Below are 56,321 nucleotides of genomic sequence, written 5' to 3'. Positions count from 1 at the left end.
CGCGAACAAAAAGGGCGCACGGGCCGTGCTCGACCACGCTCGAGCCCTACGCCCGGACCAGCTGCCGTGCTTGCGCTCGGCGTGCCTCCGGTCAGCCGTCGGCCCTGGCGGAGGGCTGCCGGGCGCCCTCCGCGCGGGCGAGGGCCGCGTCCACGGCGGCGTCCTCCTTGGCCTTGTTGGCGCCGCCCTGGGTCTTCACGATCACCCGGATCACAGCGATGAAGAGGGCGGCCATGACGGCCGAGGGCAGCAACGCGGCGACGTATTCCATGGGTCCAGGGTAGCCAGGGCTCGACGGACGGCCGGGCGGGGGTGGGCGCGGGGCGGCGGGTTTCTCAGCCCACGGCCAGCCGCCGGCCCGACGGGGGCGGAGCCGGCTTGCGGCGGGGGAAGACCTCGCCCGGGGTGGGAAAGGGACGGCCGGGCTTCGGCGCGCCGGGGGCGGGAGCCGGGTTCGGCGCGGGCTCGGGCCGCGGGGCGGACGGCTCGCGCTCCGGGTTCTTCTCGGGCTTCTCGGTCTCCGCAGGCCTCTCCGGCCTCTCCGACCTCTCCGGCCTCTTCGAGCCCTCGGCACCCTCGGTGTCCTGAGCCTGGCCGCCCGGCAGGGCGAGGAGCCGGGTGCGGGAGACCGGGACGCCGGGCAGGGGGGCGGCGGCAGGGACCGTACGGCCGGCGAGGCGGGCGCGCACGTCCTGCTCGGCGAGGAGCCGGCAGCGGTCCAGGAGGGCGGCGGCGGTGGGGTTGCCGCGCAGCGCCCGGAGCGCGGCGAGGTCGTCGGGGTCGGGGCGGTACCCGGCGCCCAGCACCTCCTCCAGGAGCGCGAGATAGCCGGCGGCGGTGCCGGGGAGGGCGGCGCGGTAGCGGCCGAGGTCGGCCACCAGGAAGGCGCGCAGCCTGGCGTACTCCCGCATCGCCTCGTCGAGGGAGTCGGCGAGGCGGAGGCAGTCCTGGACGTCTTCGGCCGAGGCGGACGTGGGGTGCAGGGCGAGGGCGAGGGCGCGGCGGAGCACGCGCAGCTCCTCCGCGCCGAACACCATGCCGCCGCGCGTTCCGTAGGGCGTGGGCATGCCGTGACGATACGCGCTAATCAGACAAACCCCGCATAGCGGACGGGTGTGGCGGACGCCTTCCACCCGGGTGGAAGGCGTCCGCCCGCTCCGTCACATCCGCGACATGTTCCGTTCGTAGACCAGGCGCAGGCCGATGAGGGTCAGCCAGGGCTCGTGCTCGTCGATGACCGCGCTCTCGCCCAGGACCATCGGTGCCAGCCCGCCCGTCGCGATGACGGTCACCTGATCGGGGTCGTCGGAGAGCTCGCGGGCCATCCGGCGGGCCACGCCGTCCACCTGGCCGGCGAAGCCGTAGACGATGCCGGACTGCATCGCCTCGACCGTGTTCTTGCCGATCACGCTCCGGGGCCGCGCCACCTCGATCTTGCGCAGCTGCGCGGCCCTGACCCCGAGGGCCTCCACCGAGATCTCGATGCCGGGAGCGATGACCCCGCCGACGTACTCCCCGCGCACCGAGATCGCGTCGAAGGTGGTGGCGGTGCCGAAATCGACGACGATCGCCGGACCGCCGTAGAGCTCGTTCGCCGCGACCGCGTTGATGATGCGGTCGGCGCCGACCTCCTTGGGGTTGTCGAACTGGATCGGCACGCCCGTCTTCACGCCCGGCTCGACCAGCACCGCGGGCACGTCGCCGTAGTAGCGGCGGGTCACCTCACGGAGTTCGTGCAGGACGGAGGGGACCGTCGCGCAGATGGCGATGCCGTCGATGCCGTCACCCAGCTCGTCGCCGAGCAGGGGGTGCATGCCCATCAGGCCCTGGAGCAGGACCGCGAACTCGTCGGCCGTGCGCCGCGGGTCGGTGGAGATCCGCCAGTGCTCGACGATGTCCTCGCCGTCGAACAGACCCAGGACGGTGTGCGTGTTGCCCACGTCGATCGTCAGCAGCATGGCCGGCCCCTACTCCGCTGTCCGCAGGTCCAGGCCGATGTCCAGGATCGGCGAGGAGTGGGTCAGGGCTCCCACGGCGAGGTAGTCGACTCCCGTGTCGGCGTACGCCTTGGCGTTGCCGAGGGTGAGCCGGCCGGACGCCTCCAGCGCGGCCCGGCCGGCGACGACGGCCACGGCCTCCTCGCACTCACCGGGCGTGAAGTTGTCCAGCAGGATCAGGTCGGCACCGGCGTCCACGACCTCACGGAGCTGGTGCAGGGTGTCGACCTCGACCTCGATCGGCACGTCGGGGAAGCGTTCCCGGACCGCCTGGAAGGCCTGGGCGACACCGCCCGCGGCGATGACGTGGTTGTCCTTGACCAGGGCCGCGTCGGAGAGCGACATGCGGTGGTTGACGCCGCCGCCGCAGCGCACGGCGAACTTCTCCAGGGAGCGCAGGCCCGGGGTGGTCTTGCGGGTGTCGCGGACCTCGGCCCGGGTGCCTTCCAGGGCGTCCGCCCACGCGCGCGTGGCCGTCGCGATGCCCGACAGACGGCACAGGAGGTTCAGGGCGCTGCGTTCCGCCGTGAGGAGGTCCCGGGTGCGGGCGGTGACGGAGAGCAGCTTGTCGCCGGCCTCCACCCGGTCGCCGTCCTCCACGTGTCGTTCGACCTCGAACTCCGCCGTGCAGACCACCGACATGACGGCCTCGGCGATCCTCAGGCCCGCCACGACGCCCGGTTCCCGCGCGCTGAAGTCGGCGGTGGCGACGGCGTCCTCCGGGATGGTCGCGACCGTCGTCACGTCCACGCCGCCCGCCAGGTCCTCCTGGATGGCGACCTGGGCGATGTCCTCGACCTCCACCGGGTCCAGACCGGCGTCGGCCAGGAGCTGGGCGAGCGCGGGGTCGAGGCCGCACTCCGTGTAGTCGTCGTATCCGTCGTGGGCCTCGTCGGAGTCCGCGCCGCAGGCGCAGCCGCCGCCGCAGCCACCGGACGGGGCGAGGGGAAGATCTGGGGTGGTCACGGCAGTCACTGCTCCTGGGGGGCCTGAAGGGGGAGGGTCGGGGGGAAGTCCGTGGCGTCGGTGGTGTGCGCCGCCAGCGTGCGGTCCGGGTTCAGCCGTACGACGATGTGCCGGCGCCAGGCGGTGTCGTCGCGCTCGGGCCGGTCCTCGCGCCAGTGGCAGCCGCGGGTCTCCTCGCGCTGCCGCGCGGCGGCGACCAGGACGCGGGCCACGCACAGGAGGTTGGTGGTCTCCCAGGTGTCGACGCCGGGCTCGGCGGTCTTGCCGTTCTCGTCGAGGGCGTCGCGGGCGTCGGCGTGCAGCCGCTGGAGCCCGTCGGCGGCCTGGGCGAGCGAGTCGGCGGAGCGCAGCACGCCGGCTCCCCGGGTCATGATCCGCTGGATGGTGAAGCGGGCCTCCGGGGGGAGCAGGGGGTGCCCGGGGCGATCGGCCTGCGGGAGGGGCTGCGGCACGCGCGCGCGGAGGGTGTCCCCGGTCCGGCTCGCGGCGATGTCGGCGGCGATGCGCTCGGCGTAGACCAGGCCCTCCAGGAGGGAGTTGGAGGCGAGCCGGTTGGCGCCGTGCACGCCGGTGCAGGCGACCTCCCCGCACGCGTACAGACCGGGGACGGTGGTGCGGCCCCGGGAGTCGGTGCGGACGCCGCCGGAGGCGTAGTGGGCGGCCGGGGCGACCGGCACGGGCTCGGTGACCGGGTCGATGCCGTGGGCGCGGCAGGCCGCGAGGATCGTCGGGAAGCGGTGCTCCCACATCTCGGCGCCGAAGTGGCGGGCGTCGAGGTACATGTGCTCGGCGTCCCGCTCCCGCATCCGGCGCATGATGCCCTTGGCGACGACGTCGCGCGGGGCGAGTTCGGCGAGCTCGTGCTGCCCCACCATGAAGCGCACGCCGTCGGCGTCGACCAGGTGGGCGCCCTCGCCGCGGACCGCCTCGGAGACCAGGGGCTGCTGGCCCTCCGCGTCGGAGCCGAGGAACAGGACGGTCGGGTGGAACTGGACGAACTCGAGGTCGCTGACCTCGGCGCCCGCGCGCAGGGCCAGCGCCACACCGTCGCCGGTGGAGACGGAGGGGTTCGTGGTCGCGCTGAACACCTGGCCCATGCCGCCGGTCGCGAGCACCACCGCGGGGGCGTGCACGGCCCCCACGCCGTCGTGCTGGCCCTCCCCCATGACGTGCAGGGTCACACCCGCGGTGCGGCCCTCGGCGTCCGTCAGCAGGTCCAGGACGAGCGCGTTCTCGATGGTGCGCATCCCGCGCGTACGCACGGCCTCCACCAGCGCGCGGGAGATCTCCGCGCCGGTGGCGTCCCCGCCCGCGTGCGCGATGCGCCGCCGGTGGTGACCGCCCTCTCGGGTCAGTTCCAGGCCGCCCTCGGAGGTCTCGTCGAAGTGGGCGCCGGTGGCGATGAGACGACGTACGGCGTCGGGGCCCTCGGTGACGAGGAGGCGGACCGCTTCCTCGTCGCACAGGCCCGCGCCGGCCACCAGGGTGTCGTCCCGGTGCTGCTCGGGGGTGTCGCCCTCGCCGAGTGCCGCGGCGATGCCGCCCTGGGCCCAGCGGGTGGAACCGTCGTCGAGCCGGGCCTTGGTGACCACGACGGTGGCCAGCCCGGCGGCCTCGCAGCGCAGCGCCGCGGTCAGTCCGGCGACACCGGAGCCGACGACCACGACGTCCGCGTCGATGGACCACCCGGGCGCGGGCGCGTGCAGTCGTATGCCTGTGCTGGTCACGAGGCGGCTCCGAGGGTGCCGAAGGTCAGGGGGATGTTGTCGATCAGGCGGGTCGTCCCGATCCGGGCGGCCACGGCGAGGACGGCCTCGCCGGTGAAGCCGTCGCCGATCTCGGTGAAGTCCGAGGGGTCGACCAGGGCCAGGTAGTCCAGGGCGAGCGGCGGGGTGAGGCGGGCGGCCCCGTCGAGGACCTGGCGGGCGGCGGCACGGACGGCCGCCGGACCGGCCGCCGTGGCGACGGCGTGCGCGTCGGCCGCCGCGCGGGACTCGCCCAGCGCGCTGAGCGCCTCGGCACGCGCGCGCGTGGAGGGCACCTCGCGGGCCCGCGCGCGCAGCGCCTCCTGCGCGGCGTGCCGGTCCCGGCCGGCGAACAGCGCGCCGGACAGTGCGAGGGCGGTGCGCCGCTCCGCGGCGGAGAGGTAGCGGTTGCGGCTGGACAGGGCCAGTCCGTCGTCCTCGCGGACGGTGGGGACACCGACGATGTCGACGCCGAAGTTCAGGTCGCGCACCATGCGGCGGATCAGGGCGAGCTGCTGGGCGTCCTTCTCGCCGTACAGGGCGACGTCGGGGCGCGTGAGGTGCAGCAGTTTGGCGACGACGGTGAGCACGCCGTCGAAGTGACCGGGGCGGGCGGCGCCCTCCAGGCGTTCGCCCATGGGGCCGGCGCTGATGCGGACCTGGGGTTCGCCGCCCGGGTAGACCTCCTCGGCCGACGGGGCGAAGACGGCGTCGGCGCCCGCCTGTCCGGCGACCTCGAGATCGGCGTCCAGGGTGCGCGGGTACCGGTCGAGGTCCTCGCCCTCGCCGAACTGCAGCGGGTTGACGAAGACGGTGACCACCACCTCTCCGTCGGCGCCCGCGATGTCGCGTGCGGCGCGGATCAGGGTGGCGTGGCCCTCGTGCAGGGCGCCCATGGTCATCACCACGGCGCGGCGGCCCGTACGCGCGCGTGCGTGCAGTTCCCCGGCGGTGCGCAGCAGGGTGGTGGTCATCGGGATTCCCCTTCGCCTTTGCCTTCACCTTCGTCGGGGGCGCCCGTTTCGCCGGTGGTGCCCGTCGTCCCGTCGGCGAGTACCCCGAGCAGGTCCTCGGCGAGCTCCGGCTTCAGCAGGCCGTGGGCGAGGGCGCGGTCCGCGGTCGCGCGGGCCATCGCCAGGTAGCCGGCGACGGCCTGCGGGGCGTGCCGGCGCAACTCGGCGACGTGCGCGGAGACGGTGCCGGCGTCACCGCGCGCGACGGGGCCGGTGAGGGCCGCGTCGCCGGAGCGCAGGGCGTTGTCCAGGGCCGCGCCGAGCAGCGGGCCGAGCATCCGGTCGGGTGCCTCGACCCCGGCGGTGCGCAGCAGTTCCAGGGACTGCGCGACCAGGGTGACCAGGTGGTTGGCGCCCAGGGCGAGGGCCGCGTGGTAGAGCGGGCGGTTCTCCTCGGCGATCCACTCCGGCTCGCCGCCCATCTCGATCACAAGCGCCTCGGCGGCCAGCCGCAGCTCCTCGGGCGCGGTGACGCCGAAGGAGCACCCGGCGAGCCGCTGCACGTCCACGGGGGTGCCGATGAACGTCATCGCCGGGTGCAGGGCCAGTGGCAGCGCCCCGGCCCGCAGGGCGGGGTCCAGCACCTTCGCGCCGTACCGCCCGGAGGTGTGCGCGAGGAGTTGCCCCGGCCGTACCGCGCCCGTCCCGGCGAGCCCGGAGACCAGCTCGGGCAGCGCGTCGTCCGGGACGGTCAGCAGCACCAGCTCGGCCCGCTCCAGCACCTCGGCGGGCGGGACCACGGGTACGCCGGGGAGCAGCTGCTCGGCGCGCCTCCTGGACGCGGCGGAGACGGCGGAGACGGCCACCGGGCGGTGTCCGGCGAGTTGGAGGGACGCGGCCAGGGCCGGGCCCACGCGCCCGGCGCCGACGACGCCGACGGTGAGCCGCGCGGGGCGGTCCCTGGGATCCGGCTGTGGGGCTGTGTTCACGCGACGGCGGCCTTCCCGTTCCAGTCCGCTCGGGGTACCGGACGATTTCTCGTCATGTTAACGCGATCGGTTCCCCGGGTGTTCGGTCGTGCCGTCGCCGTGCGCGGAACGCAGAACGCAGAACGCGGAACGCAGAACGCAGAACGAAAACCCCGATGCCCTCGCTCCCCCGCGCGGGGGATGATCCCGGGCATGAGCGATACGGCGGGGAACGGCACGGCGGGGCAGGACGAGCAGCACACCGGCGAGGAGGGGCACCGGGAGCTCCGCGCACGGCGGGTCGCCGCCTACCGCGGTGCTCCGCGCGTCCTCGCCCGCCTCGGGTTCCTGGGCACGCTCCGGGAACGGCTGGCGCTGCTGGCGGAGGCGGACGGCCGGTACGACCTGGACGAGGCGTCCGACCTGTACGGCGACGGTGTCGTCGAGGCGCTGGAGGAGCGGGTCGCCGGGCTCCTCGGCACCGGGGCCGCCGCGTTCTTCCCGACCGGCACGATGGCCCAGCAGGTGGCTCTGCGCTGCTGGGCGGGCCGTACCGGCAACCCCGTCGTCGCCCTGCACGGGCTCAGCCACCCCGAGGTCCATGAGCGGAACGCGTTCAGCCGGGTCGCCGGGTTGCGTCCGGTGCGGGTGACGAGCGAGCCCAGGATGCCGACCGCCGCCGAGGTGCGGGACTTCGAGGAGCCCTTCGGCGCGCTGATGCTGGAGCTTCCCCTCCGGGACGCCGGTTTCCTGCTGCCCACCTGGGAGGAGCTCACCGAGGTGGTGGACGCCGCGCGGGAGCGCGAGGCCGTGGTGCACTTCGACGGGCCCGGCTGTGGGAGTGCGCCGTCCACTTCGGCCGGCCACTGGACGAGATCGCCGGCCTGGCGGACAGCGTCTACGTGTCGTTCTACAAGTCGCTCGACGGCTTCGGCGGCGCGGCCCTCGCCGGTCCCGGGGCCCTGGTGGCGGAGGCGAAGGCCTGGCGGCACCGGTACGGCGGCACCGCCTTCCAGCAGTTCCCGACCGCGTTGTCGGCCCTGATCGGCCTGGAGCGGGAGCTGCCCCGGCTGCCGGAGTACGTCACCCACGCGCGCGTGGTGGCCGCCGCGCTGCGCGAGGGCCTGGCCGCGGCCGGGGTGCCGTGGGCCCGCGTCCATCCCGAGGTGCCGCACACCCACGACTTCCAGGTGTGGCTGCCGTACGACGCGGAGGCCCTCACCCAGGCGGCGATCCGCACGGCCGAGGAGACGGGAACCATGCTGTTCGCCAACGGCTGGGAGCGACAGGGCCCCGGCCTGGCGCTCACCGAGGTGTACGTGCGGGCGGCCGGCCTGGAGTGGACCCCCGACGACGTACGGACGGCGGCCGCGGACTTCGTGGACCGGCTGACGGCGACGACGACGGGGACGGGGACGGGGACGGGGACGCCCGGGCGGTAGGGCCCGGATGTCAGCGGGGGCCTCAGTCGAAGCGGATGTGCCGGAGTCCGACGCGCGCCTGCCGCAGCCGGGTGCGCAGCGGGCCCTCACGGTTGGGGCGCAGTTCCAGTCCCGCCAGTACGGCGATGCGGTCCGCCGTCTTCGGCACGGTGGTGTGGTCCGTCCACAGCTGCTCGGCGAACTCCGGCTCGGCGAGCCGCTCCAGACAGTGGTCGAGCTGCTGAACGGCCCAACTCTCCCGGTGCGGAACGGTGTTCTTCCCGATGGCGGAGCGCAGCAGGCGTTCGAGGCCGCGTTCGCGCAGCCGCCTCAGCACCGTCTCCCGTTCGGCGAGGAGGGCGAAGTGGTGTACGTCGTGGCCGAGTTCGCGCAGCCGACCGATCGTCTCGGCGAAGTGGCCGGAGTCCGTGACCGTCATCGGCGCGATCACGACGCCGTCGTGCCGGGTCAGGGCGAGGTCGAGGACCTCGACGACGCCCTGCCGCCAGGAGGTCAGATCTCGGAAGTCTCCCCGCAGTTCGGGCGGCAGCATGCGGCGCAGCCCGAATCCGGCGTGCTCCGGGTCACAGACGACGCTGCCCGGGAGACGACGGTGTATCTCGTACGCGGTTTGTGTCTTACCGCCCCCGAAAGGGCCGTTGATCCACAGCAGCATGCGCCGACCCTACCGACGCCGGGGCCCACGGTCAGCCGTGTCCGCCGGCCCGCACCAGTCCCGTCTCGTAGGCGAGGACCACCACCCGCACCCGGTCCCGCAGCCCCAGCTTGGTCAGGATGCGGCCCACGTGCGTCTTCACCGTCGCCTCCGACAGCACCAGCCGGGCCGCGATCTCGCCGTTGGACAGGCCCTGCGCGACCAGCACCATGACCTCCCGCTCCCGCTCGGTGAGCCGCTCCAGCCCCTTGTGCCGGGGCTGCTCGGCGGTGGACGGCAGCATGGGGGCGAAGCGGTCCAGGAGCCGGCGGGTGGTGGACGGCGCGACCACGGCGTCACCGCTGTGCACCGCGCGGATCGCGGCGAGCAGTTCGCCGGGGGGCACGTCCTTGAGCATGAAGCCGGAGGCGCCGGCCTTCAGCCCGGAGAAGGCGTACTCGTCGAGGTCGAAGGTGGTCAGGATCAGCACCTTCGGCGGGTCGGTGTCCACGCAGATCCGGCGGGTCGTCTCCACCCCGTCCAGCTTCGGCATCCGGACGTCCATGAGCACCACGTCGACGGCGGTGGCGCGCAGCACCTGGAGGGCCTCCACGCCGTCGCCCGCCTCCGCCACGACCTCCATGTCCGGCTGGGCGTCGAGCACCATCCGGAACCCGGTGCGCAGCAGCGCCTGGTCGTCGACGAGCATCACGCGGATCGCCATCGGGTCCTCTTCCAGTCCGGTTCCAGGCCAGTGTTACAGGTGTGAACAATGGACGTGCCCAAGCGTCCGGGTGTCAGGGGCCGGGTTTGAGCGGCAGCAGGGCACTGATGCGGAATCCTCCGCCCGGCCGCGGACCCGCGTCCAGGGTTCCGCCGACCATCCCGACCCGCTCGCGCATCCCGATCAGACCGTGGCCCTGGCCGTCGAACCCGCCCTCCTCGTACAGCTCGTGCGGGGCGCCCTTGCCGTCGTCCTCGACCAGCAGGCCGAGACCGTCGTCGAAGTACACCAGGCGCACACTGGCGCCCGTGTCGGGCCCGCCGTGCTTGCGGGTGTTGGTGAGCGCCTCCTGCACGATGCGGTACGCGGTGAGTTCGACGCCGCTGGGCAGCGGACGCGGGGTGCCCTCGACCTTGAAGTCCACCGGCAGTCCGGACTCCCGGCACTGCTCGACGAGGTCCTCGATCTGCTGCACGTCGGGCTGCGGCACGTACTCGCCGGCCTCCTGGTGCTCGCCGGTGCGCAGCACGCCGAGCAGGCGGCGCATCTCGGCGAGGGCCTGGCGGCCGGTGGAGGAGATGGTCTCCAGGGCCTTCTTCGCCTGGTCGGGCGCGGCGTCGAGGACGTAGGCGGCGCCGTCGGCCTGGACCACCATCACCGACACGTTGTGGGCGACGACGTCGTGCAGTTCACGCGCTATGCGGGCGCGTTCGGCGGCGACCGCGACCTTGGCCTGCGCCTCGCGCTCCTTCTCCAGCCGGGCGGCGCGCTCCTCCAGCTGGGCGAAGTAGGCACGCCGGGTGCGCATGGAGTCGCCGAGCACCCAGGCGAGGGCGAAGGGCACGGTCTGGAATATCACCATGGCGATGTTGCCCGCCACGCTCACGTCCTCGAACGGCCAGCGCGCCTGCGCCACGGGAGCCGCGCACAGGCCGGCGGCCAGCGCCAGACGGGAGGCCCAGCGGGCGCCGACGGTCGCGACCGTGTAGACGATCACCAGCAGCGCGAAGTCGGCGGGCATCGTCGCCACGTCGAGGACCACCTGGAGCACGCCCACCACGACGGCCAGGACCAGCATCCGCTCCGGCATCCGCCGACGCAGCGCCACGACCAGCGACAGCAGCAGCATGACCGGCACGGTGAGGGCCGGCAGATCGGTCCCCTCGGTCTCCTGCGCGCTCGCTCCGCCCAGCACCGAAATCCCGAACAGGACCACGGCCCAGAAGCCGTCGACCCCTGTCGGGTGCCTGCGGAGAAAATCATAGAAGCGCTGCACGCAACCCAGCGTAGGGAAGCAGAATGCGTGCAGGGGTCAACCGGAGGGCCGATCCCCGGTCGGCACACGTACTCCGCAAGGTGGAGACCCGGCATATCCGCGCCCTTAACCTGGCCCCGTGACAGCGACGACGAGCGGGTGGCGCGGTTGGCGGGCGGCGGCCCGGACCGCCCTGTACGGGCCGGACGGCTTCTACCGCCGACCGGAGGGCCCCGCCGGGCACTTCCGTACGTCGGTGCACGCCTCACCGCTGTTCGCGGAGGCCGTGGCCCGGCTGCTGTGCCGGGTCGACGAGGCGCTGGGGCGGCCCGCGGTGCTCGACTTCGTGGACATGGGGGCGGGCCGGGGCGAACTGGTCACGGGGGTGCTCGCCGCACTGCCCGCCGAGGTGGCGGCGCGCGTGCGTGCGTACGCCGTCGAACTCGCCGGCCGTCCCGGTGGGCTCGACCGCGGGATCGAGTGGCGGACCGAGCCCCCGGAACGGATCACCGGACTGCTGTTCGCCAACGAGTGGCTGGACAACGTGCCCCTGGAGGTCGCCGAGGTGGACCCGGCGGGCGCCTCGCGCCTGGTACTGGTCCGGGAGGACGGCACGGAACGGCTCGGGGCGCCGGTCACGGGACCGGAAGCCGAGTGGCTGACCCGGTGGTGGCCGTTGCCGGCCGGGGAGGGGCTGCGGGCGGAGATCGGGCTGTCCCGGGACGTGGCGTGGGCGTCGGCGGTCGGGACGCTCGAGCGGGGGCTCGCCGTCGCCGTGGACTACGCGCACTCGGCGGACGCGCGCCCGCCGTTCGGGACCCTCACGGGTTTCCGGGAAGGGCGGGAGACGACGCCCGTACCGGACGGGTCGTGCGACATCACCGCGCACGTCGCCCTCGACTCCTGCGCGGCGGCCTGCGCGCTCCCCGGCGCCCGCCTGTTCACCCAGCGGGCGGCCCTGCGCTCCCTGGGCCTCACGGGCGCGCGCCCCCCGCTCACGCTGGCGTCCGCCGACCCCGCCGGCTATGTACGCGCCCTCGCGGGCGCCTCCCAGGCCGCCGAACTCATCGCGACGGGCGGACTCGGCGACTTCGGGTGGCTGCTGCAGCCCGTGGGAATCCCGGACGTCCTCGCGGAGTGACCCCGCGGACCGACACCTGTTCGTCGATTTTGTCGATTATTTGTCGATGTCTCCCACCACGAAGAACATCGACCCCAGGATCGCCACCATGTCCGAGACCAGCGTCCCCGGCAGCAGTTCGGTGAGCGCCTGGATGTTGTTGTACGACGCCGAGCGCAGCTTCAGCCGGTACGGCGTCTTCTCGCCCTTGCTGACCAGGTAGTACCCGTTGATGCCGAGCGGGTTCTCGGTCCACGCGTAGGTGTGCCCCTCGGGCGCCTTGAGGACCTTCGGGAGCCGCTGGTTGACCGGTCCCGGCGGCAGGTCGGCGAGCCGGTCGAGGCAGGCGTCGGCGAGGTCGAGGGAGTTGTAGGTCTGCTCCAGGAGGCACTCGAAGCGGGCGAGGCAGTCGCCCTCCTCACGGGTCACGACCTTCAGGACGTCACCCAGTTCGCCGTAGGCGAGATACGGCTCGTCGCGGCGCAGGTCGAAGTCGACGCCCGAGGCACGGGCGATCGGCCCGCTCACGCCGTACGCGTGCACGACGTCCGCGGAGAGGACGCCCACCCCGCGGGTGCGGCCCCGGAAGATCTCGTTGCCGAGCACCAGGTCGTCGAAGCGGTCCATGCGGGAGCGCACGTCGGCGACCGCGGCGCGCGCGCGTGTGGTCCATCCCGCCGGAAGGTCCTCCTTGAGGCCGCCCACGCGGTTGAACATGTAGTGCATGCGGCCGCCGGAGACCTCCTCCATGACGTGCTGGAGCTCCTCGCGCTCGTGGAAGGCGTAGAAGATCGGCGTGATGCCACCGAGCTCCAGCGGATAGGAACCGAGGAACATCAGGTGGTTGAGCACCCGGTTCAGCTCCGCGAGCAGCGTGCGCAGCCACACCGCGCGTTCGGGGACCTCCATGCCGAGCATCCGCTCCACCCCGAGGACCACGCCCAGCTCGTTGGAGAACGCCGACAGCCAGTCGTGACGGTTGGCCAGCATGATGATCTGGCGGTAGTCACGCGCCTCGAACAGCTTCTCCGCGCCCCGGTGCATGTAGCCGATCACGGGCTCCGCGCGGTTGATGAGCTCGCCGTCCAGGACGAGCTTCAGCCGCAGCACGCCGTGTGTGGACGGATGCTGGGGCCCGATGTTGAGCACCATGTCGGTGCTCTCCGCGGCGCCGCCGATGCCGACCGTGGTCTCCGTCGTAGGAGTCATGACCCCAGTCTCCCCCACGCACGCGGGGGCCTGCGCACGCCGGGGCCTACGTACGCTGGGCCCATGGAGACGGGGAACCCGCACGACACGGGGACAGCGGTGGAGCCGGTGAGCCCCGGCGACGGACCGCAGTGGATCGCGCTGCCACCGGGGCTGTTGAAGCTGCGCCGGCTGATGCTCGTGGTGTGGCTGGGGTCGCTCGCCCTGGCCGCCGGGCTGGTCCCGGGACTGCTGGCCGGACCCGGCTGGGCCGGCTTCGCCGTGCTGCCGCTGGCCGTGCTGGCCTGGGGCTGGGTGATGCTGGAGCGCAACTGGCGCTCCTGGCGGTACGCCGAGCGCGCCGACGACCTGCTGATCAGCCGGGGCGTCCTGTGGCGCGAGGAGACGGTCGTGCCGTACGGGCGGATGCAGCTGGTGGAGGTCACCTCCGGTCCCGTCGAACGGCACTTCGGGCTGGCCAGCGTGCAGCTGCACACGGCGGCCGCGGCGACCGACGCCACCATCCCCGGTCTCGTCCCGGCCGAGGCCGAACGGCTGCGCGACCGGCTCACGGAGCTGGGCGAGGCCCGATCGGCGGGGCTGTGACGGCCCCGGAGGTCCACGAGGACGTACGCGGGCGACGCCCGGTGATCGAGCGCCGGCTGCACCCCGTCACGCCGCTCAGGCGGGCGTGGGCGCCCATAGCGGTCGTCATCGGGTGGGCGCTGCACGACCCGGACCAGGCGCAGCGTCAGCTGACCCGGCTGACCACGACGACCCTGCTGATCGGTCTCGGCGTCCTCATCCCGGCCGCCGCCCTCTACGGCTTCCTGACCTGGTGGTTCACCCATTTCGCGGTGACCGACAGCGAACTGCGCATCCGTACCGGGCTGTTGTTCCGCCGCACCGCGCACATCCGGCTGGAGCGGATCCAGGCCATCGACGTCACCCAGCCGCTGCTCGCGCGGATCGCGGGCGTGTCGAAACTCAGACTCGACGTCATCGGCACCGACAAGAAGGACGAACTCGCTTTCCTGGGTGCCGATCACGCCCGCGCACTGCGCGCCGAGCTGCTCGCGCGGGCGGCGGGTTTCGCACCCGAGACGGCGCACGAGGTCGGCGAGGCGCCGTCCCGGCAGCTGTTGCGCGTGCCGCCCGGCGTCCTCGCCCTCTCCCTCGTGCTGACCGCCTCGACCTGGGTCTGGCTGATCGCCGCCCTCGTCGTGGTGCCGCTGCTGTGGATGGCCACCCACAGCCTGTGGACGGTCCTCGCCGCCGTGGTACCGCTGTTCGGCGCGGCGGGTGCGAGCAGCGTCGGCCGGTTCGTCACCGAGTACGACTGGACCCTGGGCGAGTCGCCCGACGGACTGCGGATCGACCACGGGCTGCTGGACCGGGCGCACGAGACGGTGCCGCCGGGACGGGTGCAGACCGTGCGGCTCGTGGAGCCGCTGCTGTGGCGGCGCCGGGGCTGGGTACGGGTCGAACTCGACGTGGCCGGCTCGTCCAACTCCCTGCTGCTGCCGGTCGCTCCGCGCGAGATCGCCGAGTCCGTCGTCGCGCGCGTGCTCCCCGGCGTCCACGTGCCGTCGCACGCGGAACTGTCCCGGCCGCCGCGGCGCGCCCGGTGGTGCGTGCCGGTGTGGTGGCGCGGCTACGGGCTCGCCGTCACCGACGCCGTGTTCGCCGCGCGGCACGGCCTGCTGAGCCGGACCGTCGCCCTGGTGCCGCACGCCAAGGTGCAGAGCGTACGGCTGGCCCAGGGGCCCTGGCAGCGCGCCCGGGGTGTCGCGGACGTCCATGTGGACACCGGGGCCGACAAGTCCGTGACGGCCCGGCTCCGGGACGCCGACGAGGCTGCGGAGCTGCTGCGGGCCCAGGCGGAACGTTCCCGGACCGGCCGCAGGGACGCCCGCCCGGACCGCTGGATGGCCTGACTCCGGACCCCGGAACCCGGACCCCGGAACCCCCGAAAACGCGTGCGGTGCTTCAGGAGACCGCGCTGCGCAGTCCCTCGGTGTCGACCGCCGCGTCGGCTGTGCCGTCCGGGCCGTCCGGGCCGGCCGTGCCGACCTCTTCCGGCTCCTCGTGCGCCGTCAGATCGATGACCTGGCCGACGGCCCGTGCGTCCTCATCGGCCGGCTTGAACTCGCCGTCGTCCTCGGGCTTGTGCAGGGCCAGGGCCTCCTGGCCGACGACATCGGCGAGGTCCTCGTTCTGGACGCCCTCCCGGTCGGGCCCCTCGTCCTTCTGCGTACCGAAGAAGTCGAACCCGCCGTCGGTCACCGGACGCCGGACGGGCTCCGTCGGCGGTACGACCGCGACCGCGGTCGGCACGGTGAAGTGCCCGGAGGGCTGCACCGAACGGCCGGGCGGGACCGGCGGGGCCGACTGCTCGGGCTGGGACGGCTCCTCGGGCTCGGTGCCGGTGCCGGTGTCGGCGTCGATGCCCGGGCCGGAGGAAGCCGCGCGCTCGTGCTCGCCGACCGCCCCCGGCTGCCCCTCCGTCCCGTCCTTCCGCGGCTGCTCCGACTTCCGCTTCTTCGCGGGCTCGGGGCCGTCGCCCTCGGGGGAGTCGTCCTCGGAGGCGTCACCCTCGGGAGTGTCGTGGTGCTCCTCCCGCGCGTCGTCGCCGAGCCGGGTCAGCGCCGCCTCGGCCCGCAGGAACAGCTTGGAGCCCTCGGGCGAGAAGACCGCGGGAGCCGTCGGCTCCGCCCCGACCGCTTCCGCCCCGGTCGTTTCCTCCACCGCGGCCCCGCCCGCGGTTCCGTCCTCGCTCCTGGCCGCCGGCACGGAGACCGTCCCGGCGGTCTCGTCACCGGACCGCGCCGAAGGCCCCGCCGGCAGCGCACGGGCCGGTACCGCCGCCTCGATCTCGAGCACCCGGCGCTCCTCCAGAACGCTCGCCCGCTCGGTCTCCGCGGCGGCGTACCGCCGGAGCAGTGCCGCGTGCTCGTTGCGCAGCCCGGCCAGCTCCGCGCGCTTGGCGCGTAGCCGCTGCTCCAGCTTGACGCGCAGTTCGCGCGACTCGTCGAGGTCGGCCTCCAGTTCGGCGATCCGCTCCTCGAACCGCCACTCGTCACCGGCCCGCGCGCGCGTGAGGTCGGCGACCTGCTTGCCGGCCTGGGTGTCCCAGTGCCGCATGACGACCGCACCGATGATCGCCGTGGCCGCCGCGGCGGCGGCCAGGAGGCGGAGCGCCATCGGTTGTGTGAACACCCAGGGCCCCAGGGCGCAGACGAGGGAGACGCCTGCGATCGCCGACGGGGGCAGCATCCTGTGCAGGGGCGGGGAATGGCGGTGACGTCCACGTGGCATGGCCAGAAACTTACCGCGCGTAGGCGAATGATGGAGCCCCGCCCCGTAAAAACAAAGCCACACCGAGGCTTTCACAGGGCGTCAGGGAACTCCGCCGAACCGTGAATAGGTCCGGCATGCGAATATGCAAGATCATTTTCGCGAGAAGGGGCGGGTCACCACTTTCCGGGAAGACCGACGAGATCCGCTGAGGAAATACCGGCCGGAGGTTCGGACGGGGGCACGGACCCCGCTCCCCTCCAGATCTTCCGGGTCTTCCGGGTCTTCCGGATCCAGGTCCCCAGGGTCCGGGTCTCCCGGGCCGCGCCCGGGGCATACGCTGAACATATGAGCAGCAGCAGCGGACATCTCCACGTCGCGGGCCTTCCCCACTGGGACCGCTGCGCGGTCATGGGCGTGGTGAACGTGACCCCCGACTCCTTCTCCGACGGTGGCCGCTGGTTCGACACGACGACCGCCGTCAAGCGCGGCCTCGACCTGGTTGCCCAGGGCGCCGACCTGATAGACGTCGGCGGCGAGTCCACCCGCCCCGGCGCCACCCGCGTCGACGAGGCCGAGGAACTCAAGCGCGTCATCCCCGTGGTCCGCGGCCTCGCCGCCGAGGGCGTCACGATCTCCGTCGACACCATGCGCGCCTCGGTCGCCGAACAGTCCCTCACGGCCGGCGCCGCGCTCGTCAACGACGTGAGCGGCGGTCTCGCCGACCCCGACATGCTCCGCGTCGTCGCCGCCGCCGGCGCCCCCTTCGTCGTCATGCACTGGCGCGGCCTGCTGGAGGGCGGCAACATCAGGGGCGCGTACGACGACATCGTCACCGAGGTCGTCGACGAGCTCCACGCGCGCGTGGCGGCGGTGCTGGAGAGCGGCGTCGCGGCCGACCGCGTGATCGTCGACCCCGGACTCGGCTTCTCCAAGGACACCGGCCACGACCTCGCCCTCCTCGCCCGGCTCGACCGCCTCCGGGCACTCGGTCACCCGCTGCTCGTGGCCGCGTCCCGCAAGCGGTTCCTCGGCCAGGTCCTGGCCGGGCCCGACGGCACGCCCCCGCCCGCCCGGGAACGTGACGCGGCCACCGCCGCCGTCTCCGCCCTCGCCGCGCAGGGCGGCGCCTGGGCGGTCCGCGTGCACGAGGTGCGCGCCACCGCGGACGCCGTACGGGTCGTACGCGCCGTCGAACAGGCGCGCACCCCGGACGGCACGCGCCCCGAGCCCGCCCCGCACGGTGCGGAAGGAACCCGGTGAGCGCGCCTCACACCGACGTCGAGCAGGTCGAGGCCACCAACGCCGCCTTCTACGAGGCACTCGAGCAGGGTGACTTCGAGGAGGTGTCGTCGCTCTGGCTCACCCCGGCCGACCTGGGCGTCGACGAGACTTACCACGACCCGGCGGACACCGGAGTGGTCTCCTGCGTGCACCCCGGCTGGCCGGTGCTCACGGGCCGCGGCGAGGTGCTCCGGTCGTACGCCCTGATCATGGCGAACACCGACTACATCCAGTTCTTCCTCACCGACGTGCACGTCTCCGTCACCGGCGACACCGCCCTGGTGACCTGCACCGAGAACATCCTCAGCGGCGGTCCCGCGCCGAAGGCGGGCGAGGAGCTCGGCCCCCTGGTCGGCCAGCTGGTCGTCGCCACCAACATCTACCGGCGTACCCCCGCGGGCTGGAAGCTCTGGTCCCACCACGCCTCCCCCGTCCTCGCCGAGAACGGTGAGGACGAACCCCCCGACGACACCGACACCCCGGACGACACCGACTCCCCCGCCTAGGATCCGTCCGGCAGCCGGTCACCACTCACGACCGGGGCCACCGGAAAGTGGTCGGAATCACGGCCGTGCGGGTAGGGGCCGCCACCGACCCGTGAGCCCCGGGCCTCCCGGGAGAACACAGGGTGAATCCTCCTGGTACCGGTCCGGACCGGCGCCCCCTCGGGGCCGGTCCTGCCGGTGCCCGCGGGTAGATTCGACCGGGGCAGGTGTGCCGCTCGCACGGCATCGGCCGGCGGACCGGCGAACTGACCGACTGACCGACTGACCGACTGACCGACTGACCGACTGACCGACTGACCGACTACAGGAGTGGATTCGCGTGGATCGTGTCGCGCTGCACGGCCTGAAGGCCCGTGGGCACCACGGTGTGTTCCCCAAGGAACGCGAGGAAGGCCAGACCTTCGTCGTCGACCTCGTCCTCGGCCTGGACACCCGACCGGCCGCGACCGACGACGACCTGGCGAAGACCGTGCACTACGGGATCGTGGCGGAGGAGGTCGTGGCGGTCGTCGAGGGCGAGCCGGTGAACCTCATCGAGACGCTCGCCGAGCGCATCGCCCGGGTCTGCCTCGAGCACGACGTGGTCCAGGAGGTCGAGGTCCGCGTCCACAAGCCGGACGCGCCGATCACCGTGCCCTTCGACGACGTGACCATCACCATCACCCGGAGCCGCGTATGACCAGGCCTTCCGCCCAGGGCCACACCGACCCGACCGTTCAGCCGGTCCCCGCCTCCGTGACGGAGCGGGTCGACGCCGCCGACAGCACCCTGCAGAACCCGAAGCAGGCCGTGATCGCCCTCGGCGCCAACCTCGGCAACCGGCTGGAGACCCTCCAGGGGGCCGTCGACGCCCTGGAGGACACCCCGGGCATCCGCGTCAAAGCGGTGTCCCCCGTGTACGAGACGGAGCCGTGGGGCGTCGAGCCCGGCAGCCAGCCCTCGTACTTCAACGCGGTCGTGGCCCTGAGGACCACCCTCCCCCCGTCCTCCCTGCTGGAGCGGGCGCACGCGATCGAGGAGGCCTTCCACCGGGTCCGCGACGAGCGCTGGGGTCCGCGCACCCTGGACGTGGACATCGTCGCCTACGCGGACCTCCTGTCCGACGACCCGCGGCTGACCCTTCCGCACCCCCGCGCCCACGAGCGCGCCTTCGTGCTGGCCCCCTGGCTCGACGTCGACCCCGAGGCCGTTCTCCCCGGACGCGGCCCCGTCGCCGCCCTGCTGGGCGCGGTCGGCCGAGAAGGCGTCCTGCCCCGGGCCGACCTGGAACTTCGGCTGCCCGAATAGCCGTTAAGGTCGACACGACCGCATTCCGGGGCACCGGGGGAACCGAAGGGACACCGTGAGAGAGCTGCGCATCAGGGTGCTGGCCGGCGTCTTCGTCGTGGCCGGGATCCTGTCCTGGGCCGTCGCCCGCCTCTGGAACTCCTTCGACACGCTGCCGAGCGTCCCGGTGGCCGCGCCCATCGTCCTCGCCCTGATCGCCGTGGTCCTCACGGCCACGGCGCTCTCTCTCCGCGCCCGTCTCAAGGCCCAGCGCGAGCGCCGTCCCGAAGCGAAGGGCGTCGACCCCATGATGGCGGCCCGCGCGGTCGTCTTCGGCCAGGCCAGCGCTCTGGTCGCCGCCCTGGTCGCCGGGATGTACGGCGGCACCGGCGTCTTCCTCCTGGAGTCCCTCGACATCCCGGCCCGCCGCGACCAGGCCATCTACGCCGGCGCCTCGGTCCTGGCGGGGATCGCCGTCATAGCGGCCGCCCTCTTCCTGGAGCGGGTCTGCAAGCTCCCGGAGGACGACGACGACCACCACAACGGCAGGGGCACGGCCCCGGCGGCCTGAGACGCATTCCAGGGTCCGGTTCCGGGGACCGCGGTCCCGGGAGCCGGGACCGTTCCCGCGCGGGTCCGTCCCCGGTCAGCGCGCCATGATCAGGCTCATCGCCTCGTTGCGCGTCGCCGCGTCCCGCAGCTGGCCGCGCACGGCCGACGTGAGGGTCTTCGCGCCGGGCTTGCGGATGCCCCGCATCGACATGCACATGTGCTCGCACTCCACGACCACGATCACTCCGCGCGGCTCCAATATCTCCATCAGGGAGTCCGCGATCTGGGTGGTGAGCCGTTCCTGCACCTGCGGTCGCCGGGCGTAGACGTCCACGAGCCGGGCCAGCTTCGACAGCCCCGTGATCTTGCCGCTGGTGGCCGGGATGTAGCCGACGTGGGCCACGCCGCGGAACGGCACCAGATGGTGCTCACACGTCGAGTACACCTCGATGTCCTTCACGAGCACCATCTCGTCGTGCCCGATGTCGAACGTGGTCGTCAACACGTCCTCGGGCTTCTGCCACAGGCCGGCGAATATCTCCTTGTACGCCCGTGCCACCCGGGCCGGTGTCTCCTGCAGCCCCTCCCGGTCGGGGTCCTCACCGACCGCGATCAGCAGCTCGCGTACGGCGTTCTCGGCTCGCTTCTCGTCGAACTCGCCGAAGGTGAAATCGCCGTCCAGCGTCACGGGGTCGGTCATGTGGTGCCTCGTTCCTGTGCCTGCGCGCGTCAGGGGTGCGCGTCCGACTGCGGATACACAAAAGCCGCGCCCCCCAGGCTAGAACCTGGGGGGCGCGGCGTTCATTCCGGGCCCGGCGGGGCCGCCGGGAGAGCCGGTCAGCTCTCGGGGCGGTCCTCCGGGGTCCGCTCGGGCGCCGGCGCGGGTTCCGCGGCGGTGCTCTTCACGGTGGAGATGGCCGGCGTCGCGCCGTTCGCCCCGTTCGTCAGTGCCAGCTCCTTGGGGGAGAGCACCGGCGGGCGGGTGGACGGCGTACGGCGGGAGGAACCGGTCCAGGCGGGCCTGGGCGGGCGCTTGACGATCGGCGCGAAGATCTCGGCGATCTCCTCCTTGCCCAGCGTCTCCCGCTCCAGGAGGGCGAGGACCAGGTTGTCGAGCACGTCGCGGTTCTCGACCAGGATCTCCCACGCCTCGTTGTGCGCGGTCTCGATGAGCTTCTTGACCTCTTCGTCGACCAGCGCGGCGATCTCCTCCGAGTAGTCGCGCTGGTGAGCCATCTCACGTCCGAGGAACGGTTCGGAGTTGTCGCCGCCGAACTTGATCGCGCCGAGACGCTCGGTCATGCCGTACTGCGTGACCATCGCGCGGGCCAGGCCGGTGGCCTTCTCGATGTCGTTGGCCGCACCGGTGGTCGGGTCGTGGAAGACGAGCTCCTCGGCCGCCCGGCCACCCAGCATGTAGGCCAGCTGGTCCAGCATCTCGTTGCGCGTGGTCGAGTACTTGTCCTCGTCCGGCAGCACCATCGTGTAGCCGAGGGCACGGCCTCTGGACAGGATCGTGATCTTGTGGACGGGATCGGAGTTCGGTGAGGCCGCCGCGACCAGGGCGTGTCCGCCCTCGTGGTACGCGGTGATCTTCTTCTCCTTGTCCGACATGATCCGGCTCCGCTTCTGCGGGCCCGCGACCACACGGTCGATCGCCTCGTCCAGCATGTGGTTGTCGACCAGCTTCTGATCGCTGCGCGCGGTCAGCAGCGCGGCCTCGTTCAGCACGTTGGCCAGGTCGGCACCGGTCATGCCGGGGGTACGGCGGGCGACGGCCGCCAGGTCGACGTCCGGGGCGACCGGCTTGCCCTTCTGGTGGACCTTGAGGATCTCCAGCCGGCCCTGCATGTCCGGGCGGTCGACCGCGATCTGGCGGTCGAAGCGGCCGGGGCGCAGGAGGGCCGGGTCGAGGATGTCCGGGCGGTTCGTGGCGGCGATGAGGATCACGCCGCCCTTGACGTCGAAGCCGTCCATCTCGACGAGGAGCTGGTTCAGGGTCTGCTCGCGCTCGTCGTGACCACCGCCGAGGCCGGCGCCGCGGTGGCGGCCGACCGCGTCGATCTCGTCGACGAAGACGATCGCCGGGGCGTTGGCCTTGGCCTGCTCGAACAGGTCACGGACCCGGGAGGCACCGACACCGACGAACATCTCGACGAAGTCGGAACCGGAGATCGAGTAGAAGGGGACTCCGGCCTCGCCCGCGACGGCACGCGCGAGCAGGGTCTTGCCGGTTCCGGGCGGGCCGTACAGCAGCACGCCCTTGGGGATCTTCGCCCCGACGGCCTGGAACTTCGCCGGCTCCTGCAGGAACTCCTTGATCTCGTGGAGTTCCTCGACCGCCTCGTCCGATCCCGCGACGTCGGCGAACGTCGTCTTCGGGGTGTCCTTGGTAATGAGCTTCGCCTTGGACTTGCCGAAGTTCATGACGCGGGAGCCGCCGCCCTGCATCTGATTCATCAGGAACAGGAAGACCACGACGATGAGGACGAAGGGCAGCAGCGACAGCAGAATGCTCACGAACGGGTTCTGCTTGGACGGCGAAACCGTGTAACCGTCCGGAATCTGCTTGTTCTGGTACTTGTCCTGCAGCGTGTTGGCGATGGTGACGCCCTGGTCACCGATGTAGCTCGCCTGGATCTTCGAGCTGTCCTTGATCTTCTCACCGGGCTTGAGCTCGACCTTGATGATCTGCTCGTCGCCGGTGGTCAGCTTGGCCGACTCGACTTTGTTCTGGTTGATCGCCTGGACCACCTGGCCGGTGTCCACCGTCTTGTAGCCGCCGGACGAGCCGACGACCTGCATCAACACGACCACGGCGAGGACGGCCAGCACGATCCACATGACCGGCCCACGGAAGTATCGCTTCACGTCCATCCATACGGAGCGGTGCCGCCCCGTCCCTCCTGCCATAGTGAGTTTGATAAAGACTGTTCTTCGGACGGTACCCCAGCATCGCCCGCCGAAGCTGCGTGGGACTGCTGGCAATCGCGTCCACGCATGCTCCAACGGAGCGGGACCCGCCGGGGTTCCCGATCACATACGGCGCTCCGGGCCGGGTGACTCAGCCGCCGTAGACGTGAGGCGCGAGCGTACCGACGAACGGGAGGTTGCGGTACTTCTCGGCGTAGTCGAGGCCATATCCGACGACGAACTCGTTGGGAATGTCGAAACCGACCCATTCCACATCGATGTTGACCTTGGCGGCCTCGGGCTTGCGCAGCAGTGTGCACACCTTGAGGGAGGCGGGCTCGCGCGAGCCGAGGTTCGAGATCAGCCACGACAGGGTCAGACCGGAGTCGATGATGTCCTCGACGATCAGGACGTGCTTGCCCTTGATGTCGGTGTCGAGATCCTTGAGGATCCGCACCACACCGGAGGACTGGGTGCCCGCCCCGTACGAGGATACGGCCATCCAGTCCATGGTGACGGGGGTGGACAGCGCTCGGGCGAGGTCGGCCATGACCATCACGGCGCCCTTGAGGACTCCGACGATCAGCAGTTCCTTGCCCGCGTACTCCGCGTCGATCTTCGCGGCCAGCTCAGCCAGCTTGGCGTCGATCTCTTCCTTGTTGATGAGCACCTTCTCGAGGTCGGCACCCATGTCTTTCGCGTCCACCCGCATCACTTTCGGTCGTCCCAGCGGCTGTCCCGTACCCTCCGCGGCGCTGCCGAGGGCACGCTTTTCAGCCTTGCCGAATCACCAGTCTGCCACCCTGGCGACGGGCGACGACCCGACCGGGCAGATTGATGGCCCCCTGGCCGCGCCAGCCGGTGATCAGCCGGTCGACCTCCTCGATGTGCCGGGCGAACAGCGAACCGGCCGGGGCTCCCGCGTCGATGGCGGCGCGGCGCAGCACACGGCGGCGCACGGCGGGCGGAAGGGCGTGGAGCCCGGCGCACTCCAGGCGGCCGTCCGCGTCGCGGACGCCGGCCTCGGCCCGGCCGGCCCAGGCGTCGAGGGCGTCGGCGTCGTCGCGGGAGAGCTGGGCCGTCCGGGCGAGCGCCTCGACGACGCCCTTGCCGAGCGCCTTCTCCAGGGCGGGCAGGCCCTCGTGGCGCAGCCGGGAACGGGTGTAGGTGGGGTCGGTGTTGTGCGGGTCGTCCCAGACGGGGAGGGACTGGACCAGGCAGGCCTTGCGGGCCGTCTGCCGGTCGAGCCGGAGGAACGGCCTGCGGTAACGGCCCGCGGCCCCCGAGACCGCGGCCATTCCGGACAGGGAGCGGATGCCGGAGCCGCGGGCGAGGCCCAGCAGGACGGTTTCCGCCTGGTCGTCGCGGGTGTGTCCGAGCAGGACGGCGGCGGCCCCGTGTCGTTCGGCCGCGGCGTCGAGGGCGGCGTAGCGGGCGTCGCGGGCGGCGGCCTCGGGGCCGCCCTCGCGGCCGACGCTGACGGCGACGGACTCCACGGGTGCGAGGCCCAGTTCGCGCAGGCGCAGGACCACTTCGGCGGCGCGCAGATCGGAGTCGGCCTGGAGGCCGTGGTCGACGGTGACGCCGCCGGCCCGCAGGCCCAGCCGTGGGGCCTCGAAGGCGAGGGCGGAGGCGAGGGCCATGGAGTCGGCGCCGCCGGAGCAGGCCACGAGCACGAGGGGGGACGCCTCTCGGTCGTGCGGGGGGTCGTGCGGGGACCGGCCGGGGGTGCGGCCGGCTTCGTCGGGGATTCGGCTGTGTTCGTCGAGGATGTCGTGGAGTACGCGGCGGACTGCCAGGCGTATCGCCGCGACCGCAGGATGGGGACCCATGTCCGGTTCCCTTCATGAAGTTGTCAGGGGGCGTGGGCTCGAGTCGGTCACTCAGAGTGTGTAAATGGTGACAGAGCCGGGCCATTACCCGAGCATTGCACGCCTACTCTTCGCTCACGGTCCCTCGGACGGGTGATTACAGGGTCATCCGCCTGCCGTCGGCCGGATCGGCTTCATGATGGACGCGCACCGACTTCACGGTGCCGGACGCGCGCCGGGTTCACGCTGGGCGCGCGCCGGGTTCAGGACTCGGGCTTGCGGTGCACACGCGTGATCCATTCCGCTGGTTTGGCGATCTCCGCCTTGGTGGGGAGGGTGTTGGGCGAGGTCCACACCCGGTTGAAGCCGTCCATGCCGACCTCGTCGACGACCGCGCGGACGAAACGTTCGCCGTCGCGGTACTGGCGGAGTTTGGCGTCCAGGCCGAGCAGTTTGCGCAGCGCCAGGTCCAGGCGGGAGGCGCCCTTCGCGCGGCGCTGCTGGAACTTCTCGCGGATCTCGGCGACGCTCGGCACGACCTCGGGGCCGACGCCGTCCATCACGAAGTCGGCGTGCCCCTCCAGCAGGGACATCACCGCCGTGAGGCGGCCGAGGATCTCCCGCTGGGCGGGGGTCTGCACGAGTTCGACCAGGGAGCGTCCCTCGTCGGCCGCCTCGCCCTCCTCGCCCTCGGGCCGGCCGCCGGCGAAGGACTGGACGGCCTGGCGGACGCGCTCCAGAACGGTCATCGGGTCGACGTCGGTCTCCGCCAGGAACGACTGGATCTCGCCCTCGAGATGGTCGCGCAGCCAGGGCACGGCGGAGAACTGGGTGCGGTGCGTCTCCTCGTGCAGGCACACCCACAGCCGGAAGTCGTGCGGGTGCACGTCGAGCTCGCGTTCGACGTGGACGATGTTGGGGGCTACGAGCAGCAGCCGGCCGCCGCCGTTCGGGGCGTCGGCGGGGCCACCGGCCGGCAGGTCGCGGGTGGCGGGGGCGAAGGTCTCGTACTGGCCGAGGACGCGTGAGGCCAGGAAGGACAGCAGCATGCCCAGTTCGACGCCGGTGACCTTGCCGCCGACGGTGCCCAGGAGCGCCCCTCCGGGGGAACTGCCACGCCGCTCCTGCATCTTGTCGAGCAGCGGTTTGAGGAGTTCGCGGAAACCGGCGACGTTGGCCCGCACCCAGCCCGGGCGGTCGACGACGAGGACCGGGGTGTCGTGGATCTCCTCGGTGCCCAGCCGGGTGAAGCCCCGGACGTGTTCCTCGGACGTCTTCGCGTGCCGGCGCAGTTCCGAGACGACGGCCCTGGCGTCGTCCCGGCTCACATCGGGGCCCGGCCGCATGAGCCGGGTCGCGGTCGCGACCGCGAGATCCCAGTCGACCATCCCGGAAGAGGCAGCACCACCGAAACTCGTCATGTTGCAACGGTACGTGAGTACGGCGGTGCGGGGCAGGGCGACGGGGCGGCCGTTCCGGCCGCCCCGCGGGTCACCGGCAGCCGCACGCCGCCAGGGCCGTGGCCGCCTTGTCCAGGGCCGTCTGGGCCGCCGTGGGGCTGCTGGTGCCGGTCGCCAGGAAGGCGAAGGCGAGCAGTCGGTCCTCTTTGTCGACGACGGTGCCCGCCAGGGCGTTGACGCCGGTGAGGGTGCCCGTCTTGGCGCGGACGAGGCCGGCCGCGCCGTCGGCGTAGCGGCCGGTGAGGGTGCCGGTGAAGCCCGCGACGGGCAGGCCGGTGAGGACGGACCGCAGCTCGGGATGGGCGGGGTCGCCGGACTTCACCAGCAGCGCGGTGAGGAGGTCGACGGTGAGCCGGTTGTCGCGGCTGAGTCCGCTGCCGTCCTTGAGCACGGCCCCTTCCAGGGGGACCCGGAGCTTCTCGAGCTGGGTGCGGAGGGCGGCGGCGGCGCCCGCGAAGTCGGCGCGTTCGCCGGTCGCGATCGCGGTCTGGCGGGCGAGGGCCTCGGCGAGGTCGTTGTCGCTGTTGGTGAGCATCCGTTCGACCAGGGCGGCGAGCGGGGGCGAGGACACCGTGGCGAGGGTGCCGGCGCGGGTCGTGGACTTCGACGGGCCGGGCGGCGTGGCCTTGATGCCGCGTTCCTTCAGGAACTCGCCGAACTTCCGCGCGGCGTCGGCCGCGGGGTCGGCGACGCGGTCCGCGGGGCCGCTGTCGGAGTCGTCGGCACGGGCCTCGTCGGCCATCAGGGGGACGACGGCGGCGAGGTTGGGGTTGACCCCGATCGGGTGCCTGTCGCCGCCCGCGTAGAGGGTGGTGTCGTAGGACAGGGTCACCTCGCGTACGCCGCGTTCGGCCAGGGCGGCGGCGGTCCGCTCGGCGAGGTCGCGCAGGCTCGCCGAGCCCGTGTCGTTCTTCTTCCGGGCGGTGAGGGTGGGGTCGCCGCCGCCGACGAGGATGACCTCTTTCGTGTCGGGTTCGAAGGTGGTGCGGGTGGTCAGGCGGTGGTCGGGGCCCAGGGTGGTGAGTACAGCCGCGGCGGTGACGATCTTCGTGGTGGAGGCGGGGGTGAGCGCGTCGCCGGAGCCGTGGGCGTACAGCTTTCTGCCGGTGGACACGTCGACCACGGCGGCGGAGTGGCGGCCGAGCTCCGGGGCCTTCAGCAGCGGGGTGAGGGTGCCGGCGAGGGCCTTGCCGCCGGGCGCCGACCGCACGGTGGTGGCGCCGTCGCCGAGACCGGTGAGCACGGAGGGGGCGCTGGGAGCCGCCCGGGGGCCACGGGGCGGCGTGCCGGCGTTGCCGCGGGTGCCGCCGTGATCTGTGCCACGCGCGGTCTCCATGGCCACGGCCCGGTCCCGCTCGGCCGTACGCTGACCTGTGGGGTCCCAGGGACCCGCGGCGGTCACCGCACCGGCGGCCAGTGCCATCCCGGTGGCGGCCGCGACCACGGTGAACCGCCAGGTCTTCGACCAGGTGCCCGGCCGGGCCACCGGCCGCGCGATCCGTGGTCCGGCGGCCGCGGCGACACGCGCCAGGCGCGGCCGTACGGTCGCCGCGGCCCGTGCGAGACGCGGTCGTACGGCGTCCGCGACCCGCACGACATGCGGTCTCGCGGCCCGCCAAGGCCTCAGCTCTGGCACGACCACCAGCCCCTTTCGCGATCACACACCTGCGTGAGGGACACTTAACCACCAGAACTATGTGCTGATCATGGAGGAGCCACCGGTGGAGTTCGACGTCACGATCGAGATCCCGAAGGGTTCGCGGAACAAGTACGAGGTGGACCACGAGACGGGTCGGATCCGCCTGGACCGTCGCCTCTTCACCTCGACCGCCTACCCGACCGACTACGGCTTCGTCGAGAACACCCTCGGCGAGGACGGCGACCCGCTGGACGCGCTGGTCATTCTCGACGAACCGACGTTCCCCGGCTGCCTGATCCGCTGCCGCGCGATCGGTATGTTCCGGATGACCGACGAGGCCGGCGGCGACGACAAGCTGCTGTGCGTCCCGTCGACGGACCCGCGCGTGGAGCACCTGCGCGACATCCACCACGTGTCGGAGTTCGACCGTCTGGAGATCCAGCACTTCTTCGAGGTCTACAAGGACCTGGAGCCGGGCAAGTCGGTGGAGGGCGCCAACTGGGTCGGCCGGACCGACGCCGAGATCGAGATCGAGCGGTCCTACAAGCGCTTCAAGGAGCAGGGCGGCCACTGAGCCCGTTCCCACGAGACGCGCGACGGGGCGCACGCGGACGCGTGCGCCCCGTCGCGCGTCTCCGTGCGCATACTGGCCTTTGGGGTATGTGGGTATGTGCACCGGGCCCCGACGGGGAGGCAAGGCCCACGGACGGCGTCGTACAGGGAGCACAGCGCAGGTGAGGGACACGGAGGAGCGCAAGCCGCAGTCGGACGAGGCGAGGAGTGCCTTCAGCGCTCCCGCCGGGCTGGCGGCTCCGGCCGACACGGAGTCGGCGGCGACGTCGGAGTTCGCCGTTCCGGAGGGACTGGAGTTCTCCCCGGTCGGCACGGAGGCCGAGACGACCTCCGAGTTCGCCCTCCCGGAAGGGCTGGAAACCGCCCCGCAGCCGACCGAGGTGGAGGGGTCGGCGTTCAACCCGCCGAGCACGTACAGCGCCCAGCAGGGGCGGGCGGCGTTCACCCCGCCCAGCGGGATGCCGCCCTTCGCCCTGCACCGGGACGTGCCCTGGCAGGACCGGATGCGCACGATGCTGCGCATGCCGGTGACCGAGCGGCCGGCACCGGAGCAGGTGCAGCGGCACGACGACACGGGGCCGGCCGTGCCGCGCGTACTCGACCTGACGCTGCGTATCGGGGAGTTGCTGCTGGCGGGCGGCGAGGGCGCGGAGGACGTGGAGGCGGCGATGTTCGCCGTCTGCCGCTCCTACGGCCTGGACCGCTGCGAACCGACCGTCACCTTCACCCTGCTGTCGATCTCCCATCAGCCGTCCCTGGTGGAGGACCCGGTGACCGCGTCGCGCACGGTGCGCCGTCGCGGCACCGACTACACCCGCCTCGCGGCCGTGTACCAGCTGGTGGACGACCTCAGTGACGACGAGACGCACATCTCCCTGGAGGAGGCCTACCGGCGCCTCGCGGAGATACGCCGCAACCGGCACCCCTACCCCGTCTGGGTGCTGAACGCGGCGAGCGGGCTGCTGGCGGGCTCGGCCTCGATGCTGGTGGGCGGTGGGTTCCTGGTGTTCGTCGCCGCCGCGGTCGGCGCGATGCTCGGCGACCGGCTGGCCTGGCTGTTCGCCGAGCGCGGGCTGCCGGAGTTCTACCAGTTCACGGCGGCCGCGATGCCGCCGGCCGCGATGGGTGTCGCGCTGACCCTGGCCCACGCGGACGTGAGGGCCTCGGCGGTGATCACGGGTGGGCTGTTCGCCCTGCTGCCCGGACGGGCCCTCGTGGCGGGTGTGCAGGACGGTCTGACCGGCTTCTACATCACCGCCTCCGCGCGGCTCCTGGAGGTCCTGTACTTCTTCGTGGGCATCGTGACCGGCGTGCTGGTGGTGCTCTACTTCGGGGTTCAGCTGGGCGCCCAGCTGAGCCCCGACGCGGCACTCGTCCTCACCGAGCGGCCGCTGTGGCAGATCGCCGCGTCGCTCGGGCTGTCGCTGGCCTTCGCGGTGCTGCTCCAGCAGGAGCGGTCCACGGTGCTGATGGTCACCCTCAACGGCGGGGTCGCCTGGGTGGTGTACGGCGCGATGTACTACGTGGGCGACATCTCACCGGTGGCCTCCACGGCCGTGGCGGCGGGGCTCGTGGGGCTGTTCGGGCAGTTGATGGCCCGGTACCAGTTCGCTTCGGCGCTGCCCTACACCACGGCGGCCATCGGGCCCCTGCTGCCCGGTTCCGCCACGTACTTCGGTCTGCTGGCGATCGCTCAGAACAAGGTGGACGCGGGGCTGGTGTCCCTCTCGAAAGCGGTGGCGCTCGCGCTGGCCATCGCGATCGGGGTGAACCTCGGTTCGGAGATCTCCCGGCTGTTCCTGCGGATCGGCTCCGCCGAGAAGCGCAGGGCGGCGAAGCGGACCCGCGGCTTCTGACGCCGGATGCCCGGGTCCTCGGGACCCGGGCATCCGGCGGTACTGCTCGGCGGGGCGGCTCAGTAGCCCCGGTTGTAGGGCTGCTGCTGGTTGTGGTCCGGACCGTGGCCCTGGGGGTGCCCCTGACCCTGGCCCTGACTCTGGGGGTACTGCTGGTCGAAGTACGGGTCGTAGCCGCCCTGGCCGTTGCCGTACGGCGGCTGGGGGCGCTGGGGCTGCGGGTTCTGCTGCTGCGGGTAGCCCTGGTTGCCGTAGGGCTGCTGGGGCTGCTGGGGTCGCTGCGGCGGCTGACCGGTCGGGGTGATGCGACGCAGCTGGGCCGTGGCGTCGTCCATGACCGGCGGCTGGGCGTACGGGGTCTGCCGGTCGTACTGGTCGTGCTGCGGGGCGGCCGGGTCCTCCGCGGCGGCGCGCTTCTTCTTGCCGCGTTCCCGCAGGTACTCGACGATGATCGGGACCACCGAGAGGAAGACGATCAGGATGAGGATCGACTCGACGTTGTTCTTGATGAAGGAGATCTGGCCCAGCCAGTAGCCGGCGACCGTGATGCCCACGCCCCAGGCGACGCCGCCGATGACGTTGTACGTGAGGAACGTGCGGTACTTCATGCGGCCGGCGCCGGCCGTGATGGGAGCGAAGGTGCGCACGATCGGCACGAAGCGGGCCAGGACGATCGCCTTGGGGCCGTACTTCTCCATGAACTCGTGGGCCTTCTCCAGGTTCTCCTGTTTGAAGAGCTTGGAGTTGGGACGGCTGAAGAGCTTCGGCCCGAAGAACTTGCCGATCATGTAGCCGACCTGGTCGCCCAGGACGGCGGCGAGCACGATCAGCGTGCACACCAGCCACAGCGGCTGGCTGATGTAGCTGCCCTCGGCCACGAAGAGGCCCGCCGTGAACAGCAGGGAGTCACCGGGCAGGAACGCGAAGAATCCGGACTCGGCGAAGACGATCAGCAGGATGCCGGGAAGGCTGAAGGTCTCGATCAGATAGTCCGGGCTCAGCCACTCGGGGCCGAGCGCAAGGGTGGTCACGGGATTGTGGCTCCTGCTGCTTGAGGGGGACGGGCGAGGCTGGCTGCCAAAACTTATCAACGCAGTCGTCCCGGCCCAGGTTCCACGGGGCGTATCCAGGATTGCACCGTGCCTCCTCCCCGGCGAAGCTGGGGGCCATGGGCATCGAAGAGTACGGCGGTGGGCAGGGCCCCGGGCCCGACGTCCTGGTGGTCACGACGAACGACGTGCCGGGGCACCGGGTGCAGGAGGTCATCGGTGAGGTCTTCGGCCTGACCGTCAGGTCCCGGCACATCGGCAGCCAGATCGGCGCCGGCCTGAAGTCGATGATCGGCGGCGAGCTCAAGGGGCTGACCAAGACGCTCGTGCAGACCCGCAACCAGGCCATGGAGCGCCTGATCGAGCAGGCCCGCGCGCGGGGCGCCAACGGTGTGCTGGCGTTCCGTTTCGACGTCACGGACGCGGCGGACGTGGGCACCGAGGTGTGCGCGTACGGCACCGCGGTGGTGCTCGTCCGCGAGTGACCGCGCGGTGCACCGCCCGCACCCCGGCAGGGGCGGACGGTGCTCCGCATTCGTACGGGCTCAGCCGCCGTGCCGGGCCGCGTTCGCGACGATCGCGTCGCGCAGGTAGACCGCCAGACCGGGCCGGATGTCCTCGTACGTCCGGGTGAAGCGCGGGTCGGCGACGTACATCTCGCCCAGACAGGTGTGCATCTCGTGCCCGCAGTCGTAGTACGCGCGCGTGATGAACCGCCGGTGCTCCTCCGCCGTGCCCATCGCCTCCTCGGCGTCGGCCGGCACCCCGGCCGACATCAGGTCGGCCATGCGCAGATGGATGGCGTTCAACTCCTCGGTGACGCGTTTCCAGTCGTCCTTGGTGTAGGACGCGGTCCGCTGCCGGGACTGCCGGTAGGCGTCGGTGTCGCCCCAGCGCTCCCGCACCTCGTCCTCGTACTGGTCCGGGTCGAAGTCCCCGAACACCTCGAACTTCTCCTCGGGCGTGAGATCGATGCCCATGTCGCGTGCCTCCATGGCGTGCTCCACGGCCGCCGCCATCTTCCGCAGCCTCTCGATCCGGGCGGTCAGCAGGTCGTGCTGCCGGCGCAGGTGTGCGCGCGGGTCTGCTTTTCCGGTGGCCTGATCGTCGAGCAGGGCGGCGACCTCGTCGAGCGGGAAGCCGAGCTCCCGGTAGAACAGGATCTGCTGCAGCCGGTCGAGGTCGGCGTCGCTGTAGCGCCGGTGCCCCGCGCGGTTGCGCTCGCTCGGGGTGAGCAGGCCGATGCCGTCGTAGTGGTGCAGGGCACGCACCGTGACCCCGGCGAAACCGGCGACCTGTCCCACGGAGTAGCTCACTTCCGCTCCCTTCTCGGTACGCACTCCACCCTGGGACCTCACGCCACGTGAGGTGCAAGCCGGTTTCCCACTTCCGGCGTCACAACCGCTTTGTCCATATTGGTCTACATTGGTCTGCTTTATCCGACTATCGTGTGCGCGTGGCCCAGGACAGCGCGCAGCAGGAACCCTCCGCCGCCCCGGCGACCCGGGCACGCACCCTGCTGCTGTCCGTCGTGCCCGCGCTGATCGTGGGGGTGGTGGCGAGCCTGCTGCTGGTGGGCGTGAGCTCGGCGGCCGGGCAGCTCCAGGACGTGCTGTGGCAGGACCTGCCGGACGCGCTCGGAGTCGGCAGGTACTCCGTGCTGTGGATGTTCACCGTGCTCGTCGCCACCGGGATCGCGGTCGGTTTGGTGGTGTGGAAGGTGCCGGGCCACGCCGGCCCCGATCCGGCGACCACCGGCCTCGACGCCCCCGTGCTGCCGCCCGTGGTGCTGCCGGGGCTGCTGCTGGCCACCGCCCTGATGCTGGCCGGCGGGCCGAGCCTCGGGCCCGAGAACCCGATCATCGCCGTGAACGTCTCCCTGGCGGTCCTGCTGGGCACCAGGGCGTTCCCCCGGACCCCGGAGCGCGGCTGGGTGGGGTTGGCGGAGGCGGCGACGATCGGCGCGCTGTTCGGTACGCCGGTGGCCGCGGCGCTCGTCGTCTCCGAGGCGCTGGCGGGTCAGCGGATCAAGGGACGGCTCTGGGACAGTCTCTTCGCGCCGCTGGTCGCCGCGGGGGCCGGTGCGCTCACCGTCACCCTGGTGTCGCGGCCGAGCTTCGACCTGCACCTGCCGCCGCTCGGCCGACCCGGCTGGGCGGACCTGTTGTCGTCGCTCGTCGTCGCCTCGGTGGGCGCGCTGCTCGGCATGTGCGCCGTCCACGCCCTCCCGTACGTCCACGGGGCGTTCCGGCGGCTGCGGCATCCCCTGCTGATGCTTCCGGCCGGTGGGGTGGTGCTGGGCGCGCTGGCGGCCCTGGGCGGGCATCTGACGCTGTTCAAGGGGCTCGACGAGCTCGCCGAGCTGGCGGCCGACCCCGGGGGCTGGTCGGCGGGCCAGTTCGCCACCATGACGGTGGTGAAGCTGGCCGCCCTGCTCGTCGCCACGTCCTGCGGGTTCCGGGGCGGGCGGGTCTTCCCGTCCGTGTTCGTCGGCACCGCGCTCGGGCTGTGCGCACACGCCCTGGTGCCCGGTGTGCATCCGGCGGTCGGCGTGTCGGCGGGGGTGCTGGGGGTTCTGCTGGCCGTCACCCGTCAGGGCTGGGTGAGCCTGTTCGTCGCCGCCCTCCTGGTCGCCTCGCCGGGCATCCTCGCCCTCCTGTGCATCGCGTCGCTCCCGGCCTGGCTGCTGGTGACGGGACGCCCCCTGATGCAGCTGCGGACGGACGGGACCTCGGTCCGATGACCCCGCTCACCGCATTTCCCGCATTTTTTGCATTTTCTGCATTCCCAGTGTTCCCAGTGTTTCCCGCATCCCCCACCGCACGAACCCCCGGAGGCATCCATGCCGCTGCACACCGCACCCCGGCGCGACGAGCGCCCCTTGTCCGTCAACCCCTTCCTGGGGGAGGCGAACCCCGTCGGGGACATGACCGAGGCGCCGCCCAAGCACCGGATGCCCGACGCGCCGATGGCGCCCTCGACGGCGTACCAGCTGGTGCACGACGAGCTGATGCTGGACGGCAACGCACGGCTGAACCTGGCCACCTTCGTCACCACCTGGATGGAGCCGGAGGCCGGCGCCCTGATGGCGGAGTGCCGGGACAAGAACATGATCGACAAGGACGAGTACCCGCGCACCGCCGAACTGGAGCGGCGCTGTGTGTCGATGCTCGCGGACCTGTGGCACGCGCCCGACCCGGCGGCCGCCGTGGGTTGTTCGACGACCGGTTCGAGCGAGGCGTGCATGCTCGCCGGGATGGCGCTCAAGCGCCGCTGGGCGCGGAACAACGCCGACCGGTACCCGTCGAAGGACGCCCGGCCGAACCTCGTCATGGGCGTCAACGTCCAGGTCTGCTGGGAGAAGTTCTGCGCCTTCTGGGAGGTGGAGGCCCGTCAGGTGCCCATGGAGGGCGACCGGTTCCACCTCGACCCGCGGGCCGCCGCCGAACTGTGCGACGAGAACACCATCGGCGTCGTCGGCGTCCTGGGCTCCACCTTCGACGGCTCCTACGAGCCGATCGCGGACCTGTGCGCGGCGCTGGACGAACTCCAGGAGCGCACCGGCCTCGACGTCCCGGTGCACGTCGACGGGGCGTCCGGCGCGATGGTCGCGCCCTTCCTCGACGAGGACCTGGTGTGGGACTTCCGCCTCCCGCGCGTGACGTCGATCAACACCTCGGGGCACAAGTACGGGCTGGTCTACCCGGGTGTCGGCTGGGCGCTCTGGCGGGACGCGGACGCACTGCCCGAGGAACTGGTCTTCCGGGTGAACTACCTGGGCGGCGACATGCCGACGTTCGCGCTGAACTTCTCCCGGCCGGGCGCCCAGGTCGTCGCGCAGTACTACACCTTCCTGCGGCTGGGCCGCGACGGCTACCGGGCCGTGCAGCAGGCCGCGCGGGACGTGGCCCGCTCCCTCGCCGAGCGGGTCGGGGCACTCGGCGACTTCCGGCTGCTGACCCGGGGCGACGAGCTGCCGGTGTTCGCGTTCACGACCGCGCCGGAGGTGACGGCGTTCGACGTCTTCGACGTGTCCCGGCGGATGCGGGAGAACGGCTGGCTGGTGCCCGCGTACACCTTCCCGGCGAACCGTCAGGACCTTTCGGTGCTGCGGGTGGTGTGCCGCAACGGCTTCTCCGAGGACCTCGCCGACGTGTTCTCCGAGGACCTGTCCCGGCTCCTCCCGGACCTGCGCCGGCAGCCGCACCCCCTCACCCACGACAGGAACGCGGCCACCGGCTTCCACCACTAGCGGCTGAGCCGTGCGAACCTGCGTACCGCCAGCGGGAAGAACACGGCGAGCAGGGCCAGGGGCCAGGCGACGGCCGCCCACACGTGCCCCGGCTCGCCGTCGGGGTTGCCGAGCAGGTCGCGTACGGCCGTGGCGGTGTGGGACATCGGGTTCCGCTGGACGACCGTGCCGAGCCAGGCAGGCAGGCAGGCAGGCAGGCATGGACTCGGGCATGGCGATGGCGTTGGACAGGAAACCGACCGGCCAGACCAGGATCTGCACCGCCAGCACCAGTTCGGGCTTCCCCGCCACCAGTGCCAGGTGGATGCCGATCCACAGCATCGCGAACCGGAACAGCAGGAGCAGTCCCACGGCGCCCAGGAAACCGGCTGCGCCGCCGTGGGCGCGCCAGCCGAGCCCGGCGGCGACGGCGAGGAGCACCGCCAGGCCGATCGCCGACTGCAGCATGTCGGCGGCGGACCGGCCCACCAGGACCGCGCCGTTGGCCATGGGCATCGAGCGGAAGCGGTCGACGACGCCCTTGTTGAGGTCCTGGGTGACGGCGACCATCGTGCCCTCCAGGCCGAAGGCCATGGTGAGCGCGAGCATGCCGGGGAGCAGGTAGTCGAGGTAGTCGCCACTCACGCCCCGACCGCCGCCGATCAGGTAGCCGAACATCAGCAGCAGCATCACGGGGAAGACCAGGTTCACCACCACCGCCACCGGCTGGCGCCCCCAGCGGGCGAGTTCACGGCGGGTCATGGTCCAGGAGTCGGTCAGGGCGTACGTCGTGGTGGTCACGCGGCCTCCTTCACCCGGTCGTCGCACCCGGTCAGGCGCAGGAACACCTCGTCGAGCGTGGGCCTGCGCAGGGCGATGTCCTCGGCCTCGACGCCTGCCTCCTCCAGTGCGCGGACCACTCCGGCCAAAGCCGCCACGCGGTCGGTGACCGGTGCGCTCAGCAGCCGCCGGTCGGTGTCCACGGTGACCGCGCCCTTCGGTACCGGCAGCAGGGCGACGGCCGCGCCCAGCTGCCCGGCGTCGCGCAGGACGACGTCGACGCGGTCGCCGCCGAGGGCGGCCTTGAGCTCGTCCGGTGTGCCGTCGGCGACGACCCGGCCGGCGTCCACCAGGGAGACGCGGTCGGCGAGTTGGTCGGCCTCCTCCAGGTACTGGAGTGGTGAGCAGGACTGTCGTGCCGCCGTCGACCAGGGAGCGGACGGAGTCCCACACCTCCGCTCGGCCATGGGGGTACCCCCTGCTCGAGCGAAGCCGAGAGCTTGGGGGAGGATCCAGGCCCGTGGTCGGTTCGTCCAGGAAGAGCACCTCCGGTTCGGTGATCAGGGAGGCGGCGAGGTCCAGGCGGCGCCGCATGCCTCCGCTGTACTGCCGTACCGCCTTGCGGCCGGTGTCGGCGAGGTCGAAGCGCGCCAGGAGTTCGTCGGCACGCGCGCGTGCGCGTCGCGCGCCCAGGTGGTGCAGGCGGCCGAACAGTTCGAGGTTCTGCCGGCCGCCGAGTTCCTCGTCGAGTGCCGCGTGCTGGCCGAGCAGGCCGATGCGCAGGCGTACCGCGTACGCCTCGCGCACCACGTCGTGGCCCGCCACCTCGATCCGGCCCGCGTCGGGCCGCAGCAGGGTGGCCAGGATCCGGACCAGGGTGGTCTTGCCCGCGCCGTTCGGGCCGAGCACTCCGTGCACCGTGCCGCGCGCGACCGTGAGGTCGAGCCCGTCCAGCGCGGGCCTGCCGTTCGTCGTGCTCGTTCCGCCGTTCTTCGGGTTCCTCGCGCTCTTCCCGCCGTACGTCTTGCGTGCTTCCTCGACGGTGATCGCCGCGTCGGCCACTGGGACTCCCTTGCTAGTCAAACTTGACTACACACTTTCGAAGGTAGGCGCCGTCAAGCCCGCTAGTCAAACTTGATTACTGCGCGGATCACCGCACGGGCGGACGCCTCAGCGCTCGTCCCCCGGGTGCCGCTCCCCCGTCGCGTACGGGTTCTCCTGGTCCTCGGCCAGGACGCCGACGAACGGCTCGCCCTCCCCGGCGAAGGTGTAGGCCCCGGCCTCGATCCGCCCGATCAGCCCCCTGGTCCACTCGGCCTCGGCGTCGGCCGTGTGCACCCACAGGTTCATGATCTCGCCGATGTGCCCCAGCTGCTCGGGGCCGTCCTCGGGCACGTAGTGCTCGAGGACGGCGGCCCGCCACTCCTCGATGCGCCGGGTCCGCTCCTCGAGCAGCGCCGTCGCCTCCTGCCTCGGCAGGTCGACGACGAAGCCGATGGCCGCCGACTTCACGTCCATCTTCTGGTCGTAGGCGACGAGGGCCTCCCGCAGCAGCGTGAAGTACTCCTCGTCACCCGCCGGGGTGATCTCGTACTCGGTGCGCGGGGGGCCGCCGGCCGTCGAGGGCGCGATCTCGTGCGCGTGCAGCAGTCCTTGCTTCGCCATCTGCTTCAGGGCGTGGTAGATCGAGCCGGGCTTGGCGTTGGACCACTCGTGCGCGCCCCAGTACTCCAGGTCGTTGCGCACCTGGTAGCCGTGGGCCCGCCCGTGCTGGCGCACCGCGCCGAGCACGAGGAGACGGATCGCTGACATGCGGTCCAGCGTAGGACGCCGCGGCTCACTCCCAGGAGCTGCCCTGCTCCTTGGCGACCAGTTCGAAGGCCGTGGCCCCGTCCAGGGATTCGCGGATGATGTCGGCGTGGCCGGCGTGCCGGGCGGTCTCGCGGATCAGGTGCAGGCACAGCCAGCGCATAGAGAGCCACTCGTCCTTCGGGTTCCAGGACGTCTTCGCCAGCAGGAAGGTGTCGTCGAGGCTGGGCACCGAGCGGATGAACGACTCCGTCTCGGCGGCCACCTCCTCGTAGGACGCGAGAACGGACTCCACGGTCTCGTCGCCGACCAGCACGAAGCACTCGTGCCAGTTCGACTCGTCCCGGTGAACGGCCGGCGGCTCACCCTTGGCCCGGGCGATCCAGCCCTGCTCGACCTCGGCGACGTGCTTGAGCAGTCCGGCCAGGGACAGCTCGCTGGCACTGGGGCGGGAGGACGCCTGCTCCTCCGTGAGGCCGAGCAGCGCCCGCCGGATGCCACCGCGCTGCTCGGCGATGAAGGCCAGGAGCGCTCCGCGCTCGTCGCCCCGCTCCTCGGGACCCACGTGAGTGACCACGACCGTCTGCCTTTCGTCGTTCCGTCGTTCCGCCGCAGGTGGCCCCTGCCGGCTGACACCGACGACGCTACGGGCCAACGAGGGCAGAAACTGTCCTCGTTGGCCCGGGCGGGAGAGGAAAGGGAGTCAGAACGGGAACCCGCTGCGGCCGTGCTGCACCGAGATCCACTTCGTCGTGGTGAACGCGTCCAGCATCGTGTCGCCGTTCAGCCGGCCGATGCCCGAGTGCTTCTCGCCCCCGAAGGGGACGATCGGCTCGTCGTGCACGGTGCCGTCGTTCACGTGGAACATGCCGGTGTCGATCTGCTTGGCGAAGTTCACCCCGCGCTCGATGTCACCGGTGTGCACGGCCCCGCTCAGGCCGTACGGGGTGTCGTTGACGAGGCGGACGGCCTCCTCCTCCCCGTCGAAGGGGACCAGGAAGACGACCGGGCCGAACACCTCCTGCTGGAGCAGGGCCGAGTCGGCGGGGACACCGGTGAGCACGGACGGCTCGAGCAGGTTGTCGGTCCGCGTGCCGTGCGCCAGCGCGGTCGCGCCCTCGGCGAGCGCCTGCTCGACGGCACCGGCCAGGGCGTCCGCCTGCTGCGAGTTGATCACCGGGCCGATGACGGTCTCGGGGTCGCGCGGGTCGCCGACCTTGAGGGACTTGACCTTGGCGACGAACTTCTCGGTGAACTCGTCGGCCACCGAACGGTCCACCAGCACCCGGTTGGCGGCCATGCAGACCTGTCCCTGGTGGACGTACCGGCTGAAGACAGCCGCGTCGACGGCGTAGTCGACGTCCGCGTCGTCGAGGACCACGAGCGCGCTGTTGCCGCCGAGTTCGAGGACCGAGCGCTTGAACAGGGAGGCGCAGACAGTGGCGACGTGACGGCCGACCTTGTCGGAGCCGGTGAAGGAGATGACCTTCGGGACCGGGTGCTCCAGGAAGGCGTCGCCGATCTCCGCGATGTCCGTGATCACCACGTTCAGCAGGCCGCCCGGCAGGCCGGCGTCCTCGAAGATCTTGGCGATCAGCGAGCCGCCGACGATCGGGGTGTTCTGGTGCGGCTTGAGCACCACGCCGTTGCCGAGCGCCAGTGCCGGGGCGACCGACTTAAGCGACAGCAGGAACGGGAAGTTGAAGGGGCTGATCACGCCCACGACGCCGACGGGCACGCGATAGACACGGTTCTCCTTGCCGTCCACCGGCGAGGGGATGATCCGGCCCTCCGGGCGCAGCGCCAGGTGCACCGCCTCGCGCAGGAACTCCTTGGCGAGGTGCAGCTCGAAGGCGGCCTTCAGGCGCGTACCGCCGAGTTCGGCGACGATCGCGTCGGAGATCTCCTCCTCGCGCTCCTCGACCAGTCTGAGCGCCTTCTCGAACACCGCACGGCGGGCGTAGGGGTTGGTCGCCGCCCACTGCTTCTGCGCGCGGGCCGCCGCGCGGTACGCCTCGTCGACCTCGTCGACGGTGGCTATCGTGATCGACGCCAGCTTCTCGTCGTCGTACGGATTGAAGTCGATGATGTCCCAGGAACCGGTTCCCGGGCGCCACTCACCGTCGATGTACTGCTGGGCCAGGTCGGTGAAGTACGACGACATGTGATCCCTCAACCCCTCGATCCCTCGCTGCCGGATCGGGCCCGCCCCGACCGGCCCCACGGTCCTGATCGAGCGTCATCGTACTTGTGTTTCAAGAGAGTTGAAGGAGACCTCGGAGAAGGTCCCGGCTCTCCGACGGCCCCGGACTGTCCTGCTGGAGCTCCTTGAGCGCCTTCTCGTACTGGGCGACGTCCTCGGCCTTGTCGAGGTACAGCGCGCTCGTCAGCTGCTCCAGGTAGACGACGTCCGACAGATCGGACTCGGGAAAGCTGAGGATGGTGAACGCGCCGGACTCGCCGGAGTGGCCGCCGAGGCCGAACGGCACGACCTGCAGCCGGACATTGGGCCGTTCGGACACCTCGATCAGATGCTGGAGTTGACCCCGCATCACCCCGCGGTCACCGTACGGGCGGCGCAGCGCGGCCTCGTCGAGGATGACGTGGAACTCGGGGGCGTTCTCGGAGACCAGGTACTTCTGCCGCTCCAGGCGCAGCGCCACCCGCCGTTCGACGTCGGCCTCGCTCGCGCCCTGCATGCCGCGCCGGACCACCGCGCGTGCGTATTCCTCGGTCTGCAACAGGCCGTGCACGAACTGCACTTCGTACGCCCTGATCAGCGCGGCGGCGCCCTCGAGGCCCACGTAGGTGGGGAACCAGCTGGGCAGCACGTCCGAGTAACTGTGCCACCAGCCCGCGACATTGGCCTCCCGGGCCAGGGAGAGGAGCGAGGCGCGCTCCTGCTCGTCCGCGATGCCGTACAGCGTCAGCAGGTCCTCCACGTCCCTGGTCTTGAAGCTCACCCGGCCCAGCTCCATCCGGCTGATCTTCGATTCGGAGGCGCGGATCGAATAACCCGCTGCCTCTCGCGTGATCCCCCGAGCCTCACGCAGTCGCCTGAGTTGTGATCCGAGCAGCATGCGCCGCACCACCGATCCCGGCTCTCCCGCGCTCACGTTCGCCAGCCTCCCCAACGTCTGCCAGGGCCCGAAGTCTGCCACTAAAACACTCCGAGCAGTACTCGACCGGTTACGGAAACGGGATCGAGCCAGGGGTTTCGCTCGGGAAGGAGCACGGTTCAGACAACAGGAGAGGCTGATGGGGCGGAAAGACAAGGAAAAGGTGACGGAAAAATTGACCAACAAGCGGTACGGGCAGGACGATTTCGGTCAGCTGCACGTGCATCTGCCCTTGCATCTGCTCTGCGCATCGGAAACCATGGCCTTCGCACCACCGCCGTAGCGCTACGACCGCGAATTCCGGGAGTGCCTCGCATGGGGACGAATGGATCGACCATGCTCGAGCCGTTACGGCAGGGCCTTCCGCCGCTGGACCCCGCGGCCGTGTCCGACGCCGCTTCCTGCTCTCTCCCGGCCCGCCACGAAGCGGTGCGCGAGGCCCGCCGGTTCACCCGGAAGACCTGTGACCAGTGGGACGTGGGCAACCGTTTCGACGATGTGTGCCTGGTCGTCTCCGAGCTGGTGACCAACGCCCTGCGGCACGGCCTGCCGGCCGAAGCGCCCCGGCTGACGGGACAGGAACCGCCGGTGCGGCTGCATCTGATGCGGTGGACCGGGCGGCTGGTGTGCGCGGTGCGCGACCCCAGCCACGACAGTCCCGTGACCGGTGAGGCGGGCGACTTCTCCGCCGAGTCGGGCCGCGGACTGCTGCTGGTCGAATCGTTCAGCGACAGCTGGGGCTGGCAGCCGATGAGGGGGGCACTCGGCGGCAAGGTGGTCTGGGCCTTGTTCCGGCTCCGCGGTCCGTCGTATGACATGACGTGACATGACGCATGACGTGACGCGGCACGGCGCCGCCCGCGGGCACCGTGTCCCCTCTACGCGCGTCACCACCCCGGGGCCCGGGGGCGGGAGACCGCCGGGTCAGCCGGCGACGAGGTGGTCGAACTCGCCGTCCTTGACGCCGAGCAGCATCGCCTCGATCTCCGCGCGGGTGTAGACGAGCGCGGGCCCCTCGGGAAAGCGGGAGTTGCGCACCGCCACCTCACCCCCGGGCAGCCGGGCGAACTCCACGCAGGATCCCTGCGAGTTGCTGTGCCGGCTCTTCTGCCAGGCCACGCCGTCCAGCCCGGTGGCCGCCATGCCGTTGTACACGCGGGACGCGCCGGCGCCGTCGTACACGTCCCCCTCGTACACGTCCCCCTCGTACACGTCGCCGTCGTACACGTCGTGGTCCACAGGTCGCTCCCCGGTGTGCACTGGCTGGTGTGGCCATTGATGCAGTGGTCAACTGATCCGGATCATAGCTTTGTTCATGTGCAAATGCATGGGCAGATGCACGTGCACGCGGGGTGCTCCTGCAATTACAACCCTGCCGCCGGGCCTGCCAGTCCCCCGTCTGGAAGTGAGACGCGTACGAGGGCTCTCCTGTTCCCTCGTGTGCCTTCGTGTGTCCTTCAGTTCTCTGCTCAGTCCTGCAAGCGGTCTCTTTTTTCGGTGTGCGGTGTCACCGGGCTGGTGGGGCGCCGGGTACGTCCTGTTAGCTGGCTCCGGCCGTTCCGGCCGACGGGGCCGACCACAGCTAGGGGGCTTGCGGTGACATCGGTGGATCAGGGGATCGCGGGGGCGTGCACCGCGGCGGGCCGGCGCACGCGGATCGCGTACGCGGCCATGGGCCTGGCCGGCGCGCTGGTGCTCGCCGGGTGCGGCGGTGACGGCGACTCCCGCGACGACTCCGCGACCGGCGCCACCCCGTCCACGCCGGCCACCACGACCGCCCCCGAGTTCGGCGGCGGCACCGGGTCCGGGTCCGGCGGTTCGGACGCGACCGGCGCCCCCGCGGGCAAACTGGAGGGCAGCTGGCTCACCACGGCCGGGGGCAAGGCCGTGGCCCTGGTGTTCACCGGCGACCAGGCGGCCCTCTTCGCCATGGGCGGCACCGTGTGCAGTGGCACCGCGCGGGAGGACGCCGGGGCCTCGACGATCAGCCTGAAGTGCGCGGACGGCAAGGCGGACCGGGCGAGCGGCACGGTCGACTCCGTGAGCGGGTCCACCCTGAAGGTCACCTGGGAGAGCTCCCTCGGCACCGAGACGTTCACCAAGGCCGAGGGCGGCCGACTGCCGCAGGAGCTGCCGACCGCGGGGCCGGGGTCGTAGGAGCCGCTGTGCGGACTCTGCCCTCCGGATGCGCCGGGAGGGCTCCCCGGGGTGTGATGATCTGGGGGCTGCTCCACGACCCCAGGGGAATCCTCATGCGCGCCATGCCGACCACCGTCACCGCCGTCACCGCCCTCCTCCTGCTGACCGCCTGCGGCGGCGAGAACGGTGGTGACGGGGCGAAGGACGACGCGAAGCAGGAGAGCGGGGCCTGTTCGACCGCGACGGTGAGCGTGGAAGTCGGCCCCGCGAGCGAGGCCCCGGCCGCCGGTGACAACGGCGAGGTCCCCGTGAACCTCGTCAACCAGGGCCCCTCCTGCGTCCTGGACGGCTTCCCCGGGGCGAGCCTGGTGGCGGCGGGGGGCGAGCCCGTCGCTCTGGCGCCGACGGACGGCGCCACGGCCCAGAAGCTGACTCTGCCCGAGGGCGGGTCCGCCTCCTTCACGATCACCTACGTGCGCGGGCCGGAGGACGCCGGCCGGAGCCTGGACGCGAAGACCCTGGAGATCGGCCTCCCCGGCGACTCCGCCACCCGCGACTTCCCCTGGTCGTACGGCCCGGTGGCGAACCAGGGCGAGGGTGAGGGCACGGCGACGGGGACGGGCACGGCCGACGCGACCGTGAGCGCCTTCCAGCGGTCGGGTGACTGAGCGGGCGGTGCCCGATCGGCCGGTGACCGATCGGGCACCACTTCAGGGACGCCGGCCGGGAAGCCGTCCGCGCGCTTCGACCTGGGCGTCGTCCGCCGCCCGCGCGCCCTCCTCCCACCCCGCCGCGTCGCTCACCCCGCGCAGCCGGGTGGTCGTCGTCTCCGGGAACAGGCGGTCCAGCCGCTCGGTGACCGCGACGTCGCGGGAGGCGAGCACCGGGAGCGAGTCGTCCGTCAGCTGGCTCTCGGCGGCAGCCGCGAGACGCGCGCCCACACGGTGGACGTACGCCGCGAGGAAGGACTGCCGGAAGGTCTTGGTCCGCTTGCGTCCCCCGGCCCGCTGAGCCGCCTCCGCCTTCGCCATGGCCGTACCGGCCTGCACGAGCAGTGAGGTGTGGAGGAGTTCGACCGCCTCCAGGTCGGAGGCGAAGCCGACCACCGTGGAGAAGCCGAGGGCCTCGTTCCACACGGCCCGGCAGTGATTCGCGGTGGCGATCGCGTCCAGCAGCACGGCCTTGGTCTGCTCGTACGGCGGCTCCACCCCGATCCGGCACGCTCCCGGAGCCGTCGCCGAGGGGGCCCGCACCGCGAGCAGCGCCTCGTCGACACTGTGCCGTGCCATCAGCTCCTGCGCCTTGGCGGTGAGGGCCTCCGCCTCCTCCGGGAACCCGGTCGCCTCCGCCTTGGCCAGCAGGGCGCGGATGCGGCCCAGCATGCGGGACTCCGGGTGCCGTTCCCGCGCGGGTGAGCCCGCACCCCCGGCTCTTTCGCTTCCCGCCGCGCCCCCGTCGGGCTCGTCGAGGGGTTCGAGGGCGGGCAGGCGCAGCAGCAGCCGGTACAGCTCCAGTACGGCGGTGGCGTGCGAGAAGCGGTCGGCGCGCCGCGCGGCAGCGGCCTCGCGGTCGCCGAGACGACCGCCGAGATCGCCGAGCTGGGCGTGCCAGCGGGGGCCGCGGGGCCGGTCGTGCGGCGCCTGCGCGCGGATCAGCTCCGAGGCCAGCCGTACGTGCACGTCGTCCAGTTCGCGCCGGACGATCCGTACGACGTCGGCGGGCTGCCAGCCGCGCCGCCAGGCCGTCGCCACGAACTCCTCGCCCCGCCCCGCGAGTTCGGCGTCCGCCGCCGGATCGGAGGCGAGCAGGGACGCGCCGGTGTCGAGGGCGTCGTCGGTGGTGGCGTACAGGGCTGCCCGGAAGGCGCGGTCGACGGTACTGGACGTGCTCACGGGTCGATCGTGCCATGCCCCCTCTCCCCGCCGGACCCCTGACCTGACGCATCCGTCTGTCAACTCATGGTTGACACCCCCTTACTGTCAACCTACGGTTGACACATGACGACGAACCCCGGCATCAAGTCATCCGTACGCCTCGACGACCTCATCGAGGCCATCAAGAAGGTCCACGAGGAGCCCCTCCGGCAGCTTCAGGACGCGGTGCTCGCGGGAGAGCACCTCGGCGACGTGGCGGACCACCTGATCGGCCACTTCGTGGACCAGGCCCGGCGCTCGGGCGCCTCCTGGACGGACATCGGCAAGAGCATGGGCGTCACCCGGCAGGCGGCCCAGAAGCGTTTCGTGACGAAGGACTCGGCCCCGCTCGACCCGAACGAGGGCTTCCACCGCTACACGCCCCGCGCCCGCAACGTGGTGATGGCCTCGCACAACGAGGCCAAGGCCGCGCGCAACGCCGAGGGCCTGCCCGAGCACCTGGTCCTCGGCCTGCTGGCCGAGCCGGGCAGCCTGGCCGCGAAGGCGATCACCGAGCAGGGCACCACCCTGGAGGCGGTCCGCGAGGCCGCGGCCGCGCTGCTCCCGCCGCCCGTCGAAGAGGCCCCCGAGCTGGTGCCGTACGGCGCGGCGGCCAAGAAGGTCCTGGAACTCACCTTCCGCGAGGCCCTCCGCCTCGGCCACAACTACGTCGGCACCGAACACCTCCTGCTCGCCCTGCTGGAGCACGAGAACGGCGAGGGCGTCCTCAGCGGCCTCGGCATCGACAAGACCACCACCGAGCGGTACGTCACCGAGATGCTGGCGCAGTTCCTGGAGACCCAGGAACCGGAGGCGGCGGACGGACAGCCCACGAAGCCCGAGCCCGGGCAGGGCTGACCCGGGCATCCAGGCGTCCGGGCATCCGGGCGCAGAGGCACCCGGGCACAGGGATGTTGTCAGACCCCCCTGCCACACTCACACCATGGCCGACCGGTGGGCGCTCGCTCCAGCCGAGGAAGGTGGCGTGGACGTCGCCCCCCTCGGCCCGGACGGGCTGCCCGCCGCTCCGGTGCGGCGGGAGGCGGATCCCGCCGAGGCCGTGCGGAGCCGGCCCGGCGTCACGCGGTGGGTGTGGCGGTCCACCTCCGAGGTCCATCCGCGCCTGCTCGCCGCGGGGGTGCGAGTGGCGCGGTGCTACGACGTCGAGGCCGCCGAGACGCTCCTGCTCGGCCACGAGGGGCGGTACGGGGAGCCCCGTTCGGCCGCGGCCGCCCTGGCCCGGCTGCGCGGCGGCCCCGTACCGCCCGATCCGCCGCAGCGCCCGGCCGAGCCGGGCGCGCAGCCGTCCCTCTTCGAACCCCGGGACGCGCACGTACCGCTGGAGGACCTCGTCGCGGTCTACGCCGAGCAGCAGCGCCGGATCGGGGCGACCGCGCATCCGGACAGAATGCGGCTGCTCGTGGCCGCGGAGTCGGCGGGGATGCTCGTCGCCGCCGAGATGAACCGCGCGGGGGTGCCCTGGCGGGCGGACGTGCACCGCGCGGTCCTGCACGACCTCCTCGGCGAGCGGTACGCGGGCGGCGGCGAACCGCGCAGACTCGCCGAACTCGCCGACGAGGTGTCCGCCGCCTTCGGCCGCCGGGTGCGGCCCGACCTGCCCGCCGACGTCGTCAAGGCGTTCGCGCAGGCCGGGATCAAGGTCTCCTCGACCCGCCGGTGGGAGCTCGAGTCCATCGACCATCCGGCGGTCGAGCCGCTGATCGAGTACAAGAAGCTGTACCGCATCCGGGTCGCCCACGGCTGGTCCTGGCTCCAGGACTGGGTGCGCGACGGCCGCTTCCGGCCCGAGTTTCTGGCAGGCGGGACGGTGACGGGCCGTTGGGTGACCAACGGCGGGGGCGCGCTGCAGATCCCCAAGGTGATCCGCCGCGCGGTGGTCGCCGACCCGGGCTGGCGGCTGGTCGTCGCCGACGCCGCCCAGATGGAGCCACGGGTCCTGGCGGCGATCTCCCGCGATCCCGGGCTGATGGAGGTGGCCGGCCGGGAGACCGACCTCTACCAGTCGGTGTCCGACCGCGTCTTCTCCGGCGACCGCGCGCAGGCGAAGCTCGCCGTCCTCGGCGCGGTCTACGGCCAGACCTCCGGCGACGGCCTGAAGAACCTCGCCGCCCTCCGACGCCGCTTCCCCAAGGCGGTCGCCTACGTCGACGAGGCCGCCCGCGCGGGCGAGGAGGGCAGACTCGTACGGACCTGGCTGGGCCGCACCTGCCCGCCCGCGGCCCGTGCGACGGAGGACGCGGTGGAGGAGGCGGGCATCCCGGTCGCGGCGGGCGCCCCGGTCGCGGAGGAGGAACCCGACGCCACCCGGCAGTGGGTACCGGGTTACGCCTCGACCGACGCCCGCGCGCGGGGCCGCTTCACCCGCAACTTCGTCGTCCAGGGCAGCGCCGCCGACTGGACCCTGCTGCTGCTCGCCGCACTGCGGCAGGCCTTGACGGACATGGCCGCCGAACTGGTCTTCTTCCAGCACGACGAGGTGATCGTGCACTGCCCCGAGCAGGAGGCGCAGGCGGTGGCGGCGGCGATCCGCGACGCCGCGGCCCTGGCGGGCCGGCTGACGTTCGGGCGGACACCGGTGCGGTTCCCGTTCACTACGGCGGTGGTGGAGTGCTACGCGGACGCCAAGTGAGGCCTCGGGGAAGGTGGGAGGTGAGGGCGCCCGGGCGCACGGCGGGCTGCGCCCCACCGCTCAGATGACCGGCGGCCGCCCCAGTCGCGTCAGCCGCCACACCGTCCGCCAGCGCATGGCGTGCCGCTCACCGGCCGGCTCCCGCAGGCCCTCGGCGAACCCGCCGAACCACGCCCGCAGCCCGGCGACCGACCGGTTCCTGAGCAGGGTGAGCAGCACCCACACCCCGAGATGGACGGGAATGAGCGGGAGGGGCAGCCGCCGACGGGCGAGCCACACCCGGTTCCGGGCGTTCACCCGGTAGTAGATGGCGTGCCGGGCGGGTGAGGTCTTCGGGTGCTGGAGCAACAGCTCCGGCGCGTACAGGATCCGCCAGCCCGCGTCGGCCGCGCGCCAGGCCAGGTCGGTCTCCTCGTGCGCGAAGAAGAACGCGGCGGGCCAGTCACCGATCTCGTCGAGCATCGCCATCCGCAGCCCGTGCCCGCCCCCGAGGAACCCGGTGACGTACCCGCCCTTCATGGGGTCCGACTTTCCGACCCGGGGCACATGCCGCTGCTGCGTCTCCCCCGACTCGTCGGCGATCCGGAACCCGACGATCCCGAGCCGCTCGTCCTCGGCGTACAACTCCCTCACCCGGCGCAGCACATCGGCGTCGACGAGCAGTCCGTCGTCGTCCAGCTCGACGACGACGTCCACGTCCCCGAACTCCCGCAGCCGCGCGATCGCGGCGTTCCGCCCGCCCGGGCAGCCGAGGTTCTCCTCCAGCTCGACGGTCGTCACCTCGCCCGGCAGCGACAACCGCCGGGCGAACTCGGGCAGCGGGCACCCGTTGCCCACGATCACGATCCGCGCGGGCGCCACATCCTGCTTCGCCACCGACTCCAGCAGCGCGTCCACCTCCGCGGGCCGGTTCCCCATCGTCACCACGGCCACAGCGATCCTCGGAGTCCCGATGTCCCCCACCTCCCAAGCGCCCACGGCCGACGACCGGCCGAACGACTGACGCGCGATGCTAGCCGTTCACGGAAAGGACTTGTCGAGTACACCTTCCCGTACGCGGTTCCTCAACCACATCCGCACGACCTGCAAGGCCCCCGTCCAGCGCCGAATCGAACGGACCGGTTGCGCGAAACCCGTACGCCGCAGCCCCGGCAAGCCCTACCGCGACATGGCCCCCTCCGTCGTCTGTCGCCGTCGTGCGGCGGCCGCTCGATGCCCCGCAGGGCAACCGTCCCGCCCGGCCGGGCCGCCCGGCGGGCGGGGTCAGCCCGTGGCGCCGTCCTTCGCTGCGAGCACGATCTGGGTCTGGGTGGTCTGTCCCACCAGTCGGTCCCTGTCGTCCCGCAGGTCGGTCTGCACGACGACGAGGGTGCCGCCGACGTGCAGGGGTCGGGCCGTGGCGTGCACCCGCCCGGCGGCCACGCCCCGCAGGAAGTTGGTCTTGGACTCGACCGTGGACGTCCCGGCGCCCGGCGGGAGGTTGAGGTAGGCGCAGACCGCGCCGACGGAGTCGGCCAGCGCCATCAGGGCTCCGCCGTGCAGGATCCCTCCCGCGGTGCAGGCCTCCGGGGACCAGGGCAGACTGCCCGTGGTCCGGTCGGGGGCGGCCTCGTGGAGCTCGATGCCCAGCCGTGTCGCGAAGGGCATGGCCGCCAGCAGGGCGGCGGGGCTGAGGGCTGCCGTCTCGGAAGGGGGCATGGCGTGCTGCCTTTCGGGATCGGGCGGGTGCTCTCGAGCACGCGGTGAAGATCGTGCGGTGTACCGGACGCCAGTCTCGCAGCCCCCATCGGGAAAGCCGAGGCGACGAACGAGAACACGCCACGGGCACCGCGCTCAGCACGACGCGGCTGGTCTTCCGGGGAAAAGCAACACTCACTGCCCTGACCCACACGGCCAAGGGCAAGGAAAAGCCCCAGGTCACGGTGAGTGATTCCCGGGGCTTCCGCAGAGCCGCCTTCGGGATTCGAACCCGAGACCTACGCATTACGAGTGCGTTGCTCTGGCCATCTGAGCTAAGGCGGCGTGCGCTGTCGGCACCATGGTGCGATCAGCGACGTCGGTAAGTCTACACAGTTTCGGATAGTGCTTCGTACCTGCCCCGGAGGCGGGCCGGGGGACCTGTCTCCGGGGTGGGCGCACCTGCTATGAGCAGCGCTTTCCGTTGGTGGGCGGGGTGCCGCGGAGGAGGTAGGTGTTGATCGCGGAGTCGATGCAGTCGCTGCCCCGGCCGTAGGCGGTGTGGCCGTCGCCCTCGTAGGTGAGGAGGCGGGCCGAGGAGAGCTGATCGGCGAGGGACTCGGCCCAGTGGTAGGGGGTCGCGGGGTCGCGGGTGGTGCCGACGACGACGATCGGGGCCGCGCCCTTCGCCTCGATGCGCCGGGGCTTGCCCGTGGCGGCGACCGGCCAGTACTCGCAGTTCAGGGCCATCCAGGCGAAGCTCTCGCCGAAGACCGGGGAGGCCTTCTCGAAGTCGGGGAGGGCGTCCCGTACCTGCTCCGGGGAGTTGAAGGCGGGCGGGAGGTCCAGGCAGTTCACGGCGGCGTTGGCGAACATCAGGTTGGCGTAGTCGCCCTTGGCGTCGCGCTCGTAGTAGCTGTCGGAAAGGGCCAGGAGTCCGGCGCCGTCGTTCTTCTTCATCGCCGCCGTCAGCGCCTCGCGCAGCCGTGGCCAGGCGCCCTCGTTGTACATGGCCGCGATCACGCCGGTGGTGGCCAGCGACTCGGTGAGCCTGCGGCCCGCGGCGTCTTTGGTGGGGATCGGCCGGGCGTCGAGTTCGGCGAAGAACTCCTTCAGGTTCACGCCGACCTGTTCGACACTGGTGCCCCGGCCGCCGAGGGGGCAGTCGCTCTGCCGTACGCAGTCCTTCGCGAAGGCCGTGAACGCCGTGTCGAAGCCCGCCGTCTGCTCGACGTTGAGCCGTCGCGCCGGCAACGAGGGGTCCAGCGCGCCGTCCAGCACCAGCCGGCCCGTCCGGTCCGGGAACAGCCCCGCGTACGTCGCCCCGAGGAAGGTGCCGTAGGAGGCGCCCACGTAGTTCAGCTTCTCGTCGCCCAGCGCCGCCCGCACGATGTCCATGTCCCGGGCCGTCTCGACGGTCGACACATGGCGCAGCAGCTTCGGCTCGTCCGCCCCGCAGCCCTCGGCGAACCTCCGGTACGCGGCGACCAGCGCGTCGGTCTCCTTCGCGTCGTCCGGTGTGACGTCCGTCTGCGTGTACGCGTCCATCTCGGGGCCGTCCAGGCACTCGACGGGTTCGCTGCGGGCCACGCCCCGCGGGTCGACGGAGACCATGTCATAGTGGGCACGCACCTCGGCCGGGTAGCCGACACCGGCGTACGCCTGGAGGTAGCCGATCGCCGAACCGCCCGGCCCACCGGGGTTGATCAGCAGCGAGCCCAGCCGCTCCCCCGGGCCTGTGGCCTTCTTCCGGGACACGGCGAGGCGGACGTCACCGGCGGACGGGTCGGCGTAGTCGAGCGGGGCCCTCAGCGTGGCGCACTGGAAGCCGGGCGCCCCGCAGTCGCGCCACTTCGGCTTCTGCTCGTAGTACGGAGTGAGTGCCGCAGGCGTGGCACGGGGCAGCGCGGCCAGTACCTCCGTCGCTCTCGCCGCCGATTTCGCGGAACCCGTGGTGCCCGCCGTGTTCCCGAAGGAGCAGCCGGAGACGAGGAGCGCGGCGGCGGCGAGCAGCGTGGCTGCGGTGCGGGTCCTGCGGTGGAGGGTGCGCCTTGTGTGCATGATGCGAGAGTAACTGTGAGCGACGATTCGGGTGCCCTGTGTGCACCCCGTGCCTCGTACGAGTTACGGGACGCGCGGGTTCAGCCCGCTCTGAGCGCCATGGTCATCGCCTCCACGGCCAGGAGCGGGGCCACGTTGCGGTCGAGGGCGTCGCGGCAGGCGGCGATCGACTCGATGCGGCGGAGTGTGGACTCGGGGGAACTGCCGCGTGCCAGGCGCTCCAGGGTGTCCTCGGCGTCCGTGTTGGCGAGGGCGACGCGGGAGCCGAGCTGGAGGGCGAGGACGTCGCGGTAGAAGCTGGTGAGGTCGGTCAGGGCCACGTCGAGGCTGTCCCGCTGCGTGCGCGTTCGGCGGCGCTTCTGCATGTCCTCCAGATCCTTGACCACGCTCGCCGTACCGCGCGGCAACCGGCCGCCCTGGGCCGCGCCGAGTGCCGCCTTCAGCTCGTCGGTCTCCTTGGTGTCCATCTGCTCGGCCAGTTGTCTGGCGTCCTCGGCGGCGGCGTCGACGAGTTCCTGGGCCGCCTTGAGCGCACTCCCGACGTCGTCGACCCGCAGCGGCAGCTTCAGCACGGCGGCGCGGCGCTCGCGGGCCGCCGGGTCGGTGGCCAGGCGGCGGGCCCGGTCGACGTGGCCCTGGGTGGCGCGGGCGACGGCCGCCGCCACGTCCGGCTCGACGCCCTCGCGTCGTACGAGCAGGTCGGCGACGGCGGCCACGGAGGGCGTGCTCAGGTTGAGGTGGCGGCAGCGGGAGCGGATCGTCGGCAGGACGTCCTCGACGGACGGGGCGCAGAGCAGCCAGACCGTGCGGGGTGCGGGCTCCTCCACGGCCTTGAGGACGGCGTTGGCGGAGCTCTCGTTCAGCCGCTCGGCGTCCTCGACGAGGATCACCTGCCAGCGGCCGTTCGCCGGTGCGGTGAACGACTTGCGGACCGTGTCGCGCATGTCGCGCACCAGGATCATCGCGCCGACGGCGGTGATCGTGCTCACGTCGGCGTGGGTGCCGATCAGGGCGGTGTGGCAGCCGTCGCAGAATCCGCAGCCCGGGGCCCCGCCGAGGGCACGGTCGGGGCTGACGCACTGCAACGCGGCGGCGAAGGCACGCGCCGCCTGGTGGCGTCCGGCGCCGGGCGGGCCCGTGAACAGCCAGGCGTGGGTCATCTTCGACGCCGTCGGCGCGGGGGCGCCGGTCGCCGCGGCGGTGACGAGGGCGTCGGCGTCCCGGGCGGCGGCGGTGAGCTGTTCGCTCACCCGCTGCTGCCCGACGAGGTCGTCCCACACGGTCATGGGTCACGCCGCCCTTCCATCCGCCGTCCTTCCATCCGCCGCGCCTCCGTCACGTCCACCGCGTACGAGGCACCGCCGCTCATGTCAGCGGCGGCGGCCCCGGCCGCCCTCGTCGCCGTGCTCGCCGTGCCCGTCGCCGCGCTCGGCGTCGCGCGGGCCCAGCAGCTCGTCCGCCAGCGTCGGCAGGTCGTCCAGCGGGGTCTCCTCGGCCCAGTCCGGGCGCTGTCTGTTTCGGCCCGGCATGTTCGCGAGGTCGACCTGGGGCAACTCGCGTGTGCTCGCCTCATTGTCATCCGGCGCGACCGCGGGCAGCACCTCGGTCTCCTCCGCGTCACCCCGTGGCGGCACGGCGGGCAGCACCTCGGTCTCGTCGGCCGCCCCGGGCGGAACCGACACCTGCGGCAGCTCGGTCGTCACCTCGGCCTCGGAGGGCCCGAACGAGGCTGACGGCGCCGACGACCCGGACGCCCCGGCAGGCCCTGTGTCGGGCCGGCCCTTGCCCGGCACCCTCGGCAGCACCGCCGTCTCGTCCGTGGCGCCCGGTGCCTTGGAGAAACCGGCCCCGTCCGTCCCCTTGGGACCCGTCTCCGCCGCGGCCGCGGCCCGCTCCGCGAGGCGCCGGGCCTCCTCGGCCCGCCGCAGCGCGTCCTCGGCCTTGCGCTGCTTCTCCAGGCGCAGCGCCTCGGCCTCGGCGCGCAGCCGCGCCTCCTCCTCGGCCTGCTTGCGGAGCCGTTCTTGCTCCGCCCTGCGCCGGACCTCCTCCTCCGCCCGCGCCTTCTCCTCGGCGAGGAGCCGCTGCCGCTCCTCCTCGGCTCGGCGGGCGGCCTCCTCGGCGCGCCGCCGGGCCTCCTCCGCCTGCCGTTCGGCCTCGCGCCGCTGCGCCTCCTCCAGCTCGCGCCGCTTGCGCTCCTCCTCCTCGGCACGCAGCCGCGCCATCAGCTCCTGGCGCTCGCGCTCCAGGCGCTCCTCCTCCGCCTTGCGCGCCGCTTCCTCCTCCGCCTTGCGGCGGGCCTCCTCCTCGGCCCTGCGCCGGGCCTCCTCACGAGCCTGGATCTCGGCCTCGGAAAGCGGCAGCACCTGGTCGAGCCGGTGCCGGATCACGGTGCCGACCGCGTCCGGCTCCTGACCGGCGTCGACCACCAGGTACCGGCCGGGGTCGGCCGCGGCCAGGGTGAGGAAACCGGCCCGCACGCGCGCGTGGAACTCCGCGGGCTCCGACTCCAGCCGGTCCGGTGCCTCGGTGAACCTCTCGCGCGCGGTCTCCGGCGCCACGTCCAGCAGCACGGTGAGGTGCGGCACCAGGCCGTTGGTCGCCCAGCGGTTGATGCGGGCGATCTCGGTCGGGGACAGGTCGCGCCCGGCGCCCTGGTAGGCCACCGAGGAGTCGATGTAGCGGTCGGAGATGACGACGGCGCCGCGCTCCAGTGCGGGCCGTACGACCGTGTCGATGTGCTCGGCCCGGTCCGCCGCGTACAGCAGGGCCTCCGCGCGGTGGGACAGTCCGGCGCTGGAGACGTCCAGCAGGATCGACCGCAGCCGCTTGCCGACGGGTGTCGCCCCCGGCTCGCGCGTGAGGACGACCTCGTGGCCCTTGGTCCGGATCCACTCGGCGAGCGCCTCGGCCTGCGTGGACTTCCCGGCCCCGTCGCCGCCCTCCAGGGCGATGAAGAAGCCGGCGCCCGCCGGGACCGGCGCCGGGTCGTCGCCGCCGAGCAGCGCGTCCCGCAGGTCCTGCCGCAGCGGCACCCCGGAACGGTCGTCGACCTTGGCCAGCACGAGCGCGGCCACCGGCAGCAGCAGCGCGCCCACCAGCATCAGCGTGAACGCGGCACCACCGTGCGCGAAGACGAACCGGCCGCTCTCCAGCCGGTGCGGCCCGATGGCCGCGGCCACCAGCGGGGCGATCACCGCGCCGAGTGCCACGAAGACGCGGACGACCGCGTGCAGGTGCTCCGTCGTACGGGCCCGCCGCTGGTCCTCGGTCTCCTGATCGAGCAGCGTGTGCCCGGTGTTGGCCGCGATGCCCGCGCCCACGCCGGCCAGCGCGACGATCAGCAGCACGCTGGTGACGTCCGGCACCAGACCGGCGGCCAGCAGCGCGACGCCGGTGAAGGCGAGCGCCAGTGCGAGCAGGCGGCGCCGCGACAGCGACGGCAGCAGGGCGGGCGCCGTCCGTATACCGACGACGACACCGCCGGTCAGCGCGCCCACCAGCAGGCCGTACAGCACGGGCCCGCCGCCCAGGTCCTTGGCGTGCAGCACGAACACCGCGACGGCGGCCGACACCGCGGCGGCCACCAGGGCGGACGCCAGCACCAGCAGCGGCATCACACCGGTGCGGCCCTTGTCGGGGCCGGTACCGGCGGTGCTCTTCGGGCGGCGCAGCCCCTCCAGCGGCGAGCGCGGGCGCGGAGTGCGCGTGGCGGGCAGCTCGAGGAAGGTCAGTATCGACAGCGACGCGGCGAACAGTCCGGCCGCGACATACGAGGCGAGGGCCGCCTGGTGCTGGGCGAACCAGTCGAGGCCCGTGCCCAGCAGGTTGTTGAACAGCCCGGCGACGACGAGTACGAGGGCCGCGACCGGCACCACCACGAAGGCCGTGCGCAGCGACAGGCGGCGCAGCGCGTCCATGTGGTCCGGCAGCGGCCGCACCGTCGCGCCCTCCGGGGGCGGGGCGGGCAGCAGCGCGGGCGCCGCGCTCTCCCGGCACACCGTCCAGAACCGCTCGGCGACCGATGTCACGAAGGCGGTGACGAGAAGGACGGCCAGGGCGTCGCCGGGCGTCCAGTCGATCCACAGCGGGGCGACGATCAGCAGGGCCGCCCGCAGCCCGTCCGCGCCGACCATGGTCCAGCGGCGGTCCAGCGGTCCGTCCGGCGAGGTGAGCGCCGTGAGCGGGCCGAGGAGCACGGCGCCGAACAGCAGCGTCGCGAGAATCCGCACCCCGAAAACGGTCGCCACTGCGAACGCGGCGCCCCGGGAGCCGCCGCCGAACGAACCTTCGGCGATCGTCGCCTGGAGGGCGAGGAGGACCAGCACGAGGAGGGCGAGGATGTCACCGACACCACCCACGAACTGCGCGCTCCACAGCCGCTTCAGCTGCGGTCGGCGCAGCAGGGCGCGGACGGCGCGCTCGCGGGAGTCCGCGACCAGTGCGTCGTCGGGGGCCGGTTGAGGGGCCGCTGGCGGTTCGGCTCGCATCATGCGTTCAGCCTATCGGCCCGCGCCGACACCCCGGCGTTCCGCCCTGACATGCGCACGCCCCGACACCGAAGTGTTGCCGGGGCGTTCGCATTCCGAACCCTTGGCGAAGATCCGCACCTGGGAGCGGCCGACGGACCGCCGTGACGCACAGGGTCCTGAGGGCGCCTCAGTCCTCTCAGTCCTCAGCGCCGTTCGAGGCAGTCGCCTTCTTCGCGGCGGTCTTGGCCGCGGCGGTCCTGGTCGCCGTCGCCTTC

Annotated in this window: 51 protein-coding genes, 1 tRNA gene and 3 pseudogenes (1 of these 55 cut by a window edge); 20 read left to right on the top strand and 35 right to left on the bottom strand. The window is 72.3% G+C overall.

Translation table 11 applies throughout. The features are described 5' to 3' along the window. Positions 1-91 precede the first annotated feature (91 nt). The 7 genes from DIZ27_RS06395 to DIZ27_RS06365 form a co-directional block, all read right to left on the bottom strand. Positions 92-271: a hypothetical protein gene (locus DIZ27_RS06395; protein ID WP_109377289.1), complete on the bottom strand. Its 180-nt coding sequence runs from the start codon at positions 269-271 to the stop codon at positions 92-94. A 64-nt stretch (positions 272-335) separates the two neighbouring features. Then, positions 336-1,037 (bottom strand): hypothetical protein, encoded by a 702-nt coding sequence (locus DIZ27_RS06390; protein ID WP_109377288.1) that lies wholly within the window; start codon positions 1,035-1,037, stop codon positions 336-338. 123 nt (positions 1,038-1,160) lie between these two features. Beyond that, complete coding sequence (locus DIZ27_RS06385; RefSeq protein WP_109377287.1) at positions 1,161-1,958, bottom strand: type III pantothenate kinase; 798 nt, start codon at positions 1,956-1,958, stop codon at positions 1,161-1,163. Between the two features lie 9 nt (positions 1,959-1,967). Further along, the gene (gene nadC / locus DIZ27_RS06380; RefSeq protein WP_109377286.1) at positions 1,968-2,963 is read right to left on the bottom strand and encodes a carboxylating nicotinate-nucleotide diphosphorylase; all 996 of its coding nucleotides are present in this window, start codon (positions 2,961-2,963) and stop codon (positions 1,968-1,970) included. A 5-nt stretch (positions 2,964-2,968) separates the two neighbouring features. Then, a complete protein-coding gene (locus DIZ27_RS06375) occupies positions 2,969-4,690 on the bottom strand; it encodes an L-aspartate oxidase (protein ID WP_109377285.1) in 1,722 nt (573 codons plus the stop codon). After that, on the bottom strand, positions 4,687-5,682 hold the full coding sequence (panC, locus tag DIZ27_RS06370; RefSeq protein ID WP_109377284.1) for a pantoate--beta-alanine ligase: 996 nt from the start codon (positions 5,680-5,682) through the stop codon (positions 4,687-4,689). Before panC ends, DIZ27_RS06375 begins: the two co-directional genes overlap by 4 nt. Further along, positions 5,679-6,650: a Rossmann-like and DUF2520 domain-containing protein gene (locus tag DIZ27_RS06365; protein ID WP_109377283.1), complete on the bottom strand. Its 972-nt coding sequence runs from the start codon at positions 6,648-6,650 to the stop codon at positions 5,679-5,681. Before DIZ27_RS06365 ends, panC begins: the two co-directional genes overlap by 4 nt. Positions 6,651-6,830: 180 nt before the next feature. On the opposite strand from DIZ27_RS06365, the pseudogene DIZ27_RS06360 reads away from it, so the two are divergent. After that, positions 6,831-8,071, top strand: a pseudogene (locus DIZ27_RS06360) (threonine aldolase family protein). A gap of 22 nt (positions 8,072-8,093) precedes the next feature. Here DIZ27_RS06360 and DIZ27_RS06355 read toward each other — a convergent pair. The 3 genes from DIZ27_RS06355 to DIZ27_RS06345 all read right to left on the bottom strand — a co-directional run bounded on the left by DIZ27_RS06355 (position 8,094) and on the right by DIZ27_RS06345 (position 10,705). After that, positions 8,094-8,726 (bottom strand): AAA family ATPase, encoded by a 633-nt coding sequence (locus tag DIZ27_RS06355; protein WP_109377282.1) that lies wholly within the window; start codon positions 8,724-8,726, stop codon positions 8,094-8,096. 31 nt (positions 8,727-8,757) lie between these two features. Next, entirely contained in the window at positions 8,758-9,429 is a 672-nt protein-coding gene (locus DIZ27_RS06350) for a response regulator transcription factor (protein WP_109377281.1), read from the bottom strand. Between the two features lie 73 nt (positions 9,430-9,502). Next, positions 9,503-10,705, bottom strand: a complete 1,203-nt coding sequence (locus tag DIZ27_RS06345; protein WP_109377280.1) for a sensor histidine kinase — start codon at positions 10,703-10,705, stop codon at positions 9,503-9,505. Between the two features lie 118 nt (positions 10,706-10,823). On the opposite strand from DIZ27_RS06345, the gene DIZ27_RS06340 reads away from it, so the two are divergent. Then, entirely contained in the window at positions 10,824-11,825 is a 1,002-nt protein-coding gene (locus DIZ27_RS06340) for an SAM-dependent methyltransferase (RefSeq protein WP_109377279.1), read from the top strand. A gap of 36 nt (positions 11,826-11,861) precedes the next feature. Here the strand turns inward: DIZ27_RS06340 and DIZ27_RS06335 are convergent, their stop codons facing one another. Next, the gene (locus DIZ27_RS06335) at positions 11,862-13,013 is read right to left on the bottom strand and encodes an NADH-quinone oxidoreductase subunit D (RefSeq protein WP_109377278.1); all 1,152 of its coding nucleotides are present in this window, start codon (positions 13,011-13,013) and stop codon (positions 11,862-11,864) included. A 63-nt stretch (positions 13,014-13,076) separates the two neighbouring features. On the opposite strand from DIZ27_RS06335, the gene DIZ27_RS06330 reads away from it, so the two are divergent. Both DIZ27_RS06330 and DIZ27_RS06325 read left to right on the top strand, forming a co-directional pair. Beyond that, positions 13,077-13,598 (top strand): PH domain-containing protein, encoded by a 522-nt coding sequence (locus DIZ27_RS06330; protein WP_109377277.1) that lies wholly within the window; start codon positions 13,077-13,079, stop codon positions 13,596-13,598. Further along, positions 13,595-14,929 (top strand): PH domain-containing protein, encoded by a 1,335-nt coding sequence (locus DIZ27_RS06325; RefSeq protein ID WP_109377276.1) that lies wholly within the window; start codon positions 13,595-13,597, stop codon positions 14,927-14,929. The genes DIZ27_RS06330 and DIZ27_RS06325 overlap by 4 nt, the downstream gene beginning before the upstream one ends. Positions 14,930-14,981: 52 nt before the next feature. On the opposite strand, the gene DIZ27_RS06320 is transcribed toward DIZ27_RS06325, so the two are convergent. Next, positions 14,982-16,310, bottom strand: a complete 1,329-nt coding sequence (locus DIZ27_RS06320) for a hypothetical protein (protein WP_258308262.1) — start codon at positions 16,308-16,310, stop codon at positions 14,982-14,984. Between the two features lie 327 nt (positions 16,311-16,637). Here DIZ27_RS06320 and folP point away from each other — a divergent pair, with 327 nt between their 5' ends. The 5 genes from folP (at position 16,638) to DIZ27_RS06290 (ending at position 19,916) form a co-directional block, all read left to right on the top strand. Beyond that, positions 16,638-17,552, top strand: a complete 915-nt coding sequence (gene folP / locus DIZ27_RS06310; RefSeq protein ID WP_109377274.1) for a dihydropteroate synthase — start codon at positions 16,638-16,640, stop codon at positions 17,550-17,552. Beyond that, entirely contained in the window at positions 17,549-18,079 is a 531-nt protein-coding gene (locus DIZ27_RS06305; RefSeq protein WP_109377273.1) for a nuclear transport factor 2 family protein, read from the top strand. The genes folP and DIZ27_RS06305 overlap by 4 nt, the downstream gene beginning before the upstream one ends. Before the next feature lie 319 nt (positions 18,080-18,398). After that, positions 18,399-18,758, top strand: a complete 360-nt coding sequence (gene folB, locus DIZ27_RS06300) for a dihydroneopterin aldolase (protein ID WP_109377272.1) — start codon at positions 18,399-18,401, stop codon at positions 18,756-18,758. Next, positions 18,755-19,366 carry a 2-amino-4-hydroxy-6-hydroxymethyldihydropteridine diphosphokinase gene (gene folK, locus DIZ27_RS06295; RefSeq protein WP_109377271.1) on the top strand — a complete coding sequence of 204 codons (612 nt, stop codon included), beginning with the start codon at positions 18,755-18,757 and terminating at the stop codon, positions 19,364-19,366. The genes folB and folK overlap by 4 nt, the downstream gene beginning before the upstream one ends. Before the next feature lie 55 nt (positions 19,367-19,421). Further along, positions 19,422-19,916, top strand: coding sequence for a DUF3180 domain-containing protein (locus DIZ27_RS06290; protein WP_109377270.1), 495 nt, complete (start codon positions 19,422-19,424; stop codon positions 19,914-19,916). 75 nt (positions 19,917-19,991) lie between these two features. Here the strand turns inward: DIZ27_RS06290 and folE are convergent, their stop codons facing one another. The 6 genes from folE to dacB form a co-directional block, all read right to left on the bottom strand. Further along, positions 19,992-20,597, bottom strand: coding sequence for a GTP cyclohydrolase I FolE (gene folE / locus DIZ27_RS06285; protein ID WP_109377269.1), 606 nt, complete (start codon positions 20,595-20,597; stop codon positions 19,992-19,994). 137 nt (positions 20,598-20,734) lie between these two features. After that, positions 20,735-22,774, bottom strand: a complete 2,040-nt coding sequence (gene ftsH, locus DIZ27_RS06280) for an ATP-dependent zinc metalloprotease FtsH (protein ID WP_109377268.1) — start codon at positions 22,772-22,774, stop codon at positions 20,735-20,737. Between the two features lie 187 nt (positions 22,775-22,961). Beyond that, positions 22,962-23,522: a hypoxanthine phosphoribosyltransferase gene (gene hpt, locus DIZ27_RS06275; RefSeq protein WP_109377267.1), complete on the bottom strand. Its 561-nt coding sequence runs from the start codon at positions 23,520-23,522 to the stop codon at positions 22,962-22,964. 61 nt (positions 23,523-23,583) lie between these two features. Then, the gene (tilS, locus tag DIZ27_RS06270; protein ID WP_109377266.1) at positions 23,584-24,642 is read right to left on the bottom strand and encodes a tRNA lysidine(34) synthetase TilS; all 1,059 of its coding nucleotides are present in this window, start codon (positions 24,640-24,642) and stop codon (positions 23,584-23,586) included. A gap of 242 nt (positions 24,643-24,884) precedes the next feature. Then, positions 24,885-26,042: a zinc-dependent metalloprotease gene (locus DIZ27_RS06265; RefSeq protein WP_109377265.1), complete on the bottom strand. Its 1,158-nt coding sequence runs from the start codon at positions 26,040-26,042 to the stop codon at positions 24,885-24,887. Between the two features lie 70 nt (positions 26,043-26,112). Further along, positions 26,113-27,675: a D-alanyl-D-alanine carboxypeptidase/D-alanyl-D-alanine-endopeptidase gene (gene dacB, locus DIZ27_RS06260; RefSeq protein WP_109377264.1), complete on the bottom strand. Its 1,563-nt coding sequence runs from the start codon at positions 27,673-27,675 to the stop codon at positions 26,113-26,115. A gap of 127 nt (positions 27,676-27,802) precedes the next feature. Here dacB and DIZ27_RS06255 point away from each other — a divergent pair, with 127 nt between their 5' ends. Beyond that, positions 27,803-28,294: an inorganic diphosphatase gene (locus tag DIZ27_RS06255; protein ID WP_064731883.1), complete on the top strand. Its 492-nt coding sequence runs from the start codon at positions 27,803-27,805 to the stop codon at positions 28,292-28,294. A 160-nt stretch (positions 28,295-28,454) separates the two neighbouring features. Next, complete coding sequence (locus tag DIZ27_RS06250; protein ID WP_109377263.1) at positions 28,455-30,149, top strand: threonine/serine exporter ThrE family protein; 1,695 nt, start codon at positions 28,455-28,457, stop codon at positions 30,147-30,149. Positions 30,150-30,208: 59 nt separating this feature from the next. On the opposite strand, the gene DIZ27_RS06245 is transcribed toward DIZ27_RS06250, so the two are convergent. After that, positions 30,209-31,180, bottom strand: coding sequence for a DedA family protein (locus DIZ27_RS06245; RefSeq protein ID WP_109377262.1), 972 nt, complete (start codon positions 31,178-31,180; stop codon positions 30,209-30,211). Positions 31,181-31,317: 137 nt separating this feature from the next. Between DIZ27_RS06245 and DIZ27_RS06240 the strand changes: the two genes are divergently transcribed. Continuing rightward, on the top strand, positions 31,318-31,683 hold the full coding sequence (locus DIZ27_RS06240; protein ID WP_109377261.1) for a YbjQ family protein: 366 nt from the start codon (positions 31,318-31,320) through the stop codon (positions 31,681-31,683). Between the two features lie 60 nt (positions 31,684-31,743). On the opposite strand, the gene DIZ27_RS06235 is transcribed toward DIZ27_RS06240, so the two are convergent. Further along, the gene (locus DIZ27_RS06235; RefSeq protein WP_109377260.1) at positions 31,744-32,514 is read right to left on the bottom strand and encodes a MerR family transcriptional regulator; all 771 of its coding nucleotides are present in this window, start codon (positions 32,512-32,514) and stop codon (positions 31,744-31,746) included. 140 nt (positions 32,515-32,654) lie between these two features. On the opposite strand from DIZ27_RS06235, the gene DIZ27_RS06230 reads away from it, so the two are divergent. Further along, positions 32,655-33,941 carry an ion channel protein gene (locus DIZ27_RS06230; protein ID WP_109377259.1) on the top strand — a complete coding sequence of 429 codons (1,287 nt, stop codon included), beginning with the start codon at positions 32,655-32,657 and terminating at the stop codon, positions 33,939-33,941. Between the two features lie 99 nt (positions 33,942-34,040). Continuing rightward, entirely contained in the window at positions 34,041-35,450 is a 1,410-nt protein-coding gene (locus DIZ27_RS06225) for a glutamate decarboxylase (protein ID WP_109377258.1), read from the top strand. Here DIZ27_RS06225 and DIZ27_RS06220 read toward each other — a convergent pair. The 6 genes and pseudogenes from DIZ27_RS06220 to DIZ27_RS06195 all read right to left on the bottom strand — a co-directional run bounded on the left by DIZ27_RS06220 (position 35,447) and on the right by DIZ27_RS06195 (position 41,098). Then, positions 35,447-36,191, bottom strand: a pseudogene (locus DIZ27_RS06220) (ABC transporter permease). The gene DIZ27_RS06225 and the pseudogene DIZ27_RS06220 overlap by 4 nt on opposite strands. Before the next feature lie 35 nt (positions 36,192-36,226). Continuing rightward, a pseudogene (locus DIZ27_RS06215) lies at positions 36,227-37,271 on the bottom strand (ATP-binding cassette domain-containing protein). Positions 37,272-37,379: 108 nt separating this feature from the next. Beyond that, the gene (locus DIZ27_RS06210; RefSeq protein WP_109377257.1) at positions 37,380-38,021 is read right to left on the bottom strand and encodes a PadR family transcriptional regulator; all 642 of its coding nucleotides are present in this window, start codon (positions 38,019-38,021) and stop codon (positions 37,380-37,382) included. Between the two features lie 25 nt (positions 38,022-38,046). Then, complete coding sequence (locus DIZ27_RS06205) at positions 38,047-38,595, bottom strand: DinB family protein (protein WP_109377256.1); 549 nt, start codon at positions 38,593-38,595, stop codon at positions 38,047-38,049. A gap of 126 nt (positions 38,596-38,721) precedes the next feature. Then, on the bottom strand, positions 38,722-40,182 hold the full coding sequence (locus tag DIZ27_RS06200) for an aldehyde dehydrogenase family protein (protein ID WP_109377255.1): 1,461 nt from the start codon (positions 40,180-40,182) through the stop codon (positions 38,722-38,724). 91 nt (positions 40,183-40,273) lie between these two features. Continuing rightward, positions 40,274-41,098: a helix-turn-helix transcriptional regulator gene (locus DIZ27_RS06195; protein WP_109377353.1), complete on the bottom strand. Its 825-nt coding sequence runs from the start codon at positions 41,096-41,098 to the stop codon at positions 40,274-40,276. A 178-nt stretch (positions 41,099-41,276) separates the two neighbouring features. On the opposite strand from DIZ27_RS06195, the gene DIZ27_RS45610 reads away from it, so the two are divergent. Both DIZ27_RS45610 and DIZ27_RS06190 read left to right on the top strand, forming a co-directional pair. Further along, positions 41,277-41,420, top strand: a complete 144-nt coding sequence (locus DIZ27_RS45610) for a hypothetical protein (protein ID WP_181383405.1) — start codon at positions 41,277-41,279, stop codon at positions 41,418-41,420. A 53-nt stretch (positions 41,421-41,473) separates the two neighbouring features. Continuing rightward, the gene (locus DIZ27_RS06190) at positions 41,474-41,962 is read left to right on the top strand and encodes an ATP-binding protein (RefSeq protein ID WP_109377254.1); all 489 of its coding nucleotides are present in this window, start codon (positions 41,474-41,476) and stop codon (positions 41,960-41,962) included. A gap of 99 nt (positions 41,963-42,061) precedes the next feature. Here the strand turns inward: DIZ27_RS06190 and DIZ27_RS06185 are convergent, their stop codons facing one another. Further along, positions 42,062-42,280, bottom strand: coding sequence for a DUF397 domain-containing protein (locus DIZ27_RS06185; RefSeq protein WP_109377352.1), 219 nt, complete (start codon positions 42,278-42,280; stop codon positions 42,062-42,064). 453 nt (positions 42,281-42,733) lie between these two features. Between DIZ27_RS06185 and DIZ27_RS06180 the strand changes: the two genes are divergently transcribed. Together DIZ27_RS06180 and DIZ27_RS06175 are read left to right on the top strand one after the other, a co-directional pair. Further along, on the top strand, positions 42,734-43,294 hold the full coding sequence (locus DIZ27_RS06180; protein ID WP_375231932.1) for a hypothetical protein: 561 nt from the start codon (positions 42,734-42,736) through the stop codon (positions 43,292-43,294). A gap of 95 nt (positions 43,295-43,389) precedes the next feature. After that, positions 43,390-43,944 (top strand): DUF4232 domain-containing protein, encoded by a 555-nt coding sequence (locus tag DIZ27_RS06175; protein WP_109377350.1) that lies wholly within the window; start codon positions 43,390-43,392, stop codon positions 43,942-43,944. 42 nt (positions 43,945-43,986) lie between these two features. Here the strand turns inward: DIZ27_RS06175 and DIZ27_RS06170 are convergent, their stop codons facing one another. After that, positions 43,987-45,168 (bottom strand): DUF2786 domain-containing protein, encoded by a 1,182-nt coding sequence (locus DIZ27_RS06170; protein WP_109377253.1) that lies wholly within the window; start codon positions 45,166-45,168, stop codon positions 43,987-43,989. Positions 45,169-45,273: 105 nt separating this feature from the next. Between DIZ27_RS06170 and DIZ27_RS06165 the strand changes: the two genes are divergently transcribed. Both DIZ27_RS06165 and DIZ27_RS06160 read left to right on the top strand, forming a co-directional pair. Beyond that, the gene (locus DIZ27_RS06165; RefSeq protein WP_109377252.1) at positions 45,274-46,047 is read left to right on the top strand and encodes a Clp protease N-terminal domain-containing protein; all 774 of its coding nucleotides are present in this window, start codon (positions 45,274-45,276) and stop codon (positions 46,045-46,047) included. Positions 46,048-46,132: 85 nt separating this feature from the next. Further along, a complete protein-coding gene (locus DIZ27_RS06160; protein ID WP_109377251.1) occupies positions 46,133-47,839 on the top strand; it encodes a bifunctional 3'-5' exonuclease/DNA polymerase in 1,707 nt (568 codons plus the stop codon). A 60-nt stretch (positions 47,840-47,899) separates the two neighbouring features. On the opposite strand, the gene DIZ27_RS06155 is transcribed toward DIZ27_RS06160, so the two are convergent. From DIZ27_RS06155 to topA, 7 genes are all read right to left on the bottom strand, one after another. Continuing rightward, positions 47,900-48,793 (bottom strand): glycosyltransferase family 2 protein, encoded by an 894-nt coding sequence (locus tag DIZ27_RS06155; protein ID WP_109377349.1) that lies wholly within the window; start codon positions 48,791-48,793, stop codon positions 47,900-47,902. Between the two features lie 309 nt (positions 48,794-49,102). Next, on the bottom strand, positions 49,103-49,537 hold the full coding sequence (locus tag DIZ27_RS06150; protein WP_109377250.1) for a PaaI family thioesterase: 435 nt from the start codon (positions 49,535-49,537) through the stop codon (positions 49,103-49,105). A 250-nt stretch (positions 49,538-49,787) separates the two neighbouring features. Further along, positions 49,788-49,861 (bottom strand) — tRNA-Thr (locus tag DIZ27_RS06145). A 120-nt stretch (positions 49,862-49,981) separates the two neighbouring features. After that, a complete protein-coding gene (locus DIZ27_RS06140; RefSeq protein WP_109377249.1) occupies positions 49,982-51,577 on the bottom strand; it encodes an alpha/beta hydrolase in 1,596 nt (531 codons plus the stop codon). Between the two features lie 80 nt (positions 51,578-51,657). Beyond that, positions 51,658-52,863: a DNA polymerase III subunit delta' gene (locus tag DIZ27_RS06135; RefSeq protein ID WP_109377248.1), complete on the bottom strand. Its 1,206-nt coding sequence runs from the start codon at positions 52,861-52,863 to the stop codon at positions 51,658-51,660. 84 nt (positions 52,864-52,947) lie between these two features. Next, complete coding sequence (tmk, locus tag DIZ27_RS06130) at positions 52,948-56,067, bottom strand: dTMP kinase (protein WP_109377247.1); 3,120 nt, start codon at positions 56,065-56,067, stop codon at positions 52,948-52,950. Positions 56,068-56,242: 175 nt separating this feature from the next. Then, positions 56,243-56,321, bottom strand: partial view of a type I DNA topoisomerase gene (gene topA / locus DIZ27_RS06125; RefSeq protein ID WP_109377246.1) — the 3' end only. The gene runs 2,789 nt beyond the window's last position; only the last 79 of its 2,868 coding nucleotides appear in the window; its start codon lies beyond the right edge, outside the window; it ends in the stop codon at positions 56,243-56,245.

This window comes from Streptomyces sp. NWU339 (assembly GCF_003143855.1).
In the GTDB taxonomy this organism is placed as follows: Bacteria; Actinomycetota; Actinomycetes; order Streptomycetales; family Streptomycetaceae; genus Streptomyces.
This window is presented reverse-complemented; position numbering and strand designations above follow the sequence as displayed.

Bases quoted from the DNA above. Each gene is read 5' to 3' on its own strand.
- DIZ27_RS06395 (WP_109377289.1), bottom strand. From the start codon at position 271: ATGGAATACGTCGCCGCGTTGCTGCCCTCGGCCGTCATGGCCGCCCTC.
- DIZ27_RS06390 (WP_109377288.1), bottom strand. From the start codon at position 1,037: ATGGTGTTCGGCGCGGAGGAGCTGCGCGTGCTCCGCCGCGCCCTCGCC.
- DIZ27_RS06385 (WP_109377287.1), bottom strand. From the start codon at position 1,958: ATGCTGCTGACGATCGACGTGGGCAACACGCACACCGTCCTGGGTCTG.
- panC (WP_109377284.1), bottom strand. From the start codon at position 5,682: ATGACCACCACCCTGCTGCGCACCGCCGGGGAACTGCACGCACGCGCG.
- DIZ27_RS06355 (WP_109377282.1), bottom strand. From the start codon at position 8,726: ATGCTGCTGTGGATCAACGGCCCTTTCGGGGGCGGTAAGACACAAACC.
- DIZ27_RS06350 (WP_109377281.1), bottom strand. From the start codon at position 9,429: ATGGCGATCCGCGTGATGCTCGTCGACGACCAGGCGCTGCTGCGCACC.
- DIZ27_RS06335 (WP_109377278.1), bottom strand. From the start codon at position 13,013: ATGACTCCTACGACGGAGACCACGGTCGGCATCGGCGGCGCCGCGGAG.
- DIZ27_RS06330 (WP_109377277.1), top strand. From the start codon at position 13,077: ATGGAGACGGGGAACCCGCACGACACGGGGACAGCGGTGGAGCCGGTG.
- DIZ27_RS06320 (WP_258308262.1), bottom strand. From the start codon at position 16,310: ATGCCACGTGGACGTCACCGCCATTCCCCGCCCCTGCACAGGATGCTG.
- folP (WP_109377274.1), top strand. From the start codon at position 16,638: ATGAGCAGCAGCAGCGGACATCTCCACGTCGCGGGCCTTCCCCACTGG.
- folK (WP_109377271.1), top strand. From the start codon at position 18,755: ATGACCAGGCCTTCCGCCCAGGGCCACACCGACCCGACCGTTCAGCCG.
- folE (WP_109377269.1), bottom strand. From the start codon at position 20,597: ATGACCGACCCCGTGACGCTGGACGGCGATTTCACCTTCGGCGAGTTC.
- ftsH (WP_109377268.1), bottom strand. From the start codon at position 22,774: ATGGACGTGAAGCGATACTTCCGTGGGCCGGTCATGTGGATCGTGCTG.
- hpt (WP_109377267.1), bottom strand. From the start codon at position 23,522: ATGCGGGTGGACGCGAAAGACATGGGTGCCGACCTCGAGAAGGTGCTC.
- tilS (WP_109377266.1), bottom strand. From the start codon at position 24,642: ATGGGTCCCCATCCTGCGGTCGCGGCGATACGCCTGGCAGTCCGCCGC.
- DIZ27_RS06265 (WP_109377265.1), bottom strand. From the start codon at position 26,042: ATGACGAGTTTCGGTGGTGCTGCCTCTTCCGGGATGGTCGACTGGGAT.
- DIZ27_RS06240 (WP_109377261.1), top strand. From the start codon at position 31,318: ATGGGCATCGAAGAGTACGGCGGTGGGCAGGGCCCCGGGCCCGACGTC.
- DIZ27_RS06225 (WP_109377258.1), top strand. From the start codon at position 34,041: ATGCCGCTGCACACCGCACCCCGGCGCGACGAGCGCCCCTTGTCCGTC.
- DIZ27_RS06210 (WP_109377257.1), bottom strand. From the start codon at position 38,021: ATGTCAGCGATCCGTCTCCTCGTGCTCGGCGCGGTGCGCCAGCACGGG.
- DIZ27_RS06200 (WP_109377255.1), bottom strand. From the start codon at position 40,182: ATGTCGTCGTACTTCACCGACCTGGCCCAGCAGTACATCGACGGTGAG.
- DIZ27_RS06195 (WP_109377353.1), bottom strand. From the start codon at position 41,098: ATGCTGCTCGGATCACAACTCAGGCGACTGCGTGAGGCTCGGGGGATC.
- DIZ27_RS45610 (WP_181383405.1), top strand. From the start codon at position 41,277: ATGGGGCGGAAAGACAAGGAAAAGGTGACGGAAAAATTGACCAACAAG.
- DIZ27_RS06190 (WP_109377254.1), top strand. From the start codon at position 41,474: ATGCTCGAGCCGTTACGGCAGGGCCTTCCGCCGCTGGACCCCGCGGCC.
- DIZ27_RS06185 (WP_109377352.1), bottom strand. From the start codon at position 42,280: ATGGCGGCCACCGGGCTGGACGGCGTGGCCTGGCAGAAGAGCCGGCAC.
- DIZ27_RS06175 (WP_109377350.1), top strand. From the start codon at position 43,390: ATGCGCGCCATGCCGACCACCGTCACCGCCGTCACCGCCCTCCTCCTG.
- DIZ27_RS06165 (WP_109377252.1), top strand. From the start codon at position 45,274: ATGACGACGAACCCCGGCATCAAGTCATCCGTACGCCTCGACGACCTC.
- DIZ27_RS06160 (WP_109377251.1), top strand. From the start codon at position 46,133: ATGGCCGACCGGTGGGCGCTCGCTCCAGCCGAGGAAGGTGGCGTGGAC.
- DIZ27_RS06150 (WP_109377250.1), bottom strand. From the start codon at position 49,537: ATGCCCCCTTCCGAGACGGCAGCCCTCAGCCCCGCCGCCCTGCTGGCG.
- DIZ27_RS06140 (WP_109377249.1), bottom strand. From the start codon at position 51,577: ATGCACACAAGGCGCACCCTCCACCGCAGGACCCGCACCGCAGCCACG.
- DIZ27_RS06135 (WP_109377248.1), bottom strand. From the start codon at position 52,863: ATGACCGTGTGGGACGACCTCGTCGGGCAGCAGCGGGTGAGCGAACAG.
- tmk (WP_109377247.1), bottom strand. From the start codon at position 56,067: ATGATGCGAGCCGAACCGCCAGCGGCCCCTCAACCGGCCCCCGACGAC.